This is a genomic window from Streptomyces aureocirculatus, assembly GCF_000720475.1.
Classification (GTDB): Bacteria; Actinomycetota; Actinomycetes; order Streptomycetales; family Streptomycetaceae; genus Streptomyces; species Streptomyces aureocirculatus.
The window spans coordinates 1-55,923 of sequence record NZ_JOAP01000041.1 but is presented as its reverse complement, the minus strand read 5'-3'; the positions used below and the strand labels follow the sequence as shown (position 1 = coordinate 55,923).

The window sequence follows — 55,923 nt, the reverse complement described above, 5'->3', positions numbered from 1 at the left end:
AACTCAAGTGAGTTGGTTGCCAACTCACAATAAGATGGCAGAAGGGGGAACCATCATGCCCGCCATAGCCCTCCTCGCAGCGGTGTTCGCCGTCACCGTCGAACAGATCGTGCAGTGGAAGTACGGAACCCTTGGCATCGTCGGCCTGCTCCTGCTGACCGTGGGCGTCAAGGCGAAGAACCCCACATGCAGCTCCATCGGGGCGGCCGTACTCGCCCTGATGGTCACTGGTCCCGCCCTGTGACCAGGCGCTGAACTGAACCGCGGCCTACGGGCCGGGGTTCAGCTTCAGGTTCTGACTGATCGTCTCCCAGAGGGCGTTGAACCACAGATGGGACTGCTCCACGAACGTCGTGTCCCGCAGCCCGTCCCCCTGGTGGAACGGGAAGAGCATCGACTGCGTTCCCTGCGCGTCCCACATCTCCAGACACTCCTGGCCGAATTCCTCGTTCCGCTTGGCCAGGGTGTAGTACGCGAACAGCGCCTCCGTGCCGTTGAGCAGGTACAGCTTCACTGGCGGGGTGAAGGGCAGGGCGCGGAACTCCACCTGTACGTCGATGCCGTGGGTGCCGCGCAGAGTCAGCAGGTTGTGGCGGAGCACCTGGCCCTGGGCGTTGCGCTGGTCGAGCCAGCGGCGGTGTACGTGGCCGCCCTCGTCCGCGCCTTCGACCGGCGCGGGGAATGCCAGGTCGATGTCCCGGCTCGGCAGCAGCACCCGCACGTCGACCTTGGCCGGTTTCAGTCGCCCCGCGTGGATCTGCCGCAGCGGTTCGCCGATCGCCATCGTCAGGGAGATGGACGTGAGACAGAGCGCGTCGATCTCCACGTGCGGTGCCTGGAAGGCCGCGGCGACGCGCGGAGCGAGCCCGACCATGGTGGGCTCGGGGCGGACCGTGTCGGGTCGCGGCGCCGCCGGGGCCGCGACCGTGGCCGGGCTGCCCTTGGACACATTGGCGAGCAACTGCTCGCTCTGCAGGATGCGCAGCGCCTGGCGTACGGCACCGCGCTCCACGCCGAACTCGACCGCCAGCTCCGCCTGCGTGGGCATGCGCTGCCCCGGCCGCAGCCGCCCGGACCTGATCCGGTCCCGCAGCTCGTCCGCCACGTCGTGATGCGAGCGGTGGTCGGGCGCGCTCGGCGCCTTCCGCTCGTTGACGGAGGTATGGTCCGCACTCACAACCAAACCGTACAACTTCTCGCCATCTTTGGGGAGTTGCTGAGAAGGTGGTTATGAGACGCACCATCGAGGAGATAACTCAGTTGGAGTTGGTAGCCAACTTGGGTGACCTGGTCGGACTCTTCGGGGGGTTGGCCAACACCCGGAGCGCCGGACCGAACCCAGGGCCCGGAGCGATCGGTTGGCAGCCGGCCAGGGGGCCCGCCGCCCCCGTACCGGAAGGGGGACCGTCATGCCGCTCATCGCCATCGTCGTCGCCGCCCTCGCCCTCGGGTTCGAGCAGCTCGTCCAGTGGAAGTACGGACCGATGGGCATCATCGCGTTCGTGCTGCTCACCGTGGGGGTCAAGGCCAAGAACACCACCTGCGGCGGCATCGGGGCACTGATCCTCGTGCTGCTGCTCGCCCAGTCGGGCTGACCCGGCACGCACCGCGCCGGGCCGGTCCGGCCCGCACACGGGCTGGCCGAGCTCTCATCCGGAGGGGAGCCGGGAGTTCGGCCAGCCGTCACACCGGGGGCCCGGGCCGCCATCAGGCCCCGCCACGCCTGGCCCGGGCCCCGAGGAAACCAAGGGAGATCGGGCGGGAGCCCTGAGGGGACTGGGCGAGGACCCTCGGGGAAGCGTTCGAGGACCCTGCGGAAACGGTGGCGGGGTGGTCCGAGCCTGTGGACCACCCCGCCACCGTTCGCCCTGGTCCCGGGACGCGCCCCAGTACCCAGAACATGGCTGACCTGGCCGACCTGGCCGACCTGGCCGACATAGCCGACATAGCCGTCGACCCGCGCGCGCTGGGCGGCGCGGGCGGACCGGAGCGCGTAGACGCCACGACCGACACGACCGCCACAACCGCCACAACCTCGGCCGACCGTCAGATCACGGCCCGTATCTCGCCCACCTCGCGCCCCGCCCCGAGAAGCGGCGCGCTACCGATCCGGTCCAGGACCGGCGCGTCGGCGCCGAGCAGGCGCAGGGCGCGGGCCAGGACCGGGCCGAGCACCCGGGTCGAGCCGTCGTCGATCTTGAAGGCGAGGGCCCGGCCGTCGGGAAGCGCGACGGCCTGCACCGCCTCGGCGCCCATCTTCGAAAGCACCCCCGGCACCTCCCGCATCAGCCAGGTGTCGGGGCGCCGGGTCCCCGCGACGTACTCGGGGTGGGCCCGCATGGCGTCCGCGACCCGGCGCTCGGCGCTCCCGGCGGGGGCCAGGACGAAGTGCCGGTAGGCGCGGGCGAGGCCGGTCAGGGAGATGGCCATCAGGGGCGCGCCGCAGCCGTCCGTGCCGACCGCGGCGACGGGCTCGCCCGCGGCCTCCTCGATCACGTCGTGGATCAGGCGCTGGAGCGGGTGCTCCGGGTCGAGGTAGCTCCCCTTGGGCCAGCCGTTGAGGTCGCAGGCCGCGAGCATGGCGGTGTGCTTCCCCGAGCAGTTCATGGTGACCCGGTCACGGACGGCGCCCGCGGCCAGGTAGGTCTCGGCCTCGACGGGGTCGAGCGGTAGGTCGGGCGGGCACTGCAACTCGGCCGCGGTGAGCCGGTGCTCGGCCAGCAGCTTCTGTACGAGGTCCAGGTGGAACGTTTCACCGGAGTGGCTCGCTGCGGCCAGGGCCAGCCGCTCCCCGGACAGGTCGAGCCCGGCCCGCAGCACCGCCGCGGCCTGCATCGGCTTGTTGGTGGAGCGCGGGAACACGGGCGCCGTGACGTCGCCGAGCGCCAGCTCCACGGTGCCGTCGGCGCCGAGCAGCACCAGGCTGCCCCGGTGGCGGCCCTCGACGAAGCCGGACCTGACGACCTCGGCGAGGACCGGGGGTATGACAGGGGTGCTCGTGGCGGCTGACGGCAACGGCGTCTGCTGGGTCTGCTGCGTCTTCTGCGTGTCCGGCATCTTCGGCCTTCCGGGTGCGGGCGGTGCAACGACCGTCCGCGGGATGCCGGGATGCCGGGATACCGAGACACCGGGCCGCCGGGACCCGCCGTCACGGCGGCCGTCCGGGCGCGGGTCGGAGCCGCGATCACGGGATCGCGGCGGCCCCCGGGCGCGGGCGTCCGCCGGTGACACCGGTCACGGCGTCCGCCGGGTCCCCGGGTGGAGCCGGGCCCGGCGGGGCGGCGGCGACCGCCGGGTCGGCGGGGTCACGCGAGCAGGTCGTCTACTTGTGCTTCGCCTTCACGGTACCTGCGTGCGATCTCCGCACTGCAATCGTCCGTGGTGCGCTGCATCTCCTGCCGCCGCCGCGACACCTGCTGTTCGTACCGGACCAGGCGCCCCATGGCGGCGTGCAGCTCCTCGTCCGTACGGGCCGCCAGGTCGGAGAGCGCCACCTCGGCGAGCATGTCGGCGGCGAGGCGCCGGTACTCCTCGCTGTGCGGCGTGCCGAGCGTCACATGCCGGGCCGACGAGCGGTGCCGGGCGGGGCCGTCCGTGAGGATCTCCGGGAGCCGGTCGACGACCAGCGGCGAGTCCGGGGCGCCCGCGGCTCCCGGGGCCCGGCCGCCCGCGCCCGCCTCCGCGCGCGGGCGGCTGCGGCGCGCGGTCTCGGCCCGCAGGATGTCGATGCGCCCCTGCAGCAGCCTGCGTACGTAACTCAGATCGGCCTCGTCCTGCTGGGTGGAGCGGCGCAGTTGCCGCAGCTCCGCGATGCGGAGTGCGGGCAGGTCGTGCGCGGGCGCGTCCGGCAGCAGCGGGCTGCCGGTGCGCTGGGTGGGCGGCCGCGACACGCTCGTCCCGCCTGCTCCGCTCACACCGCCCGCCCCGCCTGTACCACCGGTCCCGCCCGTGCCGCCGGTCCCGGCCGCCCGTCTCGCCCCGAGTGACCAGGGCATGTCGGACGCCTTGGGCGTACTGGGCGTACTGGATGTGCTCATGTGGCTCTACCGTCCCCTCAGCCGGCGCGGTACACGGCGTGGAAGCATCGTGCCACCCCAAGTGGCCGCTCTGTGCGTGATGCCCCCAATCAACCCCGGATGGGGGGTTCTGGACCGGCGCACGGACGGCGTGTTCGGGCAGGGCATGATGGTCCGCATGCGTGCGGTGGTGCAGAGGGTGGACGGTGCGAGCGTCGTCGTGGACGGCGAGACGGTCGGCGAGATCGTGGGCGAGGGGCTGTGCGTGCTCGTGGGTGTCACCCACGACGACACCGTGGAGAAGGCCGGTCGACTCGCGCGCAAGCTGTGGTCGTTGCGGATGCTCCAGGACGAGAAGTCCTGCTCGGACGTCGATGCCCCGCTGCTCGTGATCAGCCAGTTCACCCTGTACGGGGATGCCCGCAAGGGGCGGCGGCCCACGTGGAACGCGGCGGCTCCCGGGGAGCTGGCCGAGCCCCTCGTCGACGAGGTCGTCGCCCGGTTGCGCGCGCTCGGTGCCACCGTGGCGACGGGGCGCTTCGGTGCCCAGATGCGCGTGGGCCTGACGAACGACGGCCCGTTCACCGTCCTCCTGGACATGTGACACGCCACGCCGACGGCTGGCCCGTGGCCCTGCCGGGGGCACCCCAACCCCACCCCTTCCCGAACCAGGGGCGCTGCGCCCCCTGGACCCCCGCCCTATCGGCGCCCCTCGACGGGTGAAAAATCTTCCCCGCCCCGGAAGCAAGCCGCAGATGCGTCTGCGGCTTGTTCGTGGCTGGCCGCGCAGTTCCCCGCGCCCCTGACGGGGCGCGACCGACAGCGCACCGGCGACAGTCTGAGCCCGTCCGCCCCCGCCCGAAGGGCGAAAGAGGGGCGGGTGGGTGGGGACTGGGGAACGGAGTGCTACGGGGCCACCACGGGTTCCTGGGCGGCTGCGGTGGTGCCCGCCAGGAGCTCCGCGTCCAGGGGCACGTTCCGCTTGATGAGGGCCAGGGCGATCGGCCCCAGCTCGTGGTGGCGTACCGAGGTGGTGATGAAGCCGAGCTTGCGGCCATCGGGCCCGTCGGCGGCCAGGTGGAGGGGCGTACCGTGCACCGGCAGGTGCACCTCGCTGCCGTCCAGGTGGAGGAAGACCAGGCGCCGCGGCGGCTTGCCGAGGTTCTGGACGCGGGCGACGGTCTCCTGACCGCGGTAGCAGCCCTTCTCGAGATGGACCGCGCTGCCGATCCAGCCCAGCTCGTGCGGGATGGTGCGGTGGTCGGTCTCGAAGGCGAGGCGCGGCCGGTGCTGCTCGACGCGGAGTGCCTCGTACGCGAGGAGCCCGGCGGCGGGGGCGTGCCGCTCGGCGAAGGCGGGCAGGTCCGCGCGGGGCAGGAAGAGGTCACGGCCGTGCGGCGTCTCGCGTACGGCGGCGGCTTCCGGGACGGGCGCGATGGACCCCGCGGGCAGGTGCACCACGGCGAACTCGGCGGTGCGGTCGGCGACTTCGACGCGGTAGAAGAACTTCATGCTCTCCAGGTACGCGAGGAGCACGTCCTGGGTATCGGGCTCGACGTGCGCCCACATCGTCTCGCCGTCGTCGACGAGGTACAGGGCGTGCTCGATGTGCCCGTTCGCGGACAGGATCAGCGCTTCCGTGGCGCGACCCGCCGGCAGCTCGCTGACGTGCTGGGTGAGCAGCAGATGCAGCCAGCTCAGCCGGTCGGCACCGGTGACGGTGAGGACACCGCGGTGCGAGAGGTCGACGAAACCCGCGCCGTCGGCGAGGGCGCGCTGCTCTCGGAACAGATCTCCGTAGTGGGCGGCGACGCCTTCGTCCACACCCTCCGCGGGGACGGCGCCGGGCAGTGACAGCAAGGGGCTCTTCATGTTCACAAAGGTTACGACCCGCGGGCCCCGGCGCTTATTCCGCCGGTGCCGTTTCCGCGTCCGGTGCCGCTTCCGCGCCCGGTGCCGTTTCCGCGTCGGGCGTCGATTCCGCGTCCGTCTCGTCGGCACACTTCGTACAGCGGCCGAAGATCGCGAAGTGCTTCAGATCGGTGTCGAACCCGAACTGCTCGCGCAGCTTCGCGGTGAACTCCGCGGCCACGTCGAGGTCGGCCTCGATGACGCCGGTGCAGTCCCTGCACACCAGGTGGATGTGGTGGTGGCGGTCCGCGAGGTGGTACGTCGGCGCGCCGTGCCCGAGGTGGGCGTGGCTGACGAGGCCGAGCTCCTCCAGGAGCTCCAGGGTCCGGTAGACCGTGGAGATGTTGATCCCCGACGCCGTCCTGCGGACCTCGCAGAGGATGTCGTCGGGGGTCGCGTGCTCCAGGGCGTCCACGGCTTCGAGGACGAGCTGGCGCTGCGGCGTGAGGCGGTACCCGCGCCGGCGCAGGTCGCTCTTCCAGTCGGAGTCGGAGTCGGTGCTCACCACGCCCCCGAGTTTAGGCCTATTTGAAGAACGCGATGCCGTCGTCCGGCAGGTCGCCCAGGTTCCGCGCCATCTCGGCGACGTCCTCGGGCGTGACGACCTTCTTGAGCTGCGCCGACATGTACGGCCGCAGCGGCACCTCGGGGGTCTGCTTCTCGCCGACCCACATCAGGTCGCCCTTCACATAGCCGTACAGGCGCTTGCCGCCGGTGTACGGTCCGGAGGCGGCGGTGCGGGCCACGGCGTCGGTGGCCAGGTCGATCTGCGGCTTCTTGTCGGCGAGCTCGCCGTACCAGACCTCGACGACGCCGTCCTGGCGGACCATGACGACCTCGACCTTGCGGGGGCCCTTGTCACCTTCGGCGGAGATGCGCCAGAAGCCCGACTCGGACTCCAGCGGCTCCACCTTGTTGCCCTCGGCGTCGAGCACCCAGGTGTGCGAGTGGAACTCCAGGAAGTCCCGCCCGTCGTGCGTGAAGGAGACCTCCTGGCCGAAATTCGCCTTCGGCGAGCCGGGGAAGTCGGTGACGCCCGCGCCCGCCCAGTTGCCCAGGAGCCAGGCGAGGGGGACGAGGTCGCGGTGCAGGTCGGACGGGATCTCGATCATGGGGTGCTCAGGAGTCTCTCGGTGGGGGGGTGCGGTCAGCGCTGGCCCTGGTACAGCTTCTTCACGGTCAGACCCGCGAAGGCGAGGACGCCGACGCAGACCAGGACGAGGAGAGCGGAGAAGAAGGCCTCAAGCACGGGGTGCTCCTTGATTCCTTGGTGAGGATGTGGGCGTGGGTACAGAGCCGTACCCCACTGTAGTCGGGCTCCGCGGCCGCCTCTCGCCGAGGTGGCCCACCGCGTCCCGGTCAGTCGGCGCCGTCGGTCCCGGCCACTCAGTGCCGTCGTTTCCCGTCCAGCTCGTCCCACCACTCGTCGGACTTGGGGTCGCCGGTGGGGTCGTCCCACCAGCGGTCGTCGGGGCCGCGCCGGTTGGCGGTCATGGCGGCGAGCGGGGGTATCACCATGGCGACGACACACATGCCGACCGCCACGGGCACCGACCAGAGCCGCACGACGCCCCAGGCCAGGACGAACAGGGCCACGCAGGTCCCCATCATGGCGAAGTACACCCGGCGCCGTCGCGCGTACATGAGTCCAGCCTAGATACGTCCGGCGGCAAACCGAAGGGCCGCGCCCCGCCAGTGGCGTCCAACCCCTGGGGCGCGGCCCTCGGCCCGCTCACGTGCCGTCGCCGGACGGCGCTCGCTCGGACGGCGACCGCTCGGACGGCGACCGCTCAGACGGCGATCGCTCAGACGGCGATCGCTCAGACGGCGATCGCGACCTCCGCGAGGCCACCGGTCTGCGCGACGACCGTACGGTCCGCCGAGCCGCCCGGGACCAGGGCACGCACGGTCCACGTGCCCTCGGCCGCGTAGAAGCGGAACTGGCCCGTGGCGGAGGTGGGCACCTCCGCGGTGAACTCGCCGGTCGAGTCCAGCAGGCGCACGTAACCGGTGACGGGCTCGCCGTCGCGGGTCACCTGGCCCTGGATGGTGGTCTCACCGGGCTTGATCGTCGAAGCGTCCGGGCCACCGGCCTTGGCTCCACACATGTCTACTCCCAGGGGAACTAGGGGGGAAGGAAGGTCGGGTGGTCCTACTTGTTGGCGCCGAGCTCGATCGGCACGCCGACGAGGGAGCCGTACTCGGTCCACGAACCGTCGTAGTTCTTGACGTTGGTCTGGCCGAGCAGCTCGTGCAGCACGAACCAGGTCAGGGCCGAGCGCTCACCGATGCGGCAGTAGGCGATCGTGTCCTTGGCGAGGTCGACCTGCTCGTTCTCGTAGAGGGCCTTGAGCTCGTCGTCCGACTTGAAGGTGCCGTCGTCGTTGGCGTTCTTCGACCACGGGATATTGCGGGCGCTCGGCACGTGGCCGGGGCGCTGCGACTGCTCCTGCGGGAGGTGGGCCGGGGCGAGCAGCTTGCCGGAGAACTCGTCGGGCGAGCGCACGTCGACCAGGTTCTGCGAGCCGATGGCCTTGACGACGTCGTCACGGAAGGCACGGATGGAGGTGTCCTGCGGCTTGGCCTTGTAGTCGGTGGCCGCGCGCTGCGGCACCTGCGCGCCGTCGACCAGGTCGCGGGAGTCCAGCTCCCACTTCTTGCGGCCGCCGTCGAGGAGCCGCACGTCCTGGTGGCCGTAGAGCTTGAAGTACCAGAAGGCGTAGGAGGCGAACCAGTTGTTGTTGCCGCCGTAGAGGACGACGGTGGAGTCGTTCGCGATGCCCTTGCCGGAGAGGAGCTTCTCGAAGCCCTCCTGGTCGATGAAGTCGCGGCGGACCGGGTCCTGGAGGTCCTTGGTCCAGTCGATCCTGATCGCGTTCTTGATGTGGTTCTTGTCGTACGCCGAGGTGTCCTCGTCCACCTCGACGAGGACGACCTTCGGGTCGTCGATGTGGGCCTCGACCCAGTCGGCGTCTACCAGGACGTCGCTGCGGCTCATGCGTTTCTCCTCCGGAGCAGGTGCGGCGGGGCGGAACGGGGGTGCGGATACACGGGTGCGGGGAGGCACGGGCGTACGGCACGGGGTGGCCCTGACGGCGGTCAGCGGGCCTGGGGGAATACGGGAAACGGGCTCCCGCTCAGAGAGCGCGACAGAGCATGGCGGCGACGCGGCACAGGTCCACTGCCCGCCGCTTCGTGAGATCCGCCTGTCGATGCATGCGACCGATCGTAGGGACGCAGGGGCGGCCGTGTCACCGGCGTGTCGGATACTGAGACGTTTTCGTCCAGAATGCGGACAGAGAGTCATTTCCCGGCCGGTCGCGCGGGCCCGCCACCCTCCGGACGCGCCGCGGGCGCCCACCCCCATCTGAGGAACGGACGCCCACGTCTCGTACTACGGACAACTACTTCGGACAACCACCACCGACAACTATCGGAACAACTGTGCGGGCTCGGGATGCGGGCTCAGGACACCAGGTCCACGTTCTCGCCCTTCACCGCCACGTCCACGCCGTCCGGCGCCGCCTGCACGGTGTCGAGCTTGACGCCGCCCGGCAGGTCGCTGATCTGCTCCTCGAAGTCCGTGACGTTCCTGACCAGGCCCTCGGGCAGCGGCAGGGAGACGCCGAGCACGTCGATCTTGTCGGGGATCGTGTCGGCGTGCACCTTGATGGCGTCGCCCTCGACCCGCAGGCTGCTCAGCACGTGCACGGGCTTGGGGAGCTTGGTGCCGCCCTTGCTCACCTCGACCTCGACCTTGATCTTGCCGTTGCCGCCGTCGGAGAGCCCGACGACCTCACCGGTGGCGCCGAGCGGCAGCTTCACCGGCTCGGACTTGGCGGCCTTCAGGAGCTCGTCGTAGGAGATCCGGGCGACGCCCGCGGCCCGGTCGGCGGTGGCGGAGCTGTAGTCGCTGGAGAAGTCGACGCCGTGCATGGTGGCGCTGAGGTCGGCGACGCGGATGGTGTCGCCGCCGGACTTCGCGTCGTAGTCCTTGATGCCGATCTCGACGTCGTCGAGCTTGCCGCCGAGCGCCTGGGTGAGGAACGGGAAGCCCTTGATGGACACGTCGGGAGTGCTGCTGAGCCCCTCCTGCGACTTGATCTTCTCCGCGGCCTCGTTCTCCGCGAAGGACACGGCGAACCGGTCGGCCGCCACGAAGAGACCGCCGAGGACCACCACGACGATCAGGAGTATGCGTATCGCGCGTTTGCTCATGCCTGCTGTTCCCCGTCCCCCGCCTCGGTTGTCCGTTCTGCCGCGAGCCTAGAGGACGGGTCCCCGGCCTACGCGCCCGGCCGGGGACCTGTAGATCGAATGTGACGTTCGGGGCCGAAGGGTCAGCCGAGGGCGCGCCCCAGCAGGTACACGGCGGGCGCCGCCGCCGCGAGGGGCAGCGCGACCCCGGCCGTGAAGTGCACGAACCGCGACGGGTAGTCGTACGAGGCGACGCGGTGCCCGATCACGGCGCACACACCGGCGGCGAGCCCGAGCAGCGCGCCCTTGCTGCCGAACTCCGTGGCCCCGCCGACCGCGATGCCCGCACCCGCGGCCGCGAGCAGCGCCACGACCACCGACGCGGGTGTCGGCAGCGGCAGCGCGCGGGCGACCACCGCGACCGCCACGGCCACACCGCCGACCGTGGCGGCCTCGTGGGCGGCGGCCAGATGCCCGGCCGCGATGATCGCGAGCGCGCTGGAGGCGACCGTCGCCATGAGGCCGTACATCCGCTCGTCGGCACCGGCACGACTGCGCAACTGGAGGACGAGGACGAGCAGCACCCAGACGCCGAGGGTGCCGAGGATGGCGGCGGGGGCGTTGCCCTCGCCGGTGGCGAGCAGCGCGATGTCGGCGGCGACGCCGCCGAGGAACGCGAGCGCGATGCCCTGGCGGGCGGGCCACATCCCGTTCAGCCGGAACCATCCGGCGGCGGTCACCGCCTGGAGGATCACCAGCGGTACGAGCAGCGCGTACTGGCCCGCCGCGGCACCTCCGGCGAGCAGCAGGCCGAGCACCGCGGTGAGCAGCGCGGGCTGCATCCCCGGCTCTATGACCGGCGACCGCCCTTCGGCCCGAGCCCGCTGAGCATCGGTGACCCGAGCGTTCCCGGTAACGGTGGCGGGCCCGTACCCGGGAGCAGCCTCGGCCTCCGCTTCTTCTGTGGGCGGCTGGTGCGCAGCTCCCCCTGTGGGCGGCTGGTCCGCCCAGGGGGCGAGTGGGGTCTCCCCTGCCCCAGCGGAGCCGAGAGCTTGGGGATGGGCGGGCACAGCCCCGCTGCCGGGTTCCTGGTAATAGGCCCCGGGGTAACCGTCCCCAGGCGCAGCCTGGTGATAGCCATGCGGAGGCTCCGCATAGGCCTGCGGAGGCAGATACGCCGTCTCGGCGGCGTCCACCGCAGGCAGCGGCGCCCCCACCTGCGTCTCCCAGGTCTGCCCCTCCCACTGCTGAGTGTCCTGCGCGGCGTACTGCTGTTGCTGCTGCGCGTAGGGATCCTGGTACCCCCAGCCCTGCTCGGCCTGGGGATACCCCTGAGCCGCGTACCCGTCGTACTGCTCGGGGTGGTACGGCTGCTGGGGCTGCTGGGGCTGGTGATAAGGGTCGTACGGTTCGTTGCTCATCGCGTACGGGTCATCCTCCTGCGAACGGCGGGAGCACCTCGACCGTGCCGCCCTCGGCAAGCCGTACCGTCTCATGGGCACGGGTACCCACGGGGTCGCCGTCGATGAGGAACGAGCAGCGCCGCAGCACACGGTCGAGTTCGCCGGGGTGTCGCGCGCGGGCCGCGCCGAGCGCCTCGGCCAGCGTGGTTTCGGCGTACGGCTCCTCGGCGACTCCCGCGGCGGCCTTGGCCGCGGCCCAGTACCGGATAGTGCCCGTTGCCATTCAGCTCAGCCCTTCTTCTCGTCGGCGGCTGCCGACGTCCCATCGGCGGTTGCCGACGTCCATGATGCCGTGAGCCACGCGCCGATCCGCTCCAGAAGGGCGTCGTCCGCGGCGTGCTCCGCGTGGCCCATGCCGGGTTCCAGCCACAGCTCACCGGATTCGCCCGCCGCGGCGGCCAGCATCCGCGGATGATCGACCGGGAAGTACGGGTCACGGTCACCGTGCACGATCAGCAGGGGCGTCGGCCCGATGAGCGGCACGGCCTCCGTCGGGGACAGCGGCACGGGGTCCCACTCGTGCGGGTGGATCCGGGTGCGCAGGCCGAGCCGCCCGACCATCCGCCCCGACCGCCGCGTCACCACCCAGTGCAGCCGCCGCATCGGCGCCGTCCCCCGATAGAACCAGCGGGCCGGTGCGCTGACGGACACGACCGCGTCGCTGCGCGCTTCCGTGCGCCCCCCGTGCAGCGCCGCGTGCCGCAGCACCACGGAGCCGCCCATCGAGAAGCCGACCGTGGCCACGCGCGCATGGCCGAGGGAGCGCGCCCACTCCACCGCGGCGGCCAGGTCGAGCACCTCTCGGTCGCCCACCGTGGAGTGCCCGCCGGACCCCCCGTGCCCCCGGAACGAGAAGGTGATTACGGCCGCACGCTGCGCGAACACCGCGGCGGCCCGGCGGACGTGGGGCCGCCCCAGATCCCCCGTGAAGCCGTGCGCGAGCACGACCGCGGGCCCGCCGACGGGCCCGGGCCCCGGGTCGTACGCGGCCTCGATCGCCACCCCGTCCGCCGTACACAGAGTCGTACGCGGCGTTACGCTGCGTTGAACGTCAGTGATCGACCGCACAGAAGATCGTGCCGTTTGACCTGCCGGACCGGAACTCATGTGGGCTATTGTGCTGCGCAGAGGATCCGGGCAGCGAAGCCCCCGGGTCCTTTCGTGCTTTCCGGCAGGGGCTGCATCCCCTGGGAAGCAGTGCCGAACCCGTAGGAAGCAGTGCCGCATACGCCCTCAAGCTCGCAACTACGTTCGAGCAGGGGGGACCCCCTACGCAGGGACCGAGGAGGAACCGACGTAATGGGCGAGCGAAACGTGCACGACAGTCAGAGGACTCCGGCGATCAGGCCGGCGACCCGGGCAGGTGGGCCGCGATGAGTTCTCTGCTGCTCCTCACCAACGCCCTCCAGCCGTCGGCGGAGGTGCTTCCCGCCCTCGGCCTGCTCCTGCACCAAGTGCGGGTGGCCCCCGCCGAGGGTCCCGCTCTCGTCGACACCCCCGGCGCCGACGTCATCCTGATCGACGGGCGGCGCGACCTGCCGCAGGTCCGCAGCCTCTGCCAGCTCCTGCGATCCACGGGGCCGGGGTGCCCGCTGGTGCTCGTGGTGACCGAGGGCGGCCTCGCCGCCGTCACCGCGGACTGGGGCATCGACGACGTCCTCCTGGACACCGCGGGCCCCGCCGAGGTCGAGGCGCGCCTGCGCCTGGCCATGGGCAGGCAGCAGATCACCGCCGACGACTCCCCCATGGAGATCCGCAACGGCGACCTCTCCGTGGACGAGGCGACGTACAGCGCGAAGCTGAAGGGCCGGGTCCTCGACCTCACCTTCAAGGAGTTCGAGCTGCTCAAGTACCTCGCCCAGCACCCGGGGCGGGTCTTCACGCGCGCCCAGTTGCTCCAGGAGGTCTGGGGCTACGACTACTTCGGCGGCACGCGGACGGTCGACGTGCACGTACGGCGGCTGCGGGCCAAGCTCGGCGTCGAGCACGAGTCGCTGATCGGCACCGTCCGGAACGTGGGTTACCGCTTCGTCGTCCCGGAGAAGGTGGACCGCGGAGCCGACGGGGAGAGCGCCAAGGCGGCGACGCCGAAGCCCGCGGACGAGCAGGCGCCCCGACCCGCCGCGGGAGCGGCGAAGGAAGCCGTCGCACGCCCTGCTCAGGGGTGACTCCATCCGCGTAGACTGCGCGCGTGGCCAAGGTGACGCGGGACGATGTGGCGCGACTGGCGGGTACTTCGACCGCGGTCGTGAGCTATGTCATCAACAACGGACCCCGGCCGGTCGCCCCGGCCACGCGCGAGCGTGTCCTCGCCGCGATCAAGGAGCTGGGCTACCGCCCGGACCGGGTCGCGCAGGCCATGGCGTCCCGCCGCACGGACCTCATAGGCATGATCGTGCCGGACGCGCGGCAGCCGTTCTTCGCCGAGATGACGCACGCCGTCGAACAGGCGGCGTCCGAGCGCGGAAAAATGGTGCTCGTCGGCAACTCCGACTACGTCGAGGAACGTGAGACGCACTATCTGCGCGCCTTCCTCGGCATGCGGGTCTCCGGCCTGATCCTCGTCAGCCACGGCCTCACCGACCAGGCCGCCGCCGAGATCGACGCCTGGGACGCGCGCGTGGTGCTCCTGCACGAGCGGCCCGAGGCCATCGACGACGTCGCCGTCGTCACCGACGACGTGGGCGGCGCCCAGCTCGCCACCCGGCATCTGCTCGAACACGGCCACGCGTACGTCGCCTGCGTCGGCGGCACCGCCGAGACCCCGACCGTCGGCGACCCCGTCTCCGACCACGTCGAGGGCTGGCGGCGCGCGCTGCGCGAGGCCGGCATCCCCACCGAGGGACGCCTGTTCGAAGCCCCCTACAACCGCTATGACGCCTATCAGCTCGCGCTGCAGTTCCTGGCCGCCCCCGACCGCCCCACGGCGATCTTCTGCTCCACGGACGACCAGGCCATCGGTGTGCTGCGGGCCGCGCGGGAGCTGCGCATCGACGTACCCGGGGAGCTGGCGGTGGCCGGCTTCGACGACGTCAAGGAGGCGGGCCTCACGGACCCGCCCCTGACCACGGTCGCCTCCGACCGCTCCGCGATGGCCCGCGCCGCCGTCGACCTCGTCCTCGACGACGGGCTTCGGGTGGCCGGGTCCCGGCGGGAGCGGCTGAAGGTGTTCCCCTCACGGCTCGTGGTGCGGCAGTCGTGCGGGTGCGGGCCTGCGGCCGCGACTGCTCTCTGACGGGCGTCAGCTTCTTCGTAGGCGTCTTTATATCGGGCAAACGCGGTTCTGTCGGGGTTCTCAGGGCGTCCTCAGGGGACTCTCATGTACCGAGCACACGATCGGAGACATGACAGAACCCTCCTCGCAGCAGCCGCCCGTTTATCCGCCTCCGCCCGCCTTCGGGCCCGCCCCGGCCGAGCCCGGCCCGGCAGATCCCGCCCACTCCGGTCGGCGGCGGGCCCGCGGCCCCGTGGCGCTGCTCGCCGCCGTCGCGCTCGCCGCCGCGGCCGTGGGTGGCGGTGCCGCGTACGCCGTACAGACGCTGACCGGCGGCAACGACGGCAGCGACGGGGCCAGGAACGTGAACGGGACCTCCGTCTCCACCGGCAGCAAGGGCACCGTCGCCGGTGTCGCCTCCGCGGTGTCCCCGAGCATCGTCGAGATCAAGGCCACCGGCGGCGCGGGCAAGTCCACCGGCTCCGGTGTGATCATCACCTCCGACGGTGAGATCGTCACCAACAACCATGTCGTCTCGGGGGCCTCCGAGATCACCGTGCAGACCAGCGACGGCAAGACGTACAAGGCCGAAATCGTCGGTACGGACAGCAAGAAGGACCTCGCGCTGATCAAGCTGGAGGGCGCTTCCGGGCTGCGGGCGGCGAGCCTCGGCGACTCCGACGACGTCCAGGTCGGCCAGGAGGTCGTCGCCATCGGTTCCCCCGAAGGGCTCACCGGGACCGTCACCAGCGGCATCATCTCCGCGCTCGACCGGGACGTGACCGTCTCCGCGGATCCTGGGCGGGGCCAGGAGCAGCAGCCGGGGGACGGGTGGCCGTTCGAGTTCGGCGGGGAACAGTTCAATGGGGACACCGGGTCTTCCAAGACCACGTACAAGGCGTTGCAGACCGACGCCTCGCTCAATCCCGGGAATTCCGGGGGCGCGCTCATCGACATGTCCGGGAACATTGTCGGGATCAACTCGGCCATGTACGCGCCGAGTTCGGCCCAGGCGGGGGCGCAGCAAGCCGCCTCCGGGAGTGTGGGGCTCGGGTTCGCCATTCCGATCAACACGGTCAAGGCCGACTTGGGGAAGCTGCGGGCCGGGGCGACGGGCTGAGCCCAACTGGGGGCGCCCGCGCGCGGAGCGCGCTGATGGATACAGCGGGGCGCACCGCGAGGCCCACCCCCATGCGACGCTGATAGCCCCGGGAAGCCGCAGAACCCGCAGAAAGCCGCAGAAAGCCGCAGAGAGAGAAACATGAACCCCGCCGAAGCCGACCGCGAGTCCCAGAACCAGCCGCAGCGCGTCCTGATCGTGGACGACGAGCCCGCCGTACGCGAGGCCCTGCAGCGCAGCCTCGCCTTCGAGGGCTACGGCACGGAGGTGGCGGTGGACGGCGCCGACGCCCTGGAGAAGGCCGCGTCCTACCGGCCCGACCTGGTCGTGCTCGACATCCAGATGCCCCGCATGGACGGTCTGACCGCGGCCCGCAGGCTGCGCGCCACCGGCTCGACCACGCCGATCCTGATGCTCACGGCCCGCGACACCGTAGGGGACCGCGTCACCGGCCTGGACGCGGGCGCCGACGACTACCTGGTCAAGCCCTTCGAGCTGGACGAGCTGTTCGCCCGCATCCGCGCCCTGCTGCGCCGCAGCTCCTACGCGGCGGCCGCCGGGCAGGCCACCGAGGGCGAGACGCTCGCCTTCGCCGACCTGCACATGGACCTCGCCACCCGCGAGGTGACCCGCGGCACCCGCACGGTCGAGCTGACCCGTACCGAGTTCACCCTCCTGGAGATGTTCCTGGCGCACCCGCGCCAGGTCCTGACCCGGGAGCAGATCCTGAAGTCGGTGTGGGGCTTCGACTTCGAGCCGTCCTCCAACTCGCTCGACGTGTACGTGATGTATCTGCGCCGCAAGACGGAGGCCGGGGGCGAGCCGCGGCTCGTGCACACCGTGCGGGGAGTGGGGTATGTGCTGCGCGCCGACGCCACGGGCTCCGGCAGCGGCGCGTGAAGGGGATCGTCCGCCGCTTCCGCGCGCTGCCGCTGCGTTCCCGGCTCGCCCTGCTGGTGGCGACCGCGGTGGCGGTCGCCGTCGCGGCGGCGGCGGTGGCCTGCTGGTTCGTCGTGCGGAACGTGCTCGTGAGCTCCCTCGACGACGCGCTGAGCGAGGCCAATGTGCCGCTTGAGTTCGTCAACAGCCAGGTCGACAGCACCGGCCGGTGCCGGCACTCGGTCATCTCGGGCAGTGACCGCCCCGATGTGTACAAGCAGACCGTGCAGGTGGTCGACCAGACCGGCGGCAGTTGCATCATCCTCGGCAAGCAGCGCATCGAGCTCAAGGACTCCGACACGGCCGTGGCGCGGCGCGAGGTGCAGAACTCGTACCACGACGCGACCGCGGCCAACGGCGAGGACTACCGCGTCTACACCTTCCCGCTGCCGAACTCCGACTACGCCGTCTCGGTGGCCCGCCCCCTCAGCGAGCTCCGCGACACCCTCAGCAATCTCGTCCTCGTCCTCTCGGCGGTCGCCGGTGTCGGGGTGCTCGGCGCCGGGGCGGCGGGGCTCTGGGTGGCACGGGCCGGGCTGCGTCCCGTCGACGAACTCACCGCGGCCGTCGAGCACGTCGCCCGTACCGAGGACCTGAACCTGCGGCTGCCCACCGACGAGGGCAGCGACGACGAGATCGACCGGCTCTCGCGGTCCTTCAACGCCATGACGTCCGCCCTTGCCTCGTCCCGCGACCTCCAGCAGCAGCTCATCGCGGACGCGGGACACGAGCTGCGGACCCCGCTGACCTCCCTGCGGACCAACATCGAGCTGCTCGTCCGCAGCGAGGACACCGGCCGCGCGATCCCGCCCGACGACCGCAGGGCGCTCCTTGCCTCCGTCAAGGCTCAGATGACCGAACTGGCCTCCCTCATCGGCGACCTCCAGGAGCTGTCGCGCCCCGACGCGGCGCACGGCGGCGGCAAGGTGCAGGTGGTCGCCCTGCACGACATCGTGGAGGCGGCCCTGGAGCGGGCCAGGCTGCGCGGACCCGAGCTGACCTTCGAGGCCCGCCTCGCCCCGTGGTTCGTACGGGCGGAGCCCCCGGCCCTGGAGCGGGCCATCGTCAACGTCCTCGACAACGCCGTGAAGTTCAGCCCGCACGGCACCACCGTCGAAGTCGTCCTCGGCGCCGGGGTTCTGACGGTACGTGACCACGGGCCCGGCATCCCCGCCGACGAACTCCCGCACGTCTTCGACCGGTTCTGGCGCTCACCGACGGCCCGGAGCCTGCCGGGGTCGGGGCTCGGCCTGTCCATCGTGGCGCGCACGGTCCGGCAGGCGGGCGGCGAGGTGACGCTCGGGGCCGCGAACGGTGGGGGCACGGTGGCGACGGTACGGCTGCCGGGAGCGGAGACGCCGCCGCCGGGTGAGCCACACCACTCCTGAGGCGAGACGCTGCGTCTTGCGTGGCGTCGCGATGGCCCGTACGGTGAGCACATCAATGACGAGACGAAACGTCTCGCCACGGATGTCCTCCCATGCCGTCCACGAAAGAAGACGCACTTGTTCCGTGCCCCAGGAGCGCCCGCCGCCCCGACTCACTCCCCCGCCACACCCACGCCCTCCCAGCTCACCCTCACCGACGTCACCAAGCGCTACGCCGACCACACCGTCCTCGAAGGCGTCCGCCTCACCGTCCGCCCCGGCGAGAAGGCGGGCGTCATCGGCGACAACGGCTCCGGGAAGTCCACCCTGCTGCGCCTGATGGCCGGGCAGGAGCGGCCCGACAGCGGCACCGTCACCGTGTTCGCCCCCGGCGGCACCGGCCATCTCGCCCAGACCCTGGACCTGCCCGACTCCGCCCGCGTCGGTGACGCCGTCGACCTCGCGCTCGCCGAGCTGCGAGCCCTTGAGCGCCGCATCCACGCCGCCGGGGCCGCCCTGGACGGCGCGGACCCGGACGCGTACGACGCCTACGCCGCTCTCGTCTCGCGGTTCGAGGCCCGCGGCGGCTACGGCGCGGACCGGCGCGTCGACGTCGCCCTGCGCCACCTGGGCGAGCGCACCGGCCTCGACCGCGCGCGGCGGCTCGGCACGCTCTCCGGCGGGCAGCGCTCCCGGCTCGCCCTCGCCGCTACGCTCGCCTCCGCCCCCGAGCTGCTCCTGCTCGACGAGCCCACCAACGACCTGGACGACGAGGCCGTGGCCTGGCTTGAGGAGCGGGAACGGGAGCACGCGGAGTGGCGGGCCGAGGTCGCCCGCCAGTCCCGGCTCGCCGAGTCCCACATCGGACGGCTCGGCGCGATCCCGCGCAAGCTGCCGCGCGGATTCAGCGGCGCGGGCGCCTTCCGGGCCAGGTCGCGGGCCCACGGCGCGCAGTCCCGCATCCGCGGCGCCCGCGAGCGCCTCCTGCGTCTCACGGAGAACCCGGCACCGGCACCACCGGAACCGCTGCGCTTCACGGCGAGCATCCGGGGCACGGAGGGGGCGGCGCCCGCAGGCGTCGGGCGGGCCGCGGGCGTCGTGGACCGTGCGGTCGAGGTCGTCGGACTGCGCGTCCCGGGGCGGGTCGTCCTTGACTCGCTGTACGTCCCAGCCGGCGGGCGACTGCTCGTGACCGGGCCCAACGGCGCCGGAAAGTCGACGCTGCTGCGGGTGCTCGCGGGCGAACTCGCGGCGGTGGAGGGCCTGGTGCGGCGCCCCGAGCGGGTCGGGGTGCTGCGGCAGACCGTCGCGACGCCGTCCGGCGCGGACGCGTCCCGCTCGCTGCTCGCCGCCTTCGGGGAGCAGCGCGCCGACGAGCTCCTCGCGCTCGGCCTGTTCCGGGCGGAGGACCTGCGCCGCCCGGTGGGCGCCCTGTCCGCCGGACAGCGCCGCCGCCTCGAACTGGCCCGCCTGGTGACACGCCCGTACGACCTGCTCCTGCTCGACGAGCCGACGAACCACCTGTCCCCCGGCCTGGTGGAGGACCTGGAGGCGGCGCTCGCGGGCTACACCGGGACGCTGATCGTCGTGTCGCACGACCGGCGGCTGCGGGCGGGCTTCCGTGGACCGGTCCTGGAACTCGTCCCGCAGCCCCGCCCGGGCAGTTGACCGGTCAGCGGCCGAACGCCAGCCCCGTCCCCTCAAGCTCCGCCCTGATCCCGTCCTTCTCCACCTTCACGTCGGAGAGCCGCACCGAACCGTCACCCGGCAGCTTCGGGAGCTCGAAGGCGAGGGTGAGGCGATCGACGAGGACGGGACGGGTCAGTTCGGAAAGCCCCTGGAGCAGAGCGGGGTCGAGGCCGAGCTTCTTCAGGAGTACGGGGTGGCCCATCGCCACGTCGATGAGGTTGAGGCGCGTCACGTCGTCGACGAAGCGCGGTGACCCGGTGACCTCGTTCAGCCTGGCGTCGCTGCGCAGCGCTTCCCGTACGGCGTCGTCGGGCACGCCGAGCCGCTTCGCGATCGCGGGCACGGAGAGCAGGGCCTTCGCCTTGGCGGACTCCTCCGCCACCCGGCGGGCGCCCTCGCGGCTGAGGTGCAGGCCGTCGGATGCGCGGGGTCCTGGGCGGTAACTGGCCATGTCGCCGATGCCCAGGCGCATCCGGCCGATGTCCGTGGCGACGCCGCGGTCGCCGTTGCGCTCGATGCGGGCGTCGGCGCGGACCGTCAGGTCGTGCCCGGCGACGGGCAGGGTGCCGCGGGCGTGGACCTGGTCGCGGCCGTGGCCGTTGAAGGTGACCTGGGAAGCGCCCAGCTCCCGGTTGAGGTCGTCGAAGGAGAGCAGGACCTCGCCGCGCATCTGCCCGATGACGGCGCCGTTCAGCGAGGTGGGTCCGTCGCCCTTCATGGTGACGTCCGTCGCGGTCGCGGAGACCTTGGCGAGCGAGACGCGGTCGGCGGCGACGTCGGGGACGGTCACCTTCACCTCGTCGAGGCGCTGGTCGAAGACCTGGGTGAGGAAGGGGAAGCCCTCGATGTCGACCTCGGGGGCCGCACTCAGGCCGAGCTGGTCCTTGAGCTTGTCGGCGGCCTCGTGCTCGGCGTAGAGGAGGGCCCAGCGGTCGGCGAGGACGAGGAAGGCGGCGGCCACGGCGAGGGTGACGAGCACCTTCGCGGCCGGCGGGAGCCCGGCGAACCGGTTGCGGCGCCTGCGGCTGCCGCGCCGGTGGTTGGGTGGCTGCCACGGTGTCTCGGCCTCGGCCGCGCCCTCGGTGTCGTCCTGGAGGAAGTCCTCCAGGGGATGGGGCGCGAGGGCGGCCAGCTCTTCGTACGGATTGCGGGGAGTTGTCTCCACGTACGGACGGTGGGGGGATGTCTCTTCGGACGACTCATATGTGGCTATGCGGTGGGGGGAACGCATCAGGTGATCTCACCACACGTTCACACCCCACCCCAAGCTCGTTCGCCGGAGAGCTACTTCACAGCGCTATGCGAACACCTGCGCCAGCGCTAGGACGAACGCTCCATTCAGCGCACAACGGTGATGCGGTCCGCCTTCGGCGGCGCGAGGGGCTTCCCGGCCGAGGAGTTGGCGGTGAGGTAGTCGTTCAGGGCCTTCAGGTCGTCCGCGCCGACCAGCGGCTTGGTGCCCTTGCCGAGCTCCGCGAAGCCGTCGCCGCCGCCCGCGAGGAACGAGTTCATCGCGACGCGGTAGGTGGCGTTCGGATCGATCGCCTTGCCGTTCAGCCTCACGGAGTCGGCGACCACGCGGTCCGCTCCCGACTTGGTCATGTCGAGGGTGTACGTGAAGCCCTCCGAGACCTGGAGGATCTTCGGGGAGGCCTCGTTCGGGCCGCTGACCTGCTGGCGGAGGCCGGTCAGGAGCTGGGCGCCGGTGAGGTCGACCAGGTTCACGGTGTTGCTGAAGGGCTGCACGGTGAACGCCTCGCCGTACGTCACGACCCCGTCGCCCTCACTGCCGCTCGCCTTGTGGACGAGGTCGGAGCGGATGCCGCCCGGGTTCATCAGGGCCAGGTCGGCCTCGGGGTCGAGGGACTTGGCGTGTGCGAGCTGGGCGTCGGAGATCAGGTCACCGAGCGGGGACTCGGGCGTGCCCGCGCCGCGGCCTGCGATGTCACCGGAGATGAAGCCGACGGGCTTGTTGGCGATGGGCGCGGCCAGCTTGTCCCAGCGGCCGATGAGCCGCGTCATGTCGGCGGCCTTGGGCTGCGTACGGCTGACGACGTGGTTCGCGGACCGCACGCTCGTGCGCACGATGTCCTTGGTGCGGCGGTCGTACGTGAGCGTGGTGTCGGTGTAGAGCTTGCCGTAGGAGGACGCCGAGGTGACCATGCGCGGCTTGCCCGAGGGGTCCGGGACGGTGCAGACGTACGCCTGGTGGGTGTGGCCGGTGACGATCGCGTCGACCTTGGGCGTGATGCCCTTGGCGATGTCGGTGATGGGCCCTGAGATGCCGTCGCCCGCGCCCGGGGAGTCGCAGTCGTAGTTGTACGCCTGGCTCGCCGGGGAGCCGCCCTCGTGGATGAGCGTGACGATGGACTTCACGCCCTGCTTGTCGAGGATCTTCGCGTACTTGTTGACGGTCTCGATCTCGTCGTGGAACTTCAGGCCCTTGATGCCGTCGGCGGAGACGATGTCCGGGGTGCCCTCAAGCGTCACGCCGATGAAGCCGACCTTCACGCCCTTGTGCTTCCACACCCAGTAGGGCTTGAGGACGGGCTTGCCGGACTTCTCGTCCGTGACGTTCGCGGCCAGATACGGGTAGTCGGCGCCCTCGAACTTCTTGCCCTTGCCGTGCTTGTCCTTCTCGTAGCAGCCGTCCTTGGGGTGACAGCCGCCGTTCTGGATCCGCGCGAGCTCCTTGGCGCCCTCGTCGAACTCGTGGTTGCCGACGCTGGTGACGTCGAGGTCGAGCTTGTTCATCGCCTCGACGGTCGGCTCGTCGTGGAAGAGCCCCGACAGGAGCGGGCTGGCGCCGATCAGGTCACCGGCCGCGGCGGTCACGGAGTACGGGTGCTGCTCGCGGGCGGTGCGCAGCGAGGTCGCGAGGTACTCGACGCCACCGGCGTCGATCTTCTTCTCGGTCCCGTCGTGCTGCTTCTCGACGACCTGTCCGGAGGAGCCCGCGGGCGGCTTGAGGTTGCCGTGGAAGTCGTTGAAGGACAGCAACTGCACGTCGACCGTGCGCTTCTTGTCCTTGGCGGCGGCCGCGTCCCGGCCGTCCTGCCCCGCACTCGCGGGCAGCGCGGCAGCGAGCGCACCGGCCGTAGCGATCCCCGCCGCGACGGCGAGCACCCGGGTGGTGCGGCGCCTGGGCCTTCGATGCTGCGGTATGCCGGACACGTGATTCCCCCGGGGTGATATGAGACGACTGGACCGACGGCAGCCTATGGTCAACGCGCGTAGCGCAACAGAGGCTTGCTGGTTACAGCCTGATTGCCATTACGGGACCAATAAAGCCCGTCCGGCGCTGAGGACGAGCGCGCAAGCGCGATCCAGCCCGTCCGGCGCATGAGAACGAGCGCGCAAGCGCGACACCCCGCCAAAGGCGCCCCCGCCAGAACTACCCTCGACGCATGACTGACGACCGCCCCGCCCCGCCCCGCAAGCTCGACAACGTCGACCACCTCACCGCAGCCCAAGCGCGCGAGGCCCTCGAACTGCTCGGCGCAGCCGCCCGCACCGACGGCCAGCAGGCCGTCTCGGAACAGGGGCGGCTGCAACTGCGCGGCGGCCCCCGCGAGGGGGTACGGCACCTGCTCCTGTCCGTCGGGGGCGAACTCGTCGGCTACGCCCAACTGGAGGACACCGACCCCGTCGAGGCCCCCGCCGCCGAGCTGGTCGTGCACCCGGGCCACCGCGGCCACGGCCACGGCAGGGCCCTTGGCTCGGCGCTGCTCGCCGAGTCGGGCAGGCGGCTGCGCGTGTGGGCGCACGGCGGCCACTCCGCGGCACGCCACCTCGCCCAGGTCCTCGGCCTGACCCTGTTCCGCGAACTGCGCCAGATGCGGCGGCCGCTGGCGGGCCTGGAGCTGCCGGACCCGGTGCTCCCGGAGGGGGTCCGGGTACGCGCCTTCGTCCCCGGCGCGGACGACGCGGCGTGGCTCGCGGTGAACGCGGAGGCCTTCGCCCACCACCCCGAGCAGGGCTCCCTCACCCAGCGGGACCTGGACGACCGCAAGGCGGAGCCGTGGTTCGACCCGGCGGGCTTCTTCCTGGCCGAGCGGGAAGCCGACGGCGAGCTCGTCGGCTTCCACTGGACGAAGGTGCACGCGCAGGAGCGCCTCGGCGAGGTGTACGTCGTCGGGGTACGGCCCGGCGCGCAGGGCGGCGGCCTCGGCAAGGCCCTCACCACGGTCGGCCTGCGGCACCTGGCGGCGGCCGGTCTGCCCACGGCGATGCTGTACGTCGACGCGGACAACAAGGCGGCGGTGAGCGTGTACGAGCGGCTGGGGTTCGTGACGCACGAGACGGACCTGATGTACCGCACGGAGTCGTAGCCGTGAACGCCTGGGGGTTCCCATGCGACCCCCCAGGCGTCATGTCGGCTTAACCATTGATTCAGACAGCCTTGCGAAGCTCAGGCAATGCAGCCCCCCACCGAGCCCACGCCGGACGGAGCGCGCCCGAACGGCCAGGCCCGTCTCGCGCACCGGGCCTCCGGCGCGCCCGGAAGGGGCAACGCGCGGAAGAATGGGTCCATGAGCGAGCGCACCGCGCAGTCCGAAGCCAAGCACGCCGCCGCCGAGGCCGCCGAGGCCGCTGCCGACGGGGTGCGGCACGCACAGCCGTCCGTCGCCTCCCTCGCCGCGCACCGGCCGCACACCATCGCGGCAACCGTCTCCGACCTGGACCCGGACATCGACGCCGACCTGGACGCGTACGACGAGGAGGCGCAGGCGGGCTACGGCGGCGCGGAGCTGCCGCAGGGCCGGTTCCTGGACCGGGAGCGCAGTTGGCTCGCCTTCAACGAACGCGTCCTTGAGCTCGCCGAGGACCCGAACACACCGCTCCTGGAGCGGGCGAACTTCCTCGCGATCTTCGCATCGAACCTGGACGAGTTCTTCATGGTCCGGGTGGCGGGCCTGAAGCGGCGCATCGCGACCGGCGTCGCCACCCGCTCCGCGTCCGGCCTGCAGCCCCGCGAGGTCCTGGAGCTGATCTGGTCCCGCAGCCGCGAGCTCATGGCCCGGCACGCCGCCTGCTACCAGGAGGAGATCGCTCCGGCCCTGGCCGACGAGGGCATCCACGTGGTGCGCTGGCCCGAGCTGACGGACAAGGAGCAGTCCCGGCTCTACACCCTCTTCATGCACCGGATCTTCCCGGTGCTCACCCCGCTGGCCGTGGACCCCGCGCACCCCTTCCCGTACATCTCGGGCCTGTCCCTGAACCTCGCCGTGGTGATCGAGAACCCGGTCACGGGCCATGAGCACTTCGCGCGCGTCAAGGTCCCGCCGCTGCTCTCCCGCTTCCTGGAGGCATCGCCGCAGCGCTACGTCCCCATCGAGGACGTCATCTCGGCGCCCAAGCACCTCCAGGAACTGTTCCCGGGCATGAACATCAAGCAGCACCACATGTTCCGGCTCACCAGGAACGAGGACCTGGAGGTCGAGGAGGACGACGCCGAGAACCTCCTCAAGGCCCTGGAGAAGGAGCTGATGCGGCGCCGCTTCGGACCGCCGGTGCGCCTGGAGGTCGAGGAGTCCATCGACGAAGAGGTCCTCAACCTGCTGATGCGGGAGCTGAAGATCGGCGAGTCGGAGGTGCACCCGCTGCCGGGCCCCCTCGACCTCACAGGTCTCTTCGCCCTCGCGGGCCTGGACCGGCCCGAGCTGAAGTACCCGAAGTTCGTGGCGGGCACGCACCGTGACCTCGCGGAGGTCGAGTCGGCGTCCGCGCCCGACATCTTCGCGGCCCTGCGCGGCGACCACGACGTGCTCCTGCACCACCCCTACGACTCGTTCTCGACGTCCGTGCAGGCCTTCCTGGAGCAGGCCGCCGCCGACCCGAACGTGCTCGCCATCAAGCAGACGCTGTACCGCACATCGGGCGATTCCCCGATAGTCGACGCGCTGACCGATGCCGCCGAGTCCGGCAAGCAGGTCCTCGTCCTGGTCGAGCTGAAGGCCCGCTTCGACGAGCAGGCCAACATCAAGTGGGCGCGGAAGCTGGAGGAGGCGGGCTGTCACGTCGTGTACGGCCTGGTCGGTCTGAAGACGCACTGCAAGCTGTCGCTCGTGGTCCGCCAGGAGGGCGACAACCTCGTCCGCTACTCGCATGTGGGCACCGGCAACTACCACCCCAAGACCGCTCGCCTGTACGAGGATTTCGGCCTGCTCACCGCCAACCAGGAAGTCGGCGCGGACCTCTCCGACCTCTTCAACCGGCTTTCGGGCTACTCGCGCCGCGAGACCTACCGGCGTCTCCTCGTCGCCCCCAAGTCGCTGCGGGACGGCCTGATCACCCGTATCAACCGGGAGATCCAGCACCACCGCGGCGGCCGCCCCGCCTACGTCCGCATCAAGGTCAACTCGATCGTCGACGAGGCGATCATCGACGCGCTGTACCGCGCCTCGCAGGCCGGGGTGACGGTGGACGTGTGGGTGCGCGGGATCTGCGCGGTGCGGCCGGGCGTCGCGGGCCTGTCGGAGAACATACGCGTGCGTTCCGTGCTCGGCCGCTTCCTTGAGCACTCCCGGCTCTTCGCCTTCGGCAACGGCGGCGAACCGGAGGTGTGGATCGGCAGCGCCGACATGATGCACCGCAACCTCGACCGCCGGATCGAGGCGCTGGTCAGGGTGGCGTCCCCGGTCCACAGGGCCACCCTGAACCGGCTCCTGGAGACCGGTATGTCGGACACCACGGCCTCGTGGCACCTGGGGGCGGACGGCAACTGGACGCGGCACGCCACGGACCCGGACGGCCAGCCCCTGCGCAACGTACAGGAGATGCTCATAGACGCCCGGAGGCGCCGGCGTGGCACAGCAACACCATGAGATGACGGCGGGCGAGGCCCTGTCGGTCTACCTGCAGGACCAGGCGACCGACTTCCTCCGCTCGCTGCGGCTGCACCGCGAGTCCTCGACCGACGCGCAGGGCGCCGAGGAGTCCCTCGCGGCGGCGCGGGCGCTGCGGCGCGCGTCCCGTCGCATCGGCGCCACGCTGCACACGTTCCGTCCGCTCCTGGACCCGGAGTGGACGGAGGGCCTGCGGCCCGAGCTGGCGTGGCTCTCCGGCACCCTGGCCCGCGAACACGCGTACGCAGCCCGCCTGGAACGCCTCCTGACAGCCCTCCACCGCCTCTCGACACCCCCACCGGCGCCGCCCCCGGACCCGGTACCGACAGTCCCACACCCCACCCCCGCCGCGGTCACCGTCACTGCCGCTGCCGCTGTGGGCAATCGTCCCGCAGGGCGAGTGGGGCCTCCCCTGGTCGAGCGGAGCCGAGAGCTTGGGGACGGGTGGGCACAGCCCACGGCGCCGGGCAACCGTGAGGTAAGGGCCGGCACGGCCGACGGCCCGAAGGCAAGGCAGAGCCAAGCCCAGCCCGGAAAGAAACCTTCCGGCCCTCTCGCGGTGGGCGCAGCCAAGGCCGCCGCCCTCCTGGAACGCCAACTCACCCTGGCCCGCACCCGGGCCCACTCCGCCGCCCTACAGGCCTTCGGCTCCTCCCGCTTCCACGCGGTGGCGGACAACGTGGCCGTACTCGCCAGCGAGGTCCCCCTGCGTCCCACCCCGGACGCGGACCTCGAAGCGCTGGCAGCGGCAGCCGAGTACCACCTGGCCGAGGCGGTGGCATGGCTCCCCCTGGTCCAGGCGGGCCTCCCGTACAACGCGGAGGCCCTGGTCCACGGCCTGGCCGCGGACACCGCCCCGGACGCCCAGGACGCCCCCTGGCTGAAGGTCCGCTCCCTGCTGCGCCTGCACCGCTACGCCCAGGAGGTGCTGCTCGGCGACACCCCGCAGGACACCCGCCTCGTCCTGGCTGGACAGGCCCTCGACCTGCACCGCGAGGCCGCGGAGGCGGCGGAGGCAGCGGCATCGGCGGCCCGCACCCCCCGCATCGCACCGGCCACGGCGTACGCCCTCGGGGTGCTGCACGCCGACCAGCGGCACGAGGTGGAGGCGGCACGGTTCGCCTTCCAGCGGGCGTGGCTGCGCGAGTCGGTGATCGCCCAGTGACGCGGGCACCCGGCCCGGTCCTGGCGGCGGGCTGCGTGCTGTGGCGCCCCACCACCTCCGGGGGCCTCGTCGAGGTGGCCCTGGTGCACCGGTCGAAGTGGGACGACTGGTCCTGGCCCAAGGGCAAGCTCGACCCCGGCGAGTCCCCGTCCGAGGCGGCCGTGCGCGAGGTCGAGGAGGAGACGGGCATGACGTGCCGCCTCGGGCCCGCGCTGCCCACCGCCCACTACACCGACGCGAAGGGCCGCCCCAAGGTGGTCCACTACTGGGCGGCCGAGGCGACCGGGGGCGAGTTCTCGCCGAACGACGAAGTGAGCCACCTCATGTGGCTCACTCCGGACGCGGCCCGCAGAAAGCTCACCTACGCCTTGGACAAGGACCTGGTGGAGCCGTTCCTCGCCGCCGTGGGCCGCCACGAGCAAGGCGCGTAGGGCACGCGCCTCCGGCCCGCCACCGAGCGGCCCAGCCCCGCCCAGCCCAGTTCCGCCCCGCCCCGCCCCGGTACAGCGCTGCCGCCGTGCCGGGCATTGCCATGGAACCCCCAACGCAACATGGCGGAACACTGAACGCCGCAAGAACGCCACGTACCCGCATGGACACTCTGCGTGATCATCCGCAAGGCTGGAAGTGAACGTTTGCGGGGCGACTTCACCCGTTGCGTCCCCCACGCCGTAATCCGACCGTGACCTCACCACAAAGTCCTCGTAGGTTCACCACGCGTTCACTTACGGCCATCGACCGCGTCACCTGTTCTGCCTAATTTCGGCCTTACGTGATGGCGGCGCGATCGAACGGATCGCACCGACAGCGCGGGTACGGCCCGGCCACCTACGGCCACTCGAACCACTTCGCACGCCGCCCCGTGAGGCGGCTCCCGGAAGGAACTCCCGAAAGTGAAGCTTCAGCGCAAGAACCGGCGGGCCCTCACCCTCGGTGCTCTCGCCGTCTCCGGCGCCCTGGCCCTCACGGCGTGCGGCTCGGATGACACGGGTGACAAGGACGGCGGCAAGACGTCGAACGCGGCCTCCAACATCGACTGCAACGACGCCAAGGGCAAGCTCCTCGCGTCGGGCTCGTCAGCGCAGAAGAACGCGATCGACGCCTGGGTCGCCAACTACCGCGCGGCCTGCAAGGAAGTGCAGCTCAACTACAAGCCGGACGGCTCCGGCGCCGGCATCACCGCCTTCCTCCAAGGACAGACCGCCTTCGCGGGCTCCGACTCGGCCCTGAAGCCGAAGGAGATCGAGAAGTCGAAGGAGATCTGCAAGACCAGCCAGGCCATCGACCTGCCGATGGTCGGCGGCCCGATCGCCGTCGGATTCAACGTGCCGGGCGTCGACACCCTCGTCCTGGACGCCAAGACGCTGGCCGAGATCTTCAACAACAAGATCAGCAAGTGGAACGACAAGGCGATCCAGAAGCTGAACCCGGACGCCAAGCTCCCCAGCACCAAGATCCAGGCCTTCCACCGCTCCGACGAGTCCGGCACCACGGACAACTTCACCAAGTACCTCAAGGGCGCCGCCCCCGCCGCCTGGCCGCACGAGCCGGGCAAGAGCTGGGAGGCCGAGGGCGGCCAGTCCGCGCAGGGCTCCTCCGGCGTGGCCCAGCAGGTGAAGCAGGTCGAGGGCGCCATCTCGTACATGGAGCTGTCGTACGCCAAGGAAGGCATCAAGACCGTCGACCTGAAGACGGGCGCCAAGGAGCCGGTCAAGGCCACGGTCGACAACGCCTCCAAGGCGATCGCCGAGGCCAAGACGGTCGGCGAGGGCAAGGACCTCGCCCTGGAGCTGAACTACAAGCCCTCCGCCGAAGGCGCGTACCCGATCACCCTGGTGACGTACGAGATCGTCTGCGAGAAGGGCAACAAGAAGGACACCCTGCCCGCCACCAAGTCCTTCCTGAACTACATCGCCAGCGAGGACGGCCAGGCCGCCCTGAAGGACGAGGGCTACGCCCCCATCCCGTCCGAGATCAACACCAAGGTCCGCGAAACCATCAAGAGCCTGAGCTGACCCAAGGGCGCGGCCCGTCTCCCCGACGGGCCGCGCCGTCCGGTGCACCGCCGCCAGGAGCCATGGCCCCACCGGGCCCACGGTTCCGCAGACCGGAGAACCCCATGGACATACCTACCGACACCCCACCCAAGCCGTCCCCAGTGCGGGACAGCACGCCCTCGACCGCCGAGCAGAAGCGCAACGCCCGCGGCGCGACCCGCCCCGGTGACCGGATCTTCCTCGGCCTCTCGCGCGGCTCCGGCATCGCCCTGCTCGCGGTCATGGCTGCCGTCGCGGCCTTCCTGGCCTACCGCGCCTCCGTCGCCCTCTCCGACAACACCGGCAACTTCCTCACCACCTTCGAGTGGGACCCCGCCGGTCTGTCGACGGACGGCAAGCCCTACTTCGGCATCGCCGTCCTGGTCTTCGGCACCATCGTGAGCTCGATCATCGCGCTCGTGATCGCCGTGCCCGTGGCCATCGGCATCGCCCTGTTCATCTCGCACTACGCACCGCGCAAGCTGGCCACCCCGATCTCCTTCGTGATCGACCTGCTCGCCGCCGTGCCCTCGATCGTCTACGGCCTCTGGGGCGCCATCGTGGTCGCGCCCAACCTGACCGGGCTCTACGGCTGGCTCGACGACTACTTCGGCTGGACCGGCATCTTCTCGTACGAGGGCGGTGCCCCGCGCTCCCTGATGACCGTCGGCATCCTGCTCGCAGTCATGATCCTGCCGATCATCACCAATGTGAGCCGCGAGGTCTTCCTCCAGGTCCCGAAGATGCACGAGGAGGCCGCGCTCGCCCTCGGCGCCACGCGCTGGGAGGTCATCCGCATGTCGGTACTGCCCTTCGGCCGCTCCGGCATCATCTCCGCCTCGATGCTGGGCCTCGGCCGCGCGCTCGGCGAGACGATCGCCGTGGCCACCGTGCTCTCCCCGACCTTCCTCATCCAGGCATCCGTGCTCGACTACGGCGGCGGCACCTTCGCGCAGAACATCGCCAGCAAGTTCGGCGAGGCCGACGAGTACGGCCAGGACGCCCTGATCGCCTCCGGCCTGGTCCTTTTTGTCATCACTCTCCTTGTCAACGGCGCGGCCCGCCTGATCATCGCGCGCCGCAAGGAGTACTCGGGGGCCAACGCATGAGCACCACGACCATCAAGCCCTCCGGCGGCCCCGGCGGCAAGCCCGCCCGCTCGGCGCTCCAGGGCGCCCAGTTGCCCCGCTGGTCGCCGTACGTCATCGCCCTCGGCTCGCTGGCCGTGGGCTGCGGCATCGGGCTCGCGGCGGGCCTCGACTCCCGCATCCAGTGGGGCCTGATCGCGGCCGTCCTGTTCATCGGTGTCTCCTACGCCCTGGCCACGACCGTCGAGGGCGGCAGGCAGGCCAAGGACCGCCTCGCCACCTCGCTGGTGTGGGTGACGTTCCTGATGGCCGTGGTGCCGCTGGCGTCCCTCGTCTACGAGACGGTCAAGCGCGGCTCCGAGGTCTTCAGCGGCTACTTCCTGACCCACTCCATGGGCGTCGTCGCCGACGACGAGCCGGGCGGCGGTGTCTACCACGCCATCATCGGCACCCTGCAGCAGGTCGGCCTCGCCAGTCTGATCGCCGTACCGATCGGCGTGCTCACCGCGATCTACCTGGTCGAGTACGGCCGGGGCAAGCTCGCCAAGGCCGTCACGTTCTTCGTCGACGTGATGACGGGCATCCCGTCGATCGTCGCCGGTCTGTTCGTCCTCAGTTTCTGGATCCTGATCCTGCGCTTCGACTTCTCCGGCTGGGCCGGCGCCATGGCGCTGTCGATCCTGATGATGCCGGTGGTCGTGCGCTCCACCGAAGAAATGCTGAAGCTCGTACCGAACGAGCTGCGCGAGGCCTCGCTCGCGCTCGGCGTACCGAAGTGGCGCACCATCCTGAAGGTGGTCCTGCCCACCGCGATCGGCGGCATCACGACCGGCATCATGCTGGCGGTCGCCCGCATCGCCGGCGAGACCGCGCCCGTGCTGCTGCTGGTCTTCACAACCCCCCTCATCAACACGAACCCGTTCGACGGTGCCCAGGGGTCGCTGCCGCTGTACATCTACCAGCAGTACCAGTCGGGCAACCAGGCCGGTTACGACCGTGCCTGGGCCGCGGCCCTCGCCCTGATCGCCTTCATCATGATCCTCAACCTCGTGGCCCGTGGCATCGCCCACTGGAAGGCCCCGAAGACCGGTCGCTGAGGCGACACCCCACGGCTCCGCTCCGCCGAGCGGGACCACCCGGCGACCGACAGCAGACTTCCCGAAAGCAGTGATCTCCATGGCCAAGCGAATCGACGTATCCGGCCTCAACGCCTACTACGGTTCCCACAAGGCGATCGAAGACATCTCCATGACCGTGGAGCCCCGCTCCGTGACGGCCTTCATCGGCCCGTCCGGCTGCGGCAAGTCCACGTACCTGCGCACCCTGAACCGCATGCACGAGGTCACCCCCGGCGGCCGCGTCGACGGCAAGGTGCTCCTCGACGGCGACGACCTGTACGGCTCCGGCGTGGACCCGGTGAACGTGCGCCGCACCATCGGCATGGTCTTCCAGCGCCCGAACCCCTTCCCCACCATGTCGATCTACGACAACGTCGCGGCGGGCCTGAGGCTCAACGGCTCGTACAAGAAGAGCGAGCTCAGCGACGTCGTGGAGAAGTCCCTCAGGGGCGCCAACCTCTGGAACGAGGTCAAGGACCGCCTGAACAAGCCGGGTTCCGGGCTCTCCGGCGGTCAGCAGCAGCGCCTGTGCATCGCGCGGGCCATCGCCGTGGAGCCGCAGGTGCTCCTGATGGACGAGCCCTGCTCGGCGCTCGACCCGATCTCCACCCTCGCCATCGAGGACCTGATCGGCGAGCTGAAGGAGCGCTTCACGATCGTCATCGTGACGCACAACATGCAGCAGGCGGCCCGCGTCTCCGACCGCACCGCCTTCTTCAACCTCTCGGCGGTCGGCCAGCCCGGCAAGCTCATCGAGCTCGACGACACGGAGCGCATCTTCTCCAACCCGTCGGTGCAGGCCACCGAGGACTACATCTCCGGCCGCTTCGGCTAGATCTCCGGCCGCTTCGGCTGGGCCTCCCCGGCCGGACAGAACTCCCCGCGGTGCTGCATGGCGGTGCCACCGCAGGGATGCAGAAGGGCCCGCCCCCCGACTTCCGGGGGGCGGGCCCGTCCCTTTGCCGCACCAGCGGGCGGCGCGGCTTCTCGTGCAGAGGAAGGCCAGGGGGAGGCCGCCTACAGGAACGCCAGGTTCACGATCCAGAAACTCACCGCGGCGACCAATGCCGCCGCAGGCATAGTGATGCTGCATTCCCCGGGGGATGACCCCCGGACCCCCAGCCGACACCGCCTACAGGAACGCCAGGTTCACGATCCAGAAACTCACCGCGGCGACCAGCGCCGCCGCAGGCATAGTGATGAACCAGCCCAGGATGATGTTCTTGGCGACGCCCCAGCGCACGGCGTTCACCCGCTTGGTCGCACCCACGCCCATGATCGCGGACGTGATGACATGCGTCGTGGAGATCGGCGCGTGGAACATGAACGCGGTGGTGAACATGATGCCCGCGCCCGTGGTCTCCGCGGCGAAGCCCTGCGGCGGGTCCAGCTCGATGATCTTGCGGCCGAGGGTCCGCATGATGCGCCAGCCACCCGCGTACGTACCGAGCGACAGCATCAGCGCACAGGAGATCTTGACCCAGATCGGGATCGGGTCGCCGGGGGCCTCGACGTCCGCGATGACCAGGGCCATCACCACGATGCCCATCGTCTTCTGGGCGTCCTGGAGGCCGTGCCCGAGCGCCATGCCCGCCGCCGAGACGGTCTGGGCGATCCGGAAGCCGCGCTTGGCCTTGTGCGGGTTGGACTTCCGGAACATCCACATGATCGCGCACATCACCAGATAGCCGATCACCAGACCGACAAGGGGCGAGAGGAACATCGGGATGACGATCTTCTCGACCACTCCGGACCAGATCACCCCGATGCCACCGGCGAGCGCCGCGCCCACCAGGCCGCCGAAGAGCGCGTGGGACGAGGAAGACGGCAGGCCGTAGTACCAGGTGACGAGATTCCAGACGATCGCGCCCACCAGACCGGCGAAGAGGATCCACATCCCCTTGTTGCCGTGCGGCGTCTCGATCAGCCCCTCGCTGACCGTTTTGGCGATGCCGCTGCCGAGGAAGGCACCGGCCAGGTTCATGACCGCGGCCATGGCGAGCGCCGCACGTGGCGTAAGGGCACGCGTGGAGACGGAGGTGGCGATGGCGTTCGCGGAGTCGTGAAAGCCATTCGTGTACGTGAAACCGAGCGCGACGCCAATGGTCACGATCAATGCGAAGGTGTCCATGGAGGTGCCTCAGGACTCCTTGACCGCGATGGTCTCCACCGTGTTGGCGACGTGCTCGAACGCGTCGGCCGCCTCTTCGAGCACGTCGACGATCTGCTTGAGCTTCAGCACCTCCATGGCGTCGTACTTGCCGTTGAAGAGCTGCGCGAGGAGCTTGCGGTGAATCTGGTCGGCCTGGTTCTCAAGGCGGTTGACCTCGATCCAGTACTCGGTGAGGTTGTCCATGGTGCGCAGGTGCGGCATGGCCTCGGCCGTCAGCTCGGCGGCCCGGGCGAGCACCTCGATCTGCTGCTCGACGCCCTTGGGGAGCTCCTCGACCTGGTAAAGGACGACCAGGTCGACGGCCTCCTCCATGAAGTCCATGATGTCGTCGAGCGAGGACGCGAGGGTGTAGATGTCCTCGCGGTCGAACGGCGTGATGAACGAGGAGTTCAACTGGTGGAAGATCGCATGCGTCGCGTCGTCCCCCGCGTGTTCCGCGGCCCGCATACGCTCTGCGATCTCGGCCCGGGCCGAGGAATCGGCTCCGAGCAGTTCCATCAGGAGCTTGGAGCCTGTGACGATGTTGTCCGCGGATGCGGCAAACATGTCATAGAAGCTCGTCTCCCTGGGGGTCAGACGAAATCGCACGTGGGGTCCTCGGGGTGCTCTGGATGCGGTCAGGCTGATGCTAGGCGCATCATCCGGCCACGGCTAACCGGCCAGACCCCAGTGTCGCCCATCAGGCACAGTGATCAGCACACCACCCGAGGAATCGGCTACCCTATACCCACCAGGGGTATGCACAGGAGGACGCGATGACGACCACCGACGCGGCCGGCGCGGCCACGAACACCGAAGCGCCCTCCGGCCCCGACCGGACGGCCGAGCCCGCCCAGGCCCACAAGACGCACGGGTACCACAAACAGAAGGACGAACACCTCAAGCGCCTGCGCCGCATCGAGGGCCAGATCCGTGGCCTGCAGCGCATGGTCGAGGAGGACGTCTACTGCATCGACATACTCACGCAGGTCTCCGCGGGCACCAAGGCCCTCCAGTCCTTCGCCCTCCAGCTCCTGGAGGAGCACCTGCGCCACTGCGTCGCCGACGCGGCGGTCAAGGGCGGCGACGAGATCGACGCGAAGGTGGAGGAGGCGACGAAGGCGATCGCCCGGATGCTCCGTACGTGACGCTCGCCGTGCGGCCTCCGGAGCGGATGCGGGCAAAAAGGGCGAGTGGGTGGGGAAAACCCGCCGCGAAGCGGCAAAACAAAAGGCCGGAAACCCACGGGACAACGTCCGGTAAACGGTGGGAGCAGCCCGGGGTGTAGCCCGGGGCAGCCCGGGGGCGGTCGGGCCTACGGCCGGGATTCGTCCCGGCCCACCCCACCCTCGTACCCGTCGGAGACCTGAAGCACCTCGTCGATCCGGTCAGCACTGAGCCGCTCACCGCACGCGGCGGACGCCGCGATGATCAGTTCGCCGCACAGCTCGATCTCGGCGAGGGCAACGTGGTCCTGAACTGCCGTTCCACCCAGCGGAGCCACGTTCACCACCTCTTCCTGACCACGGTCGTGCCGGTACCGGCTTCCTAGAGTAGGGAGCGGCCTACGCACCGCGCATGGCACGGACGGACCATATTGCACCCCTCATTCCCCCCTCCGCCCCGATGGTCCGAGGCCTGTGCCGCACAAGGTGACGCCCGCCGTCAGCGGGCCACTCCTGCTGCAACGGCTCAGCGCTCGGCAATCTTCCCGGCGAAGATGTCCTTGTCCGCGGGGAGCCGTACGTCGACGCGGGTCCCGAACGCGTACAGCGAAGTCGTCGACGCCACCGCCGCGTTGGCCACCTTGAACTGGTGGCGGACCTTGCGCAGCCGCCCCTGTTCGTCGAGGTAGGCGTCGAAGGGCACACGGCCCTTGCTGAACCCTTTCGCCAGTGCTGACCGCAGCGCGGGGGCGTGTTCCTTCGAGGCGGACCGCGCGGCGCGGGCGAGGTCGATGACGCCGCGGTAGTGGGCCACGTCGACACCGGCGACGCGGGTGCGCTCGACGTACGTCACCCGCCGCGCGCCGCGCAGGAGTTCCGCGGCGACCAGCGGGTCGGTGGCGCCGCCGGTGACGAGGTTGCCGTCGGACAGCGAGGCCGGCTCGATGCGCACCCATTTGTCGGCGGGCACCCCGGCCCCGCGGTTCTTCATGTACAGGTCGCCGCCCGCCATCAGCTCCGTGACCGGGGGCTTGTGCTTGCCGCGGGTGCCCGCAGGGTCCTCGGGCAGGACGACGTCGAACCGGCCGAGGCGGCGCCGGAAGTCGTACCCGCCGCGCCCGGTGACGGTCACTCGGGTGCCGCCGCTCGCCATCTCCATGGAGGTGCGCACCCTGGCACTGTCCGCCCGCTCCGGCGAGTCGGCGGCCTCGCGCACGGCGCCCACGGGGTCGGCGGCCGCCGGGTCGTCGCTGGCCGCCGCGCCACCGCCGGAGCAGCCCGTGACGAGCGCCATGAGGCCGGCCGCGGCGACCGTGGCCGCACCGGCCGCTCTGCCCGTGTGCCTGTGCTGCTGCCCCATCGCGCCGACGACCCCCATCCCTTCCGCTGTCGTTTCGACTAACGACCGGTAAGGGCCCCCGTCACGCGACGGCGGGGGTACCCCGCCACGTGCCGGTGGGGGCGCCCCGTAAGGGGCGCGGGGATGACTCCGCCCCGTAAGGGGCGCGGGGAACTGCGCGCTCAGCGCGCGAAAAGCCGCAGACGCGTCTGCCGAGCAACTGTGCAGACGCGTCTGCGGCTTTTCGTCGGCCGGTCGCGCAGTTCCCCGCGCCCCTACGGGGGCGTTCACCTGACCGGCGTACCGTGGCCGCGTGGCAGAGCAGCAACCCCCCGAACTCCACCGGACCTCCACCGTCGAGAACGGCCCGTTCTGCACCGCCCGCTGCACCTGCGGCTGGCGCGGTCCCGCCCGCAGGGCCCGCAGCAAGGCCCGCGACGACGCCGCCCACCACGTCACACAGCCGATGTAGCAGCGGGGCCGCCGGGGCGGCGCAGCCGATGTCGCCGCGTCGGGGAACCCGTACCGCGCCCGCACCGTCTCGTTGTGCGGGAAGCAACGGGAGGGCCTCATGCAACGACGTACGTTCCTCGGAACGGCCACCGCCGCACTCGCGGCGGGCACCACCACCGCCTGCTCCGGCAGCGGCAAGGACACCGCCACCGGGTCCGGCGGCACGGGAGACGGCCGTGCCCTGGGCGGCGGAGGCGGCAGCGGAGGCGGCACCACCCCCATCAAGACCGCGGCCGCCTCCGCTCCGGCCGACCTGGCGGCTCTGGCCAGGGATCTGGACGGCCCCCTGATACGCCCGGACGAGGCCGCCTGGGCCACCGCGCGCCAGCTCTACAACACCCGCTTCGACAACCTGAAGCCCACCGCCGTCGCCTATGTGGCGGGCGTGGACGACATCCGCACCACCCTGGCGTACGCCCGCGCCCACGACACCCCCGTGGCCATCCGCAACGGCGGGCACTCCTACGCCGGTTGGTCCTCGGGCACCGGCCGCCTCGTCATCGACGTGTCGAAGCTGAACCGCGTACGCAGCTCAGGCACCACCGCCACCATCGGCGGCGGCGCCAAGCTCATCGACGTCTACCGCTCACTCGCCGCGAAGGGCGTCACCATCCCCGCGGGCTCCTGCCCGACCGTCGGCATCAGCGGCCTCACCCTCGGCGGCGGCCACGGCGTGGTCTCCCGCGCGTACGGCCTCACCTGCGACAGCCTCACCGGGGCGACGCTCGTCACGGCCGACGGCAAACAGATCAGGGCCGACAAGTCCGAGAACAAGGAACTGTTCTGGGCGCTGCGCGGCGCGGGCAACGGCCAGTTCGGCATCGTCACCGAGCTGACCTTCCGCACCCACCCGGCCCCGCAGGCCGTCTCCGCCTATCTGACCTGGCCCTGGTCGAAGGCCTCCGCGGTGCTCAAGGCATGGCAGACGTGGGGCCCCGCCCAACCGGACGAGATCTGGTCGTCGCTCCACCTGGCCGCCGTGCCGGGCGGCACGCCCACCATCTCCGTCGCCGCGTTCTCGCTCGGCACGTACGGCTCGCTGCAGAACGCCGTGGACCGGCTCGCGGACAAGGTGGGCGCACCGGCGCGCAGCGTGTCCCTGAAGCGGCGTTCGTACGAGCAGGCGATGGAGGTGTACGCGGGCTGCTCGTCGTTCGCCGCGGACGCGCAGTGCCATCTGCCCGGGTCGACACCGGGGCGCACGCCGAGCGGCGCGCTCGGCAGGGAGACGTACGCGGCCCGCTCCGACTTCTTCGACCGCTCGCTGTCCGGTGCCGGGATCCGCGCGCTGCTCGCGCAGATCGAGTCGGTGCGCGGCCCGCGCGGCACGGCGGGCAGCATCGCCCTTACCGCGCTCGGCGGCGCCATCAACCGCGTCGACCCGACGGCCACGTCCTTCGTGCACCGGCGTTCACGGATGCTCGCGCAGTACATAGTGTCCTGGCGCCCCGGCACGTCCGGCAGCAGCTCCCAGGCCTGGCTCGACTCGGCCCACGGCGCGCTCAGGCGGTACGCGTCCGGGGCGGCGTACCAGAACTACACGGACCCGACGCTCACCAACTGGCGCGAGGCCTACTACGGTCCCGCGGCGCCGCGCCTGAAGAAGGTGAAGAAGCAGTACGACCCGACGCGCTTCTTCTCGTTCCCGCAGGCGCTGTAGGCGGCACGGTCCTGCGGGGCGCTACGCCGCCAGGTCCCGCTCGTCCGCCCCCGGCGCCGGTTCCTGCCCGGTCAGCGTGGCGACGGGTTCGACGTCGCCCGCTCCGCGCCACACGAGCCGGGAGGCCCTCGCGGAGCGTCCGACGGCCTTGGTGAGCGGCGTCAGGAGTGCCATGGCGAGCGGGGAGAGCAGCAGCGTGACCGCCGTGCCGAGCGCGAAGCCGCCGACGACGTCCGTGGGGTAGTGCACGCCCATGAAGACACGGCAGAAGCCCTCGGCGGCGGCGAGCGCGATGCCGGCGACGCCGAACTTGCGGTGGGCGACGAACAGGCCGACGCCGATGGCCATCGCGAGCGTCGCGTGATCGCTCACGAAGGAGAAGTCGCTCTTGCCGTCGACGAGGACTTCCAGGCCCTGGTGGTCCGCGAAGGGCCGTGGCCGCTCCACGAAGCCCCTTATGGGGATGTTCACGAGGACGGCGACACCGGCGGCGAGCGGCGCCCACACGACGGCGGCGACGGAGGTGGCGGCGTCGTCGAGCGTGCCTCTTCTTCGGGCGCCCCACCAGCACCACACGACGAGCAGGACGAGGGCGAGCAGCAGTCCGTACTCGCCGACGAACGCAATCGCCCTGGCCAGCTTGCCAGGGGCGTCGTCTGCCATGCCGTTGATGTCGTAGAGCAGGCTGACATCGGGGTTCGACCCGGAATCATCGAGTCCAGCCATGGTGCTGCGGCCCCTTGTCCTCTTCACCCATGAGCGCGCGCCGTTGCGCGCCCTTCCATCAACCCCCGTGGTCAGTGCAGTCGTGCCCGCGTGCGTGCCGTACCCATCCCGTACCAGTCAAGGGAACGCCCGGTCCCCCTCACTACGTTCCACTCTCCACCGAATGATCACTCAGACGTTATCGAAGAGAGATTCATCGCCGCAGCTCAGGGGCTTGCTCTGACGGAGGGTTCAAGCCAGATCACACGGCGCACGCGCCGTGCGCAGGCCTTTCGTCCAGCACCCGGGCGGTGCGCCCGCGCGGGCCCGCGGGGCGCGGGTCAGACCTCCGCGCCCCCGTCCGCGCCGCCGTCCGCAGGCCGCTCACGGCCCTCGTCCGCCCCGGCGCCCGGCTCCTCACCCGCGCCCCTCTCCGGCGCCGCGGGCTCCTCGGGCCCCTCGGGCTTCTCCTCGGCACGCTCGACACGCTTCTCGACCGGCTTCCCGGGGATCGCTTTTGCGCCATCTTCGGTGACCCGCGTGGCTCCGAAGTAGTCCGGTGTGTCCACCGGGTCGAAGCGGATCACCGCGCCCGGCCGCGGGGCGTCGATCATGTAACCGCCGCCCACGTAGATGCCGACGTGCCGGATGGCGCGCGAGTTGCCGAGGTCGTCCGAGAAGAAGACCAGGTCGCCCGGGAGCAGCTCCTCCCGCTTGGGGTGCGGTCCCGCGTTGTACTGGTCGTTGGCCACGCGCGGCAGTTCGATCCCGACGCTGCGGTACGCGGCGAGCGTCAGCCCCGAGCAGTCGAACCTGCCGTTCTGGTCGGCGGTTCCGTTGCCGCCCCACAGATACTCCGTGCCCAGCTTCCGCTGCGCGTAGGAGATCGCTCCGGCCGCCTGCTGCGAGGGATTCACCCGGCCGATGGGCCTGGCGAAACTCTTCTCCAGAGTCGTGATGATTTTGACGTAGTTCTGCGTCTCGTTGTACGGGGGCACCCCGCCGTACTTGAGCACGGCGTAGGCGCCCGCGTTGTACGCGGCGAGCATGTTCTTCGTCGGGTCGCCGGGGGCGTCCTTCACGTACTTCGCGAGCTGACAGTCGTACGAGGCCGCCGACGGGATGGCGTCCTTGGGGTCCCACACGTCCCGGTCCCCGTCGCCGTCCCCGTCGATCCCGTGCGTGGCCCACGTCCCCGGGATGAACTGCGCTATTCCCTGCGCCTTGGCCGGGCTCTTCGCGCCCGGGTTGAACCCGCTCTCCTGATAGAGCTGGGCGGCGAGCAGGGCCGGGTTGATGGCCTTGCACAGATTGCCCCACTTCTGCACGAGGGGCTGGTACGAGGCCGGCACGGCGCCCTTGGCCAGGCCGACGTTCCCGCCGCCCCCGGCGCCGCCCGCCATGCTGCCCGCGGCGACGAACGTCCCGATGACGAGCAGCCCGATGAACCCCATGGACCCGCTGAACGCGACGGCCGCGAGCAGCCACGTCTTACGCACCGTCAACCACCCCAAGGCTCCTGGGAGTCCGCCGGAATCAGTGTAGGGGCGGTGGTCTGCGCGCAGTTGCGAAACACACTCTCCGGAGAGCGGACTCCCCCTGCCCCGGCCGACACGGCACCCCCGTGCGTGACGGGAAACAGTCCGTCATGAGTGATTGACGGAGCGCCAACTCTGCCAGAATGTAGGGGAATTGAGCGCGGGGGGCGCGGGCGGAGGGGACTGCCCGCTCCCGGTGAGCCGCGCCCTACGGCTGGGGGGAGCCGCAGATGGAGTCCAAGCGACCCGACGACCGGGGCGGGGAGCCGGTGGACCGGGGCGGGGAGCCGGTGGACCGGGGCGGGGAGCCGGTGGACCGGCGCCCTGAGCCCGAGGACCGACCCGGCACCTTCGGCCCACCGCCCGCTGGGCTTCCGGGAACGCCTCCGGGCACGCCTGGGGGAACGCCTCCGGGCACATCCGGGGGGACGCCACCGGGCACATCCGGGGGAACGCCTCCGGGCACGCCACCGAGTACCCCCGGGGAGACGCAACCGGCCATATCCGGGGGGACGCCACCGATCACGCCCAGGGGGACGCAACCGAGCACGCCACCGGCACCGGCGTACCCGGCAGCCCCTCCCGCACCATCAGCCACACCACCAGCCACGTCACCAACCGCACCACCAGCCACACCACCACCTCCGCCCACAGCCGCACCCACGGCAGCTCCGGCCCCGGCAACCCAAGCGATGTCCGCGACCCCAGCACTCCCACCCCACCCCGCCTACGGCCCTCCGCACCCCTACGCCGCCCCGCCCCCGACCGCCCCCGGCCCCTACGGCACCCCCGAGGTCCTGGGGACCTCCGCCCCGCCCAAGGCACCCCCGCCAGAACCCGCCCCGCGGGAGCCCCTGCGGCCGCTCGCCGCCGCGCTGCTCAATCTCACCGGGCTCGGGCTCGGTTACGTGCTGATCAGGGCCTGGCTGCCGGCGGCGCTCTGCTGGGCGGCCACCGCCGCGCTGCTCCTGGTCGCGCTGCCCGCCGATGTGGACGGCGTACCGGGCGGTGCCCTCCTCGGCTATCTCGCCGTGCTCGTGCTCGCCGCCGCCGACGCCGCCCGCAGGGCCCTGCGCGCACCCATCGGCTGGCGCCTGCGGGCTCCCCTCGCCGCGGCGCTCGGCGTCGTCCTGCTCGCCGTCCCGGCCTCCGGCGCCCTCGCCTACGACGCCGCCAAGGACGAGGCCGTCGAGGACATGCTGCTCGACCGCCTCGGCAAGGCCGACCGCATCGTCGAGGACCAGGGCGGCCGCCCCTTCGCCGCCACCGAGAACGACTACCGCACCGCCCTGGACATCTACCGCGACCTCCTCGACGACCACGCGGGCTCCCGCGCCGCCGACCGCGTACCCGGCCGCCTGGACGCGTACTACAAGTCCGTCGCGGCCCCGTACACCGAGAAGCAGTACTGCGAAGCCGTCGAGCCGCTGAAGTATCTGCGCACCCTGCCCGCAACCGTCGGCAAGGAGCGCCTCGGCCGGCTCGCGGGCTGGCCCGACAGCCGCCTCGCCGACTCCCTCTACGCCTGCGGGATGACCTCGCTCGGCAAGACCGACGGCGGCGCCGACCTGCGCGAACTCCTGGACACCTTCCCCGGGTCCGCGGCGGCGGACAAGGTCGTGCCCGGCATCCGCGCCGCCATCGACGACCGCACCGCCGAGCTGACGGGCGCCGACCCCTGCACGGCCACCGGGGAGCTGCGCGCCATCCGCGCCACCACCGTCTCGCTGCCCGCCGGCGCGGGCGACCCGCTCGGCACGAAGGCCGCCGACGCCGTCGAGTCCGGCGCCTACGCCTGTGGTCTCGACGAGTTCGAGGACGGCCGCTACAGCGAGGCCGCGAAGACCCTCGACGGCTTCGCGGACACCTACCGGGGCAGCGGCAAGCGCGAACGCGCCCGGACCATCGCCATCGCCGCCGAGGTCGCCGCCGCCAGGCCACAGGCGGGCGGCAAGCTGCCCGCACAGCGCGGACCCGGCTCCGGCCAGGACTTCGTGGTGAAGAACGACGGCCCCGGCGCCGTCGAGATCCTGTTCACAGGACCCGCCACCGGCAGCGTCAAGCTCGGCGCCTGCGCGGGCTGCACCACGTACAGCACCCGCGCCGAAGGCAAGTCCAAGGCCTGCAAGGCGAGCGGCCGCAGCTATCCGCAGAAGACGCTGCGGCTCCCGCCCGGCGAGTACCACTTCCTCTACAAGCGCGACACCGGCGCCATCGGCAGCGGCGGCCTGGTCAGCAACCACAGCGACGGCGCCAAGGTCCAGGGCGGCTACCGCTACACGGACTGCGCGTACGTCGTCAGCGGCGGCCTCGGCGACTTCGCACCCCGGTCCTGAGCCGCGCCCGCCCAGAACCGGCGGTCCGTCAGGGCCGTTCCGCCCCGGCCTGACTGAGGTGACGTCAGCGGCCACGCCGGGCATTCATTGCCCGGCGTCACGCCGCGTGATACACAGAGTGACCATACGTTCCTTCGTATACCGTTCTGCGCCCGCCGCCGGTCGGCAACGTGGGCTGCGTACGACGAAACGCACGAAGTCGGCCAACAATTGACGTCAAGGCGGCACGCGCCGGGCCGATTGTCAGCGAGAATGAGCTCCGTCCTCTGCACTGGGTAGGCAGAGGTGGGCAGAGGTGCCGGAACAACCCACTAGGGGCGGTGAGTTACACATGCTTATGGCAGCCGAGAAGGGCGACATCAACACCATCATCGGTGGGATCGCCCCCGACTGGGGCCCCTTCGGGAGCCTGGGCAACGAGGCGCGCGTGATGATCGAGGTGGTGATGGCGGTCGCCATCCTGCTGTGCCTCGGCATCGCGATCTGGGGCGCGGCCAAGCAGCGCATCGGTGCGACGGCGCTGCGGGACACCTTCAGCGCGGAGCAGGGCAAAGGTTTGATCATCGCCGGGCTCACCGGCGTCTTCATCATCGGATCGCTGGGCACGCTGTTCACCATCGTGTACGGCATGGCGGTCTGACCGGTCCTGCCACCCGTTCCTCTCCCGTCCGTCGTGCCCACCGGCTGAGGTTGCAACTCCCTGATGTCGAGTCACCACACCGCGCCCGCGCGGGAACCAGCACGGCTACCGTCGTGTCTGGTCCACCCGACGGACCGCGCGGCCAAGCAAGAGGTTGAGGGGACGTACGCGGCATGAGCGATGACGATGACCTCTTCGGCGGCACGGGCGAGACGCGGACGCGACTCCCCGAGCGCGACGGCGCGGACGGGTACGGCCCGGCGCGCAGATCCGGCCGTTCCGCGGGACGGTCCCCCTCGCGCAGCGTCATCACCGTCGTCGGCGTCGTCGTCCTCCTCATCGCGGCCATCGCCTTCGCCAACCGCGACGGGTCGTCGTCCGGGGACGGGGGCGACGGGGGGCGGGGCGGGGGGAAGGGGCCGGAGGCGGCGTCCACGGCGGCTTCCGGGGAGAAGCCGGTGAGCGGCGGCACCGGAGGGATTCCCTCCGGGTTCCCGAAGAGCCAGCAGGGCGTGGAGAGCGCGACGGCGAACTACGCCGTGGCGCTCGGGTCCGCCGACATGTTCGACACGGAGCGGCGTCACGTGATCGTCGACACCGTCTACACCCCGAACGCCGCAGCTCAGCGCAAGCCCGCGCTGGACAAGGTGTACTCGGGCGAGTCGTTCCTGTCCAGGATCGGCCTGCAGAAGGACGGCACTCCCCCTAAGGGCACGACGTTCGTGTCCCGCATCATCCCGGTGGGCACCAAGGTCACCAAGTTCGAGGGCGGGTCGGCGACCGTCGAGATCTGGTACTCGTCGCTCTTCGGCCTCGCGGGCGAGAACACCGAGAACCCCGTGACCGAGAGCTGGTTCACGAACACGTACGACATGCGCTGGAGCGGCGGCGACTGGAAGGTCGCCGACTTCAAGCAGAAGGACGGTCCCGTACCGGTCGGACGCGACCAGCGGGCCTCCACTGCCGACGACATGGCGAAGGCCGTGGAGGAGTACGGAGGGTTCACCTATGCCCGGTAGCACCCGACGCCGCGTACTGTCCCTCGCCGCGGCCGTCACGGCGGTGCAGACCGCCGCCGTCCTGCTCGCCACCCGCGCCCTCGCGGCTCCCGACCCCGAGGACGACCCCTGTGAACTCATCCGGGGCCCCGCCAAGAAGTACTGCGAGAAGGGCGAGGGCGGCGGCAGCGGTGCCCGCGAGGCGCCGCCCGGCGGCGAGGGCATGGGCGGCCTCGACCCCCTCGCCTCCCTCGCCAAAGGCTTCGGCGAAGCCGCCTCATGGATCGTCAACAAGCTCACGGAGTACGTGAACGAGACCGCCGCGGTGGACTTCACCAACGAGAAGTTCCTGCAGCAGTACGCCGTGGTGTTCGCCGCGTCGACCGTCCTGACGCTGATCGTGTGGCTGCTCGCGGTCGCCAAGCGCGCCATCCGTGGCGTGCCCATGCTCACCGCGCTGTCCGAGGCCATCGGATTCCTGTGGCTGACGGTGCTCGCGTCGGCGTTCACCCCGCTGATCCTGGCCACCGTCGTGTCCGCGACCGACGGCATCTCCGAGGTGCTCGCCAGCTCGGTGGGCGGGGAGACCGACGAGTTCTTCGGCACGTTCTCGCAGGCCCTCGACAAGGGCACCGACATCGGCGGCGGCCCGATCATGCTGATCGTCGTCTCCGCCGTCTCCATCGCCGCCGCCGGCATCCTCTGCCTGGAGCTCGTCATCCGCGCCGCCATGCTGTACGTCGGCGCGCTCCTCGGCACGGTCGTCTACTCGGGCCTCGTGGACAAGAACACCTGGGGCCGCATCCGCCGCTGGGCGGGCCTGATGATCGCGATCATCCTGGTGAAGCCGATCATCGTCATCGTCCTCGGGATCGCGGGCGCGCTCCAGGGCGAGGACGGCCCCGACTCCCTGTCCGCCGTGGTGTCCGGGCTCTCCGTCATCCTGCTCGCGATCTTCGCCAGCGCCTCCATCTACCGCTTCGTCCCCGGCTTCGGCGACGACATCATGGCCACCCGCAACAACCGCCTCATGCGCGGCGCCGAGAACCGCGCCGCCACCGCCCTCAACTCGCCCGCCGCCTGGGTCGCCCAGGGCATCCGCACCCACAGCGCCCGCTCCAACGGCAAGGCGGGCGGCGGCCAGGCCGGCGGCGGCGACTCCCCGGCCCAGCCCGCCACTGCCAACGCCGTCGGCAGCGGTGTGTCCACCCACGGCCACCGCTCGGCGCCCCCCTCGGGCGGCGGCGGCTCCGTCCCCGCCGCACCCCCGCCCCGCACCAGCCCGTCGAGCACCCCGCACGCGGGCGACCGCACCGGAAGTTCCAACAGTTCTGGAGGTGAAGGGCGTTGACGACCCAGTCCCATGTGTCCCCACCGGTCACGCCCCGCCGCACCTATCTGATCGGCCGCGCCCGGCCGAACGCCATCATCGGCCGCAACCGCGAGACCGGCGAGATCGCCCTGATCATCGGCGGCGCGTTCCTGGGCATGATGTGCGGCATCCTCATCCCCTTCCTCGCGCTGCGCCTCGTCCTGCTCATGGGCTTCCCGCTGCTCGCCATCGCGGCGGTCTACCTGCCCTTCAAGCAGCGCACGTTCTACAAGTGGTTCGAGATCAACCGCAGCTTCAAGCGGTCGCTCAAGCGCGGCACCACCTACCGTTCGGGCGCCGCCGAGGCGGGCGTACGCCTCGACGGACGCGAGGTCGAGGTCGGACCACCCCCCGGCATCGGCCGCATCAACTGGCTCGCCGCCCCCTTCGGCCCCGACGAGATCGCCGTGCTCCTGCACGCCGACCGGCGCACCGTCACCGCCGCCATCGAGATCGAGGGCCCCGGCGTCGGCCTGCGCGACAGCGAGGACCAGGAGGCCCTCGTCGACCGCTTCGGCACGCTGCTCAAACACGTCGCCAACGGCGACGGCTTCGTGACCCGCCTCCAGATTTTGGCCCGTACGCTGCCCGCCGACCCGGACGCGCACGCCAAGGACGTCACCGCCCGCGGCGACGACCGCGCCCTGCCCTGGCTCAAGCACTCCTACGACCAGCTCCAGTCGATGGTGTCCACCAGCAGCGAGCAGCACCGCGCCTACCTCGTCGCCTGCATGCACTACTCCCGCGACCTCGCCGCCGAGGCCCAGGCCATGGCGCGCGCCGGCCACCCCCGCGGCGGCCGGAAGCTGGACAAGGACGCCGGGCTCGCCGTCGTCATGGCCCGTGAGCTCACCGACATCTGCTCCCGCCTCCAGGAGGCGGACATCCGTGTCCGCCAGCCCCTCGGCCAGGGCCGCCTCGCCTCCCTCGTGCACTCCATGTACGACCCGGACCACCCCATCGACCACATCCAGGCCATGACCAAGCGCAACGCCTGGCCCGCCGAACTGGACGCGATGGAGCCCACCTACCTCCAGGCGAAGACCCGCGAGTCCTCCACCCGCGCCCCCTGGTGCCACGCCACGGCCTGGGTGAAGGAGTGGCCGATGACCCCCGTCGGCGTCAACTTCCTGGCGCCGCTGCTCGTCCACACCCCCGACGTCATCCGCACCGTCGCCGTCACGATGGACCTGGAGCCCACCGAGGTCGCCATCGAGCGGATGCTGACCGAGAAGACCAACGACGAGGCCGAGGCCAGCCGCCAGGCCAAGATGAACCGCACCGTCGACCCCCGTGACGTCGCCTCGCACTCCCGCCTCGACCAGCGGGGCGAGGACCTCGCGAGCGGCGCCGCGGGCGTCAACCTGGTCGGCTACATCACGGTGTCGTCCCGCTCCCCGGAGGCCCTCGCCCGCGACAAACGGACCATAAGGGCATCGGCCGGAAAGTCGTATCTGAAGCTGGAGTGGTGCGATCGCGAGCACCACCGGGCATTTGTGAACACGCTGCCGTTCGCGACCGGCATCCGGCGATGACGGCCCTGCGACGCGGCACCGCCGACGAACAGGCCAACGGTAAGGGTGTGAAGGTGCGATGCGGGACCCGCTGACCGTCCTCACGGACGCGTTCACGTCCTTCCTGTTCGGGAAGGTCGAGACGACGCGCCTGCCGGTGCGTACGTCGACGGGGCAGGCCCAGGCGGTCTACCTGCCGACGGCCGCGCCCGGCCTCGGCGACTCCGGCGTGATCATCGGCCGTGAGGTGTACTCCGGCAAGGGTTACATCTACGACCCGTTCCAGTTGTACGGGCAGCAGCTCCCGGCGCCGCACTGGCTGGTGCTCGGCGAGTCCGGCAACGGCAAGTCGGCCCTGGAGAAGACGTACGTCCTGCGCCAGTTGCGGTTCAAGGACCGCCAGGTCGTCGTCCTCGACGCCCAGGGCGAGGACGGCGTCGGCGAGTGGAACCTCATCGCGCAGGAGCTGGGCATAACTCCCGTGCGGCTCGACCCGACGGCCGCCCTGGACATGGGCATCCGTCTCAACCCCCTGGATCCGGCGATCACCACGACGGGCCAGCTCGCGCTGCTCCGCACGATCATCGAGGTGGCCATGGGCCACGGCCTCGACGAGCGCTCCGGCTTCGCCCTGAAGGTCGCGCACGCCTACGTCAACGAGACCATCGTGAACCGCCAGCCCGTCCTCACCGACATCGTCGACCAGTTGCGCCACCCCGAACCGGAGTCCGCGGAGGCGATGAACGTCGCCATAGACGACGTCCGGGCCTGGGGCCTGGACGTGGCCCTGGTCCTCGACCGGCTCGTGGACGGCGACCTGCGCGGCATGTTCGACGGCCCCACGACCGTCGGCATCGACCTGGACGCGCCCCTGACCGTCTTCGACCTCTCCCACATCGACCGCAACTCCATCGCCATGCCCATCCTCATGGCCATCGTCGGCGTGTGGCTGGAGCACACCTGGATCCGCCCCGACCGCAAGAAGCGCATCTTCCTCGTCGAGGAGGCCTGGCACATCATCAACTCGCCCTTCGTGGCGCAGTTGTTCCAGCGCCTCCTGAAGTTCGGCCGCCGCCTCGGTCTGTCCTTCGTCGCGGTCGTCCACCACCTCTCCGACGTCGTCGACGGAGCGGCCGCCAAGGAGGCCGCCGCCATCCTGAAGATGGCGTCGACCCGCACCATCTACGCCCAGAAGGCCGATGAGGCCCGCGCCACCGGCCGTGTCCTCGGTCTGCCGCGCTGGGCCGTCGAGATCATCCCCACGCTGACGCCAGGCATCGCCGTCTGGGACGTCAACGGCAACGTCCAGGTGGTGAAGCACCTGATCACGGAGACGGAACGCCCCCTGGTCTTCACCGACCGCGCCATGACGGAGTCCGTGAGCGACCTGCTCGCCCACGACGCCCTGGTGGCCGCGGAACGGGAGGCGGAGGAAAGAGCCGCGTACATGGAGAAACAACTCGGCGACGGCCCCGCGGGGTCCCGGTCGACGGTGGCGTGACATGAGACAGGACGGACGTTACCGGGAGCGGGGGCCCGTGCCCGACGAGGGGGCGCGCGGGCGCGGCGGCGTGCCGGACGGCCTCCTGGTGGGCGTACTCGCCTTCCTGCTCGGCATGGTGGTGCTCGTCTGGTCCGCCACGGGCATCGCGGCCTGGTGGGCGCACGGCGAGTGGCCGCAGCACGTGTCGTTCGGCCAGACGCCGCCCGCGGTGCGGCATCTGATCGAGGAGCCCCACGACATCACGGGCGCCTGGCCCAAGACCCCCGGCGACCAGCTCTCCGGCTACGGCCTCTTCTGGGGCTTCCTCATCGGCCAGGTCATGATCCTCATCGTCCTGACCATCTTCACCCTGGGCACGGTGGCCCGCTACCGAGCACTCCGCAGGGCCCGCAGGACAGCCCCAGTCCCTCCTGTGGCCGCCCACCCCACTCCGGCTCCGGCTCCGGCTCCGGCTCCGGCTCCGGCTCCGGCTCCGGGCACCGTGCCCACACCCGCTCCCGCTGCGGGCACCACTCCCGCTGCCGCTGCCGCTGTGGGCAACGCCTCCGCTCCCGCTATGGGCAACGCTCCCGCCCCCGCCCCCGCGGCCCCGACGGCCCCCGACGTCGACCTGGCGAAGCCCCCCACGTTCCCCACCCCCCGTACCCCTGTGGTCCTCGGAACAAGAGAAACCCACCGCCCCCTAGCCGCAGAGGCCATCGCAACCGCGGAATCCGCAGCCCTGATCATCACCTCCGACCCCACCCTGTGGGAGGAGACCAAGGACGCCAGAGCCAAACTCGGCCCCGTCCTCGTCTACGACCCCACCCACCTCTGCGACACCCCGGCCCGCCTCCACTGGCCCCCCACCACGGGCTGCGAGGACGGCGCCACGGCCACCCACCGCGCCAGATCCCTGCTCGCCCCGATCAGACCGAGCGCCAAACTGGACACCGCGGTCGCCGACACCGCCGACACCCTGCTGCGCAGCTTCCTGCACGCCGCCGCCATCGACGGCCGCAACATCAAACACGTACACCGCTGGGCCCAGGGCACCCAGGTCCAGGACGCCGTCCGCATCCTGCGCACCCACCCCAAGGCGAGTCCGGGCGCGGCGGGCGAGCTGGAGTCCGCCCTCACCGCGCACCCCGAACGCCGGGACATCGCACAGGAGCTGACGGCCCGCGCGCTCTCGGCCCTGTTCACGGTGAACGTACGGGAGTCGTGCACACCGAACCGAACTGATGCGCTCACCCTGGATTCCTTCATCGATGAAGGGGGCACGCTTTTTGTGGTGGGCGAGGCGATCGAGGACCCCAAGACCAATCCCGGTGCCATGCCGCTCCTCACGGCACTCGCCTCCAGCGTGGTCGAGCACGGCCGGCGCATGGCCGAACGGTCATCCTCCGGTCGGCTCGACCCACCACTCGCCCTCGTCCTCGACGATGTCGCCGCGGTCGCCCCGCTCCCGCAACTGCCGGAGCTGCTCGCCACCGGTGCGGAACGGGGGATGCCGACGTTGGCGCTGCTCCGCTCCCGCGAACAGGGCCGCGCCCGCTGGCCGCACGACGAGCTGACGGGACTGCCGAGCTGACGGGACCGGTGGGACCGCCGGGACTGGACGAGACTGGCGGGACCGGTCGAGACTGGCGGGACCGGTCGAGACTGGCGGGACCGGTCGAGACTGTCGGGGCCGGCGGGCTAGCCCACGCCTCGCCCGAGCACCATCTCCCGCTCCCGCGCCCCCGGATCCCCCGGCACGGGCACGGTCTCCCCGCTGGGCACGAACCCGAACTTCCGGTAGAACGCCTCCGCGCGCGGATTGTCCTCGTGCACGAAAAGCCGTACCCGCTCCACCCCCGCCCTCTCGTCCCCGGACGACCGCGCCCAGTCGACCGCCGCCGCGAACAGCGCCTCGGTGAGGCCCGTGCCGCGGAACTCGGGCCGTACGTAGACGCCCACCAGGTGCGCCTGCCGCACCGAGGCGCGTTCCGTGCCGAGCGCGCCCTGCGTCCCCGGCTCCTCGATCAGCACGGTCACCGAGCCCGCCCAGTCCCCGCCCGGCCCCTCGGCGATGAACTGCCGCATCGCGCGGGAGGGCACCGCGGCGCCCTCCGTGCGTTCCTGCCAGTAGGCGTCGGGCTTGGCGGCGGCGTTCTCGTACGTCTCAAGGAAGGCGACCGGCGCTGCCGGGTCCTTCAGGGCGAGCAGCCGTAGCTCACGGACCTTCTGCCAGTCCTCGGCGCGCACGGGCCGTATGAGGTGTTCCATACACCGATCTTGGGTGGCGGGCCGACCGCGCGCAACGCCATTCGCCCGCCCCGGCCGCTCCCCACCCGATCCCCCTCCGATCCCCTCCGGTCCCGCCCGGCGTCGTACCCCGGTACTACCCGCCTGCCGACGAGAAGACCCCGGTCCGACGCGCCCGCCCCTCCCGGCCGCGACCATCGAGCCATGATTCGAGCACACGGACTCACCAAGCGCTACGGCGGCAAGCGCCCCAAGACCGCCGTCGACGACCTCACCTTCGAGGTCCGCCCCGGCACCGTCACCGGCTTCCTCGGCCCCAACGGCGCGGGCAAGTCGACGACCATGCGGATGCTCCTCGGCCTCGACGCGCCGACGTCCGGGCGCTGCACGGTCGGCGGCCGCGCGTACGACCGGCACAGCGCCCCGCTGACCGAGGTCGGTGCGCTCCTGGAGGCCCGCTCGATCCACCCGGGCCGCTCCGCGTACCACCACCTCCTCGCCCTCGCGCACACCCACGGCATCCCGCGGGCACGCGTCCGCCACGTCCTGGAGGCGGCGGGCCTCACCGAGGTCGCGGGCCGCCGCGTGAAGGGCTTCTCCCTCGGCATGGGGCAGCGGCTCGGCATCGCGACAGCCCTCCTCGGCGACCCCGGGACCCTGATCCTGGACGAGCCGGTCAACGGCCTCGATCCGGAGGGCGTCCTCTGGATCCGCAACCTCCTCAAGGCCCAGGCGGCCGAGGGGCGCACCGTCCTCGTCTCCTCGCACCTCATGAGCGAGATGGCCCTGACCGCGGAGCACCTCATCATCGTCGGCCGCGGCAGGCTGCTCGCCGACACCACGGTCGAGCGCTTCGTACGGGATTCCGGCACCCGCTCCGTGAAGGTCGTGTCCCCGGCGGCCGCCCGCCTGGCCGAGCTCATCGCCGGGCCCGCGGTGACCATCACCAGCGACACCCCGGGCACCCTCGACGTCCAGGGCGCCGACGCCGAGCACATCGGCCGCACCGCCGCCGCGCACGCCATCCCCCTGTTCGAACTCACCCCGCAGGCCGCGTCCCTTGAGCAGGCCTTCATGGACCTCACCCACGACTCCGTCGAGTACGCCACGCCCCTGGAAGGAGCCGCGGCATGACCGCCACGGCCACGGACACCGCCACCCACCCGAGCCCGGACCGCGCCACCCCGGCCCACCCCACCCCGTACCGCATCACGCCGGCCCGGGTCCTGCGCTCGGAGTGGCACAAGCTGTGGACGCTGCGCTCCACCTGGATCACGCTGCTCACCGCGTGCGTGCTCGTCCTCACGGTCGGCATCACCATGGGCTCCACCTACGACGGTGACGACGCCGACATCGACACCGTCGTGTTCGTCCTCTTCGGCACCCAGCTCTCATTGATCTGCTTTGCCGTGCTCGGCATCCTCGTGACGGCGGGCGAGTACGCGACCGGCATGATCCGCGCGTCCCTGACGGCGGTACCGCGCCGTCTGCCGGTGCTGTGGTCCAAGGCCGCCGTCTTCACGGCCGTCGCCTTCACGCTGTGCCTCGTCACGAACGTCGTCACGTTCCTCGTCGCCCAGATCTGGCTATCCGGCTCCGACAAGGAGCTTTCGCTCACCGACGACGGCGTACTCGGCGCCCTCGCGGGCAGCGCCGTCGGCATCACCCTCATGAGTCTGATCGCCCTCGGCCTCGGGGCGCTGCTGCGCTCGGTGCCCGGCGGCATCGGCGCGTTCATCGGCTCCGTCCTGATCCTGCCGGAGGTCCTCACGACGCTCCCGCTCGACGCGGTCGACACCGCCACCCGCTACTTCCCCGCCCAGGCCGCCTCGTCCCTCGGCTCGATCGAGCACGTCAAGGACGCCGTGTCCCCGGGGACGGGCTTGTTCGTCCTCGCCCTGTGGGCGGCGGCCGTCCTCGGGGCGGCGGCGCTGCGACTCCGACGCAGCGACGTATGAGGGCTCGCGTACGTGTACGAGGATGAGCCCGTGACCCAGGACCCGCACCCGCTCACCAGGCACATGCAGCAGCTCACGCAGCGGGCGCGCGCCTTCGACAGGCGCCACCCGCTGGTGTGGGACGTGCTCCTGACGGGGTTCTTCGTGGTGGCGGCGGGCATCGACTACGCCGGGGGCGGCTGGCGCAACATCGCCCACAACACAGACCTGCCCGACTGGCTCATCGTCGCCCTGACCCTCGGCATGTCGCTGCCGCTGCTGTGGCGCAGGCGGCTGCCGATGACGGTGCTCACCGTCATCGTGGCGTTCAGCGTGGTCAACAGCGCGACGGGCGCGCTCCTCCAAGTCGCCTTGGTGCAGCTCATCGTCCTGTTCAACATCGCCCTGAAGCTGCCGCTGAGGACCCTGGGGTGGGCGGGCCTGATGATGACGGCGCCGGTGGTGGTGGGGTCCGTCCGCTACCCGAGGGGCAGTTGGGACCAGCAGATCGTCCCGCAGCTCTGGGCGTACGCCATCGTCGCGCTTCTCGGCATCGCGGTCCGCTCCCGCCAGGACTACACGCAGGCCCTGGTGGAGCGCGCCCACCAGTTGGAGGTCGAGCGCGACCAGCAGGCACGTCTGGCCGCCGCCGGTGAACGCACCCGCATAGCCCGCGAGATGCACGACATCATCGGTCACAATCTGTCGGTCATCACGGGCCTCGCCGACGGCGGCAAGTACGCCGCCGCCAAGTCCCCGGAGCGGGCCGCGCAGGCACTCGACGCCATCGGCAAGACGAGCCGTCAGGCCCTCGCCGAGCTGCGCCGGCTCCTCGACGTCCTGCGCGAGGAGGCGCCCGAGGCCGCCGAACTGGCCCCGCAGCCCGCACTGGCGGATCTGGACCGCCTCATCGACGGTGTACGGGCGGCGGGTCTGCCCGTACGCAGTACGTTCCACGGCCGCCCCGAATCCCTGCCGCAGGGCCAGGAGCTGACGGTGTACCGGGTCGTCCAGGAGGCCCTGACGAACACCATGAAGCACGCGGGGGCGGGGGTGACGGCGACGGTCGATGTCTCGTACGCCGATGACGGTGTGCGGGTGACGGTCACCGACTCGGGCGGGGCTTCGCGGGGGCGGTCTCCGTCCGTGCCCGCGGCGCCGGGTTCGGGCCGCGGCCTGAAGGGCATGCGGGAGCGAACGGCGTTGTACGAGGGCACACTTGAGGCCGGCCCGCCTGCCGACCCGGCCGAGGGCTGGCGCGTCCACCTGCATCTGCCGCGCCCAGCGGCACCGCACCTGAACCAGACGAAGGAATCCGCTCAGTGACCACCGTCCTCATAGTCGACGACCAGCCTTTGCAGCGTTTCGGTTTCCGCATGCTCTTGGAGAGCCAGGACGACATGACGGTGGCCGGGGAGGGCGGCAGCGGCACGGACGCGGTCCGGATGACCGCGGGCCTGCGCCCTGACGTGGTCCTGATGGACATCCGTATGCCCGGCATGGACGGCATCGAGGCCACCCGCCGTATCGTCGCTTCGGGTTCCGGGGCCCGTGTCCTGATCCTCACGACGTTCGACCTGGATGAGTACGCGTACGCGGGACTGCGGGCCGGGGCGTCGGGGTTCCTCATCAAGGACGCGCTGCCGGAGGAGTTGTTGTCGGGTATCCGGGCGGTGGCCACGGGTGACGCGGTGGTGGCCCCTCGGCTCACCCGCCGTCTCCTTGACGCTTTCGCCGACCAGCTCCCTGCCGGTCCTGACGGCGGGGACGCCCCCATCGACCCGGCGAAGCATCCGCTCCTGGCGGCTCTCACGGATCGCGAACGCCAGATCCTGACGGTCATCGGCCAGGGTTGGACGAATTCGGAGATCGCGGCTCGGCTGCATCTCGCGGAGTCGACGGTGAAGACGCATGTAGGTCGCATCCTGGCGAAGACGGGCGCGCGGGACCGGGTGCAGGCGGTCATTCTGGCGTACGACACGAAGCTGGTGCTGCCTTCATGAACCGGCCCTGATTCGGACCTGAACCGGTCCTGAGCCGGGCGGTCCTTAACGCAGAAAACCCCCGCACCGTGAGGTGCGGGGGTTTTCCTATAAAATTAGTTCGGCGGCGTCCTACTCTCCCACAGGGTCCCCCCTGCAGTACCATC

General features: G+C 71.1%; 55 protein-coding genes. 31 read left to right on the top strand and 24 right to left on the bottom strand.

The features are described from left to right. Positions 1 to 55 precede the first annotated feature (55 nt). Entirely contained in the window at positions 56 to 244 is a 189-nt protein-coding gene (locus IG78_RS0130600; RefSeq protein ID WP_030569040.1) for a hypothetical protein, read from the top strand. A gap of 24 nt (positions 245 to 268) precedes the next feature. Here IG78_RS0130600 and IG78_RS0130595 read toward each other — a convergent pair whose 3' ends face one another. Further along, entirely contained in the window at positions 269 to 1,183 is a 915-nt protein-coding gene (locus IG78_RS0130595) for a winged helix-turn-helix domain-containing protein (RefSeq protein WP_037686772.1), read from the bottom strand. Positions 1,184 to 1,409: 226 nt separating this feature from the next. Here IG78_RS0130595 and IG78_RS0130590 point away from each other — a divergent pair, with 226 nt between their 5' ends. Then, complete coding sequence (locus IG78_RS0130590; RefSeq protein WP_030569035.1) at positions 1,410 to 1,595, top strand: hypothetical protein; 186 nt, start codon at positions 1,410 to 1,412, stop codon at positions 1,593 to 1,595. A 451-nt stretch (positions 1,596 to 2,046) separates the two neighbouring features. Here the strand turns inward: IG78_RS0130590 and IG78_RS0130585 are convergent, their stop codons facing one another. Continuing rightward, positions 2,047 to 3,057 (bottom strand): asparaginase, encoded by a 1,011-nt coding sequence (locus IG78_RS0130585; protein WP_078965715.1) that lies wholly within the window; start codon positions 3,055 to 3,057, stop codon positions 2,047 to 2,049. 248 nt (positions 3,058 to 3,305) lie between these two features. Continuing rightward, positions 3,306 to 3,890 (bottom strand): RsiG family protein, encoded by a 585-nt coding sequence (locus IG78_RS0130580; RefSeq protein ID WP_030569029.1) that lies wholly within the window; start codon positions 3,888 to 3,890, stop codon positions 3,306 to 3,308. Between the two features lie 304 nt (positions 3,891 to 4,194). Here IG78_RS0130580 and dtd point away from each other — a divergent pair, with 304 nt between their 5' ends. Next, positions 4,195 to 4,620, top strand: coding sequence for a D-aminoacyl-tRNA deacylase (gene dtd, locus IG78_RS0130575; RefSeq protein WP_030569027.1), 426 nt, complete (start codon positions 4,195 to 4,197; stop codon positions 4,618 to 4,620). A 302-nt stretch (positions 4,621 to 4,922) separates the two neighbouring features. Here the strand turns inward: dtd and ygfZ are convergent, their stop codons facing one another. The 11 genes from ygfZ to IG78_RS42900 form a co-directional block, all read right to left on the bottom strand. After that, a complete protein-coding gene (gene ygfZ / locus IG78_RS0130570; protein WP_030569024.1) occupies positions 4,923 to 5,888 on the bottom strand; it encodes a CAF17-like 4Fe-4S cluster assembly/insertion protein YgfZ in 966 nt (321 codons plus the stop codon). 34 nt (positions 5,889 to 5,922) lie between these two features. Next, positions 5,923 to 6,435: a Fur family transcriptional regulator gene (locus tag IG78_RS0130565; protein WP_030569021.1), complete on the bottom strand. Its 513-nt coding sequence runs from the start codon at positions 6,433 to 6,435 to the stop codon at positions 5,923 to 5,925. Positions 6,436 to 6,451: 16 nt separating this feature from the next. After that, positions 6,452 to 7,039, bottom strand: coding sequence for a heme-binding beta-barrel domain-containing protein (locus IG78_RS0130560; protein ID WP_030569018.1), 588 nt, complete (start codon positions 7,037 to 7,039; stop codon positions 6,452 to 6,454). Between the two features lie 274 nt (positions 7,040 to 7,313). Then, the gene (locus IG78_RS0130550) at positions 7,314 to 7,571 is read right to left on the bottom strand and encodes a DUF3099 domain-containing protein (protein ID WP_030569013.1); all 258 of its coding nucleotides are present in this window, start codon (positions 7,569 to 7,571) and stop codon (positions 7,314 to 7,316) included. Between the two features lie 176 nt (positions 7,572 to 7,747). Next, the gene (locus IG78_RS0130545; protein ID WP_030362227.1) at positions 7,748 to 8,035 is read right to left on the bottom strand and encodes a DUF1416 domain-containing protein; all 288 of its coding nucleotides are present in this window, start codon (positions 8,033 to 8,035) and stop codon (positions 7,748 to 7,750) included. 44 nt (positions 8,036 to 8,079) lie between these two features. Next, complete coding sequence (locus tag IG78_RS0130540) at positions 8,080 to 8,925, bottom strand: sulfurtransferase (protein WP_030569010.1); 846 nt, start codon at positions 8,923 to 8,925, stop codon at positions 8,080 to 8,082. 139 nt (positions 8,926 to 9,064) lie between these two features. Beyond that, positions 9,065 to 9,145, bottom strand: a complete 81-nt coding sequence (locus IG78_RS52770; protein ID WP_361843195.1) for a putative leader peptide — start codon at positions 9,143 to 9,145, stop codon at positions 9,065 to 9,067. 247 nt (positions 9,146 to 9,392) lie between these two features. Continuing rightward, positions 9,393 to 10,145: an LmeA family phospholipid-binding protein gene (locus IG78_RS0130535; protein ID WP_030569007.1), complete on the bottom strand. Its 753-nt coding sequence runs from the start codon at positions 10,143 to 10,145 to the stop codon at positions 9,393 to 9,395. 122 nt (positions 10,146 to 10,267) lie between these two features. Further along, positions 10,268 to 11,545: a hypothetical protein gene (locus IG78_RS0130530; protein ID WP_030569004.1), complete on the bottom strand. Its 1,278-nt coding sequence runs from the start codon at positions 11,543 to 11,545 to the stop codon at positions 10,268 to 10,270. Between the two features lie 10 nt (positions 11,546 to 11,555). Then, positions 11,556 to 11,810 carry a MoaD/ThiS family protein gene (locus IG78_RS0130525; protein ID WP_030569001.1) on the bottom strand — a complete coding sequence of 85 codons (255 nt, stop codon included), beginning with the start codon at positions 11,808 to 11,810 and terminating at the stop codon, positions 11,556 to 11,558. A 5-nt stretch (positions 11,811 to 11,815) separates the two neighbouring features. Continuing rightward, on the bottom strand, positions 11,816 to 12,694 hold the full coding sequence (locus IG78_RS42900) for an alpha/beta hydrolase (RefSeq protein WP_107055023.1): 879 nt from the start codon (positions 12,692 to 12,694) through the stop codon (positions 11,816 to 11,818). Positions 12,695 to 12,960: 266 nt separating this feature from the next. On the opposite strand from IG78_RS42900, the gene IG78_RS0130515 reads away from it, so the two are divergent. From IG78_RS0130515 to IG78_RS0130490, 6 genes are all read left to right on the top strand, one after another. Further along, positions 12,961 to 13,755, top strand: coding sequence for a response regulator transcription factor (locus IG78_RS0130515; RefSeq protein WP_030568995.1), 795 nt, complete (start codon positions 12,961 to 12,963; stop codon positions 13,753 to 13,755). A gap of 23 nt (positions 13,756 to 13,778) precedes the next feature. After that, positions 13,779 to 14,822, top strand: coding sequence for a LacI family DNA-binding transcriptional regulator (locus IG78_RS0130510; RefSeq protein WP_030568992.1), 1,044 nt, complete (start codon positions 13,779 to 13,781; stop codon positions 14,820 to 14,822). Between the two features lie 109 nt (positions 14,823 to 14,931). Beyond that, the gene (locus IG78_RS0130505; protein WP_051853061.1) at positions 14,932 to 15,921 is read left to right on the top strand and encodes a S1C family serine protease; all 990 of its coding nucleotides are present in this window, start codon (positions 14,932 to 14,934) and stop codon (positions 15,919 to 15,921) included. A gap of 141 nt (positions 15,922 to 16,062) precedes the next feature. Next, positions 16,063 to 16,821: a response regulator transcription factor gene (locus IG78_RS0130500; RefSeq protein WP_030568986.1), complete on the top strand. Its 759-nt coding sequence runs from the start codon at positions 16,063 to 16,065 to the stop codon at positions 16,819 to 16,821. Then, a complete protein-coding gene (locus tag IG78_RS0130495) occupies positions 16,818 to 18,248 on the top strand; it encodes a sensor histidine kinase (protein WP_030568983.1) in 1,431 nt (476 codons plus the stop codon). Before IG78_RS0130500 ends, IG78_RS0130495 begins: the two co-directional genes overlap by 4 nt. 117 nt (positions 18,249 to 18,365) lie before the next feature. Next, complete coding sequence (locus tag IG78_RS0130490) at positions 18,366 to 19,895, top strand: ATP-binding cassette domain-containing protein (RefSeq protein ID WP_037703021.1); 1,530 nt, start codon at positions 18,366 to 18,368, stop codon at positions 19,893 to 19,895. Between the two features lie 4 nt (positions 19,896 to 19,899). Here IG78_RS0130490 and IG78_RS0130485 read toward each other — a convergent pair whose 3' ends face one another. Continuing rightward, positions 19,900 to 21,147 (bottom strand): LmeA family phospholipid-binding protein, encoded by a 1,248-nt coding sequence (locus IG78_RS0130485; RefSeq protein ID WP_030568977.1) that lies wholly within the window; start codon positions 21,145 to 21,147, stop codon positions 19,900 to 19,902. 107 nt (positions 21,148 to 21,254) lie between these two features. After that, positions 21,255 to 23,090, bottom strand: coding sequence for a bifunctional metallophosphatase/5'-nucleotidase (locus IG78_RS0130480; RefSeq protein ID WP_030568973.1), 1,836 nt, complete (start codon positions 23,088 to 23,090; stop codon positions 21,255 to 21,257). Between the two features lie 233 nt (positions 23,091 to 23,323). Between IG78_RS0130480 and mshD the strand changes: the two genes are divergently transcribed. The 8 genes from mshD (at position 23,324) to pstB (ending at position 33,006) form a co-directional block, all read left to right on the top strand. Continuing rightward, a complete protein-coding gene (gene mshD / locus IG78_RS0130475; protein ID WP_030568970.1) occupies positions 23,324 to 24,247 on the top strand; it encodes a mycothiol synthase in 924 nt (307 codons plus the stop codon). Positions 24,248 to 24,448: 201 nt separating this feature from the next. Beyond that, on the top strand, positions 24,449 to 26,743 hold the full coding sequence (locus tag IG78_RS0130470; RefSeq protein WP_030568966.1) for an RNA degradosome polyphosphate kinase: 2,295 nt from the start codon (positions 24,449 to 24,451) through the stop codon (positions 26,741 to 26,743). Beyond that, on the top strand, positions 26,724 to 27,929 hold the full coding sequence (locus tag IG78_RS0130465; protein ID WP_030568963.1) for a CHAD domain-containing protein: 1,206 nt from the start codon (positions 26,724 to 26,726) through the stop codon (positions 27,927 to 27,929). The genes IG78_RS0130470 and IG78_RS0130465 overlap by 20 nt, the downstream gene beginning before the upstream one ends. Next, complete coding sequence (locus IG78_RS0130460) at positions 27,926 to 28,360, top strand: NUDIX hydrolase (protein WP_030568960.1); 435 nt, start codon at positions 27,926 to 27,928, stop codon at positions 28,358 to 28,360. The genes IG78_RS0130465 and IG78_RS0130460 overlap by 4 nt, the downstream gene beginning before the upstream one ends. A 462-nt stretch (positions 28,361 to 28,822) precedes the next feature. After that, the gene (gene pstS, locus IG78_RS0130455; RefSeq protein ID WP_030568958.1) at positions 28,823 to 29,944 is read left to right on the top strand and encodes a phosphate ABC transporter substrate-binding protein PstS; all 1,122 of its coding nucleotides are present in this window, start codon (positions 28,823 to 28,825) and stop codon (positions 29,942 to 29,944) included. A 104-nt stretch (positions 29,945 to 30,048) separates the two neighbouring features. Then, positions 30,049 to 31,074: a phosphate ABC transporter permease subunit PstC gene (gene pstC / locus IG78_RS0130450; RefSeq protein ID WP_030568956.1), complete on the top strand. Its 1,026-nt coding sequence runs from the start codon at positions 30,049 to 30,051 to the stop codon at positions 31,072 to 31,074. Continuing rightward, positions 31,071 to 32,150, top strand: coding sequence for a phosphate ABC transporter permease PstA (gene pstA, locus IG78_RS0130445; RefSeq protein WP_030568955.1), 1,080 nt, complete (start codon positions 31,071 to 31,073; stop codon positions 32,148 to 32,150). The genes pstC and pstA overlap by 4 nt, the downstream gene beginning before the upstream one ends. A 79-nt stretch (positions 32,151 to 32,229) precedes the next feature. After that, on the top strand, positions 32,230 to 33,006 hold the full coding sequence (gene pstB / locus IG78_RS0130440) for a phosphate ABC transporter ATP-binding protein PstB (RefSeq protein WP_030568952.1): 777 nt from the start codon (positions 32,230 to 32,232) through the stop codon (positions 33,004 to 33,006). A 297-nt stretch (positions 33,007 to 33,303) separates the two neighbouring features. Here the strand turns inward: pstB and IG78_RS0130435 are convergent, their stop codons facing one another. Both IG78_RS0130435 and IG78_RS0130430 read right to left on the bottom strand, forming a co-directional pair. After that, positions 33,304 to 34,302, bottom strand: coding sequence for an inorganic phosphate transporter (locus tag IG78_RS0130435; protein ID WP_030568950.1), 999 nt, complete (start codon positions 34,300 to 34,302; stop codon positions 33,304 to 33,306). Positions 34,303 to 34,311: 9 nt separating this feature from the next. Continuing rightward, positions 34,312 to 34,932: a DUF47 domain-containing protein gene (locus IG78_RS0130430; RefSeq protein ID WP_030568948.1), complete on the bottom strand. Its 621-nt coding sequence runs from the start codon at positions 34,930 to 34,932 to the stop codon at positions 34,312 to 34,314. A gap of 167 nt (positions 34,933 to 35,099) precedes the next feature. Here IG78_RS0130430 and IG78_RS0130425 point away from each other — a divergent pair, with 167 nt between their 5' ends. Continuing rightward, entirely contained in the window at positions 35,100 to 35,471 is a 372-nt protein-coding gene (locus IG78_RS0130425) for a metal-sensitive transcriptional regulator (protein ID WP_030568945.1), read from the top strand. A 167-nt stretch (positions 35,472 to 35,638) separates the two neighbouring features. Here the strand turns inward: IG78_RS0130425 and IG78_RS0130420 are convergent, their stop codons facing one another. Together IG78_RS0130420 and IG78_RS0130415 are read right to left on the bottom strand one after the other, a co-directional pair. Continuing rightward, positions 35,639 to 35,827 (bottom strand): hypothetical protein, encoded by a 189-nt coding sequence (locus IG78_RS0130420; RefSeq protein WP_078965731.1) that lies wholly within the window; start codon positions 35,825 to 35,827, stop codon positions 35,639 to 35,641. 188 nt (positions 35,828 to 36,015) lie between these two features. Beyond that, complete coding sequence (locus IG78_RS0130415) at positions 36,016 to 36,849, bottom strand: SCO4651 family lipoprotein (RefSeq protein WP_030568939.1); 834 nt, start codon at positions 36,847 to 36,849, stop codon at positions 36,016 to 36,018. 292 nt (positions 36,850 to 37,141) lie between these two features. Here IG78_RS0130415 and IG78_RS50320 point away from each other — a divergent pair, with 292 nt between their 5' ends. Both IG78_RS50320 and IG78_RS0130405 read left to right on the top strand, forming a co-directional pair. After that, entirely contained in the window at positions 37,142 to 37,300 is a 159-nt protein-coding gene (locus tag IG78_RS50320) for a hypothetical protein (RefSeq protein WP_169749730.1), read from the top strand. A 99-nt stretch (positions 37,301 to 37,399) separates the two neighbouring features. Further along, entirely contained in the window at positions 37,400 to 39,001 is a 1,602-nt protein-coding gene (locus IG78_RS0130405; RefSeq protein WP_030568936.1) for an FAD-binding oxidoreductase, read from the top strand. A gap of 21 nt (positions 39,002 to 39,022) precedes the next feature. Here the strand turns inward: IG78_RS0130405 and IG78_RS0130400 are convergent, their stop codons facing one another. From IG78_RS0130400 to IG78_RS49540, 3 genes are all read right to left on the bottom strand, one after another. Then, entirely contained in the window at positions 39,023 to 39,727 is a 705-nt protein-coding gene (locus IG78_RS0130400; protein WP_030568929.1) for a phosphatase PAP2 family protein, read from the bottom strand. Positions 39,728 to 40,047: 320 nt separating this feature from the next. After that, positions 40,048 to 41,160: a C40 family peptidase gene (locus tag IG78_RS0130395; protein WP_199813330.1), complete on the bottom strand. Its 1,113-nt coding sequence runs from the start codon at positions 41,158 to 41,160 to the stop codon at positions 40,048 to 40,050. A 606-nt stretch (positions 41,161 to 41,766) separates the two neighbouring features. Further along, entirely contained in the window at positions 41,767 to 41,928 is a 162-nt protein-coding gene (locus IG78_RS49540; RefSeq protein WP_157855915.1) for a hypothetical protein, read from the bottom strand. Positions 41,929 to 41,936: 8 nt separating this feature from the next. Between IG78_RS49540 and IG78_RS0130385 the strand changes: the two genes are divergently transcribed. The 7 genes from IG78_RS0130385 (at position 41,937) to IG78_RS0130355 (ending at position 51,181) form a co-directional block, all read left to right on the top strand. Further along, positions 41,937 to 43,580, top strand: coding sequence for a hypothetical protein (locus tag IG78_RS0130385; RefSeq protein WP_225882283.1), 1,644 nt, complete (start codon positions 41,937 to 41,939; stop codon positions 43,578 to 43,580). 331 nt (positions 43,581 to 43,911) lie between these two features. Beyond that, a complete protein-coding gene (locus tag IG78_RS0130380) occupies positions 43,912 to 44,220 on the top strand; it encodes a hypothetical protein (RefSeq protein WP_030363595.1) in 309 nt (102 codons plus the stop codon). A 173-nt stretch (positions 44,221 to 44,393) separates the two neighbouring features. Then, on the top strand, positions 44,394 to 45,239 hold the full coding sequence (locus tag IG78_RS0130375; protein ID WP_030568919.1) for a hypothetical protein: 846 nt from the start codon (positions 44,394 to 44,396) through the stop codon (positions 45,237 to 45,239). Beyond that, positions 45,229 to 46,569, top strand: coding sequence for a hypothetical protein (locus tag IG78_RS0130370; protein WP_030568908.1), 1,341 nt, complete (start codon positions 45,229 to 45,231; stop codon positions 46,567 to 46,569). Before IG78_RS0130375 ends, IG78_RS0130370 begins: the two co-directional genes overlap by 11 nt. Then, positions 46,566 to 48,125 carry an SCO6880 family protein gene (locus IG78_RS0130365; protein ID WP_030568906.1) on the top strand — a complete coding sequence of 520 codons (1,560 nt, stop codon included), beginning with the start codon at positions 46,566 to 46,568 and terminating at the stop codon, positions 48,123 to 48,125. Before IG78_RS0130370 ends, IG78_RS0130365 begins: the two co-directional genes overlap by 4 nt. A 58-nt stretch (positions 48,126 to 48,183) precedes the next feature. Further along, positions 48,184 to 49,605 (top strand): ATP-binding protein, encoded by a 1,422-nt coding sequence (locus IG78_RS0130360; protein WP_030568903.1) that lies wholly within the window; start codon positions 48,184 to 48,186, stop codon positions 49,603 to 49,605. A gap of 1 nt (position 49,606) precedes the next feature. Beyond that, complete coding sequence (locus tag IG78_RS0130355; protein WP_030568900.1) at positions 49,607 to 51,181, top strand: type IV secretory system conjugative DNA transfer family protein; 1,575 nt, start codon at positions 49,607 to 49,609, stop codon at positions 51,179 to 51,181. A gap of 107 nt (positions 51,182 to 51,288) precedes the next feature. Here IG78_RS0130355 and IG78_RS0130350 read toward each other — a convergent pair whose 3' ends face one another. Further along, positions 51,289 to 51,858, bottom strand: coding sequence for a GNAT family N-acetyltransferase (locus IG78_RS0130350; RefSeq protein ID WP_030568897.1), 570 nt, complete (start codon positions 51,856 to 51,858; stop codon positions 51,289 to 51,291). Positions 51,859 to 52,041: 183 nt separating this feature from the next. Here IG78_RS0130350 and IG78_RS0130345 point away from each other — a divergent pair, with 183 nt between their 5' ends. The 4 genes from IG78_RS0130345 to IG78_RS0130330 all read left to right on the top strand — a co-directional run bounded on the left by IG78_RS0130345 (position 52,042) and on the right by IG78_RS0130330 (position 55,777). Further along, a complete protein-coding gene (locus IG78_RS0130345) occupies positions 52,042 to 52,971 on the top strand; it encodes an ATP-binding cassette domain-containing protein (protein WP_030568894.1) in 930 nt (309 codons plus the stop codon). Beyond that, entirely contained in the window at positions 52,968 to 53,795 is an 828-nt protein-coding gene (locus IG78_RS0130340; protein ID WP_199813329.1) for an ABC transporter permease, read from the top strand. Before IG78_RS0130345 ends, IG78_RS0130340 begins: the two co-directional genes overlap by 4 nt. Before the next feature lie 63 nt (positions 53,796 to 53,858). Further along, positions 53,859 to 55,100 (top strand): sensor histidine kinase, encoded by a 1,242-nt coding sequence (locus IG78_RS0130335; RefSeq protein ID WP_078965730.1) that lies wholly within the window; start codon positions 53,859 to 53,861, stop codon positions 55,098 to 55,100. Continuing rightward, positions 55,097 to 55,777, top strand: a complete 681-nt coding sequence (locus IG78_RS0130330) for a response regulator (protein ID WP_030568887.1) — start codon at positions 55,097 to 55,099, stop codon at positions 55,775 to 55,777. Before IG78_RS0130335 ends, IG78_RS0130330 begins: the two co-directional genes overlap by 4 nt. Positions 55,778 to 55,923: the final 146 nt, after the last annotated feature.

Bases quoted from the DNA above. Each gene is read 5' to 3' on its own strand.
- IG78_RS0130600 (WP_030569040.1), top strand. From the start codon at position 56: ATGCCCGCCATAGCCCTCCTCGCAGCGGTGTTCGCCGTCACCGTCGAA.
- IG78_RS0130590 (WP_030569035.1), top strand. From the start codon at position 1,410: ATGCCGCTCATCGCCATCGTCGTCGCCGCCCTCGCCCTCGGGTTCGAG.
- IG78_RS0130585 (WP_078965715.1), bottom strand. From the start codon at position 3,057: ATGCCGGACACGCAGAAGACGCAGCAGACCCAGCAGACGCCGTTGCCG.
- dtd (WP_030569027.1), top strand. From the start codon at position 4,195: ATGCGTGCGGTGGTGCAGAGGGTGGACGGTGCGAGCGTCGTCGTGGAC.
- ygfZ (WP_030569024.1), bottom strand. From the start codon at position 5,888: ATGAAGAGCCCCTTGCTGTCACTGCCCGGCGCCGTCCCCGCGGAGGGT.
- IG78_RS0130560 (WP_030569018.1), bottom strand. From the start codon at position 7,039: ATGATCGAGATCCCGTCCGACCTGCACCGCGACCTCGTCCCCCTCGCC.
- IG78_RS0130550 (WP_030569013.1), bottom strand. From the start codon at position 7,571: ATGTACGCGCGACGGCGCCGGGTGTACTTCGCCATGATGGGGACCTGC.
- IG78_RS0130545 (WP_030362227.1), bottom strand. From the start codon at position 8,035: ATGTGTGGAGCCAAGGCCGGTGGCCCGGACGCTTCGACGATCAAGCCC.
- IG78_RS0130540 (WP_030569010.1), bottom strand. From the start codon at position 8,925: ATGAGCCGCAGCGACGTCCTGGTAGACGCCGACTGGGTCGAGGCCCAC.
- IG78_RS52770 (WP_361843195.1), bottom strand. From the start codon at position 9,145: ATGCATCGACAGGCGGATCTCACGAAGCGGCGGGCAGTGGACCTGTGC.
- IG78_RS0130535 (WP_030569007.1), bottom strand. From the start codon at position 10,145: ATGAGCAAACGCGCGATACGCATACTCCTGATCGTCGTGGTGGTCCTC.
- IG78_RS0130530 (WP_030569004.1), bottom strand. From the start codon at position 11,545: ATGAGCAACGAACCGTACGACCCTTATCACCAGCCCCAGCAGCCCCAG.
- IG78_RS0130525 (WP_030569001.1), bottom strand. From the start codon at position 11,810: ATGGCAACGGGCACTATCCGGTACTGGGCCGCGGCCAAGGCCGCCGCG.
- IG78_RS42900 (WP_107055023.1), bottom strand. From the start codon at position 12,694: ATGAGTTCCGGTCCGGCAGGTCAAACGGCACGATCTTCTGTGCGGTCG.
- IG78_RS0130515 (WP_030568995.1), top strand. From the start codon at position 12,961: ATGAGTTCTCTGCTGCTCCTCACCAACGCCCTCCAGCCGTCGGCGGAG.
- IG78_RS0130505 (WP_051853061.1), top strand. From the start codon at position 14,932: ATGACAGAACCCTCCTCGCAGCAGCCGCCCGTTTATCCGCCTCCGCCC.
- IG78_RS0130500 (WP_030568986.1), top strand. From the start codon at position 16,063: ATGAACCCCGCCGAAGCCGACCGCGAGTCCCAGAACCAGCCGCAGCGC.
- IG78_RS0130485 (WP_030568977.1), bottom strand. From the start codon at position 21,147: ATGCGTTCCCCCCACCGCATAGCCACATATGAGTCGTCCGAAGAGACA.
- mshD (WP_030568970.1), top strand. From the start codon at position 23,324: ATGACTGACGACCGCCCCGCCCCGCCCCGCAAGCTCGACAACGTCGAC.
- IG78_RS0130470 (WP_030568966.1), top strand. From the start codon at position 24,449: ATGAGCGAGCGCACCGCGCAGTCCGAAGCCAAGCACGCCGCCGCCGAG.
- pstC (WP_030568956.1), top strand. From the start codon at position 30,049: ATGGACATACCTACCGACACCCCACCCAAGCCGTCCCCAGTGCGGGAC.
- pstA (WP_030568955.1), top strand. From the start codon at position 31,071: ATGAGCACCACGACCATCAAGCCCTCCGGCGGCCCCGGCGGCAAGCCC.
- pstB (WP_030568952.1), top strand. From the start codon at position 32,230: ATGGCCAAGCGAATCGACGTATCCGGCCTCAACGCCTACTACGGTTCC.
- IG78_RS0130435 (WP_030568950.1), bottom strand. From the start codon at position 34,302: ATGGACACCTTCGCATTGATCGTGACCATTGGCGTCGCGCTCGGTTTC.
- IG78_RS0130425 (WP_030568945.1), top strand. From the start codon at position 35,100: ATGACGACCACCGACGCGGCCGGCGCGGCCACGAACACCGAAGCGCCC.
- IG78_RS0130415 (WP_030568939.1), bottom strand. From the start codon at position 36,849: ATGGGGCAGCAGCACAGGCACACGGGCAGAGCGGCCGGTGCGGCCACG.
- IG78_RS0130405 (WP_030568936.1), top strand. From the start codon at position 37,400: ATGCAACGACGTACGTTCCTCGGAACGGCCACCGCCGCACTCGCGGCG.
- IG78_RS0130400 (WP_030568929.1), bottom strand. From the start codon at position 39,727: ATGGCTGGACTCGATGATTCCGGGTCGAACCCCGATGTCAGCCTGCTC.
- IG78_RS0130395 (WP_199813330.1), bottom strand. From the start codon at position 41,160: ATGGGGTTCATCGGGCTGCTCGTCATCGGGACGTTCGTCGCCGCGGGC.
- IG78_RS0130385 (WP_225882283.1), top strand. From the start codon at position 41,937: ATGTCCGCGACCCCAGCACTCCCACCCCACCCCGCCTACGGCCCTCCG.
- IG78_RS0130380 (WP_030363595.1), top strand. From the start codon at position 43,912: ATGCTTATGGCAGCCGAGAAGGGCGACATCAACACCATCATCGGTGGG.
- IG78_RS0130375 (WP_030568919.1), top strand. From the start codon at position 44,394: ATGAGCGATGACGATGACCTCTTCGGCGGCACGGGCGAGACGCGGACG.
- IG78_RS0130370 (WP_030568908.1), top strand. From the start codon at position 45,229: ATGCCCGGTAGCACCCGACGCCGCGTACTGTCCCTCGCCGCGGCCGTC.
- IG78_RS0130360 (WP_030568903.1), top strand. From the start codon at position 48,184: ATGCGGGACCCGCTGACCGTCCTCACGGACGCGTTCACGTCCTTCCTG.
- IG78_RS0130355 (WP_030568900.1), top strand. From the start codon at position 49,607: ATGAGACAGGACGGACGTTACCGGGAGCGGGGGCCCGTGCCCGACGAG.
- IG78_RS0130350 (WP_030568897.1), bottom strand. From the start codon at position 51,858: ATGGAACACCTCATACGGCCCGTGCGCGCCGAGGACTGGCAGAAGGTC.
- IG78_RS0130345 (WP_030568894.1), top strand. From the start codon at position 52,042: ATGATTCGAGCACACGGACTCACCAAGCGCTACGGCGGCAAGCGCCCC.
- IG78_RS0130340 (WP_199813329.1), top strand. From the start codon at position 52,968: ATGACCGCCACGGCCACGGACACCGCCACCCACCCGAGCCCGGACCGC.
- IG78_RS0130335 (WP_078965730.1), top strand. From the start codon at position 53,859: ATGCAGCAGCTCACGCAGCGGGCGCGCGCCTTCGACAGGCGCCACCCG.